We start from the raw sequence: 56,789 nt of genomic DNA, 5'->3' as shown, positions 1-56,789 counted from the left end.
GATCGATCTTGGTCCTCTCCTCGCTCGACGCCAATCCCATCGGCACGTCCGGCCATATCCGCACCGATGCCTTTGGCGCCCGGATATGGGAGGCAGGCGAGAAGCGCGACCGGCGCGCGGCACCGCGCCGCTTCTGTCTCGTCGAGCGCGACGGGCCGATCACTCTGGTCACGATCAACCGCCCCGACGCGATGAATGCGTTGACGCCATATGCGAACGAGGAGCTGGCCGAGGTTTTCGACGACTTCCAGGCTGATCCCGATCAGTGGGTGGCCATCCTGACGGGGGCCGGTGACAAGGCCTTTTCGTCGGGTAATGACCTCAAGTTCACCGCGCAGTCGATGGCTGCGGGGTTGCCGCTCGAGACACCGACCAAGGGATTTGCCGGCCTCACCGCGCGCTGGGACAACAACAAGCCCGTCATCGCCGCGGTAAATGGTATTGCCATGGGTGGCGGCTTCGAGATTGCATTGGCCTGCGACCTCATCATCGCGGCCGAAGGCGCCGTTTTCGCTCTTCCCGAGCCCAAGGTTGGCCTCGCCGCTCTTGCGGGGGGGCTCCACCGTCTGCCTCGGCAGATCGGCCTCAAGCAGGCCATGGGCATGATCCTCACCGCCCGCCGCGTATCGGCCGCTGAAGGTCTGTCGCTTGGCTTCGTCAATGAAGTGGTGCCGCAAGACGAACTGCTCGCAGCGGCGCGGCGTTGGGCCGATGACATCGCCGCGTGCAGCCCGATGTCGATCCGGGCTTCGAAGGAGGCCGTCATGAAAGGCTTGGACGAAAGCGACCTCGCGGCCGCCTATGGGAACCAGACGCGATATCCGGCGATCGGAGCGCTCTTCCGGTCGGACGATGTGCGCGAGGGGCCGCTCGCGTTCGCCCAGAAGCGGCCACCGGTCTGGAAGGGCCGATAGGTTTCTCGGGGTCTGCCGGGAAGGAGAGGGGGAATGGGTGTGGCGACAGCTTTTGATCTGACCGGGCGCGTGGCGCTCGTGACCGGCGCTTCGTCCGGACTTGGCGCGGGCTTTGCGCGCGTGCTCGCTGAGGCCGGCGCTAAGGTGGTCCTTGCGGCGCGGCGTGTCGACCGGCTCGAGGCAGAGGTCGATGCGATCAGGGGGCAGGGCGGCGAGGCGCTCGCCGTGGCCCTCGATGTCACGGACGAAGCCTCGACAATAGCGGCCTATGATGCAGCCGAGGCAGCTTTCGGAACTGTCGACACGATTGTCGCCAATGCGGGTATCGCGAGCGATAACGCGGCCCTGCACCTCACCGCCTCGCATGTCGACGATCTGCTCGCTGTCAACGTCCGGGGCGCCTTCCTGACCGCCACCGAAGGAGCGCGGCGGCTCGTGGCAGCGGGAAGCCGCGAGCGCGAGCATGGCCGAGTCGTCATCATCGGCTCCATTACGGCCGAGCGGGCGCTGCCCGCGGCGTCCGTTTACGGCGCGACCAAGGCCGCTGCGCGCCATATGGCCAAGGCATTTGCGCGCGAATGGGCGCGGCGCGGCATCAATGTGAATGTCATCCAGCCTGGCTATTTTGAGTCCGAGATGACGGCGGAGATGGTCGGAAGCGAAGCGGGGCAGGCATATATCGCTTCCTTTCCGCGCGCCCGCTTGCGCCCGGCGAGCGATCTCCACGCGCCGTTGCTGTTTCTCTGCTCGGACGCATCGCTCGGGATAACCGGTACGGTCATCACCGTCGATGATGGACAATCGCTATGAGACATCCTTGCGACTTGCCTCTCCCGCTTTGGCTCCGGAGGTCGTTAAGCATGCGGTCAGCGCAGGAACTGGCCGTCGTCGACCTTGAGGATCGTCCCGGTGACCGCTTCCGAGGCGGGCGACACCAAATAGAGCAAGCTTGAGTCAAGTTGCTCCGGCAAACCCAGCCGCTTGCGCGGAAAGGTGCCGATAAAGGCGTCGCCGGTCCGGGACCGCATCCCGTCCATCATCTCGGAATCGAACGAGCCCGGGGCAATGCAATTGACGTTGATATGAAAGCGCGCCCATTCGATCGCCAGGGCTTCGCTCATCCGCACGACCGCAGCCTTGCTCGTCGCGTAAAGGGCGGCGCCCTGCCTGGGCGCCACAAAGGCCGCTATCGAGGCTATATTGACGATCCGCCCATGTTGCCTGGCCTCGATGAGCCGCGTTGCAACCTCGCGCGCGAAGAGGAAGGGCGCACGCACGTTCACGTCGAGCACGCGATCGATGAGATCGAGCGGCATGCGCGTTGCGAGCTGCGCATCGGGAATGCCGGCGTTGTTGATGAGGATCCCGGTTGGTCCGAAAGCCGCCTGCGCCTTGTCGACCGCCTCGACGATTTGCCCCGGGTCAGCGACATCGGCTGCGACGGCGGTCGCTCTGCCGCCCGCCGTCTCTATCTCGGCGACCAGCGCTTCGAGGCGTTCGATACGTCGGCCGACGACCGTAACGGCGGCACCCGCCGCTGCGAGCGTTTTGGCAAAGCGGTAGCCGAGCCCCGACGAGGCCCCGGTGACGATAGCAGACTGGCCCGCGAGAAGCGAGGCATCCTTCGGAGCGGCGGTCATCGCGATGCGGCTCCGGCAGCCTTGTCCCTAGCCCAATATTCGTCGCGGATGAGGCGTTTGTAGAGCTTGCCGGTGTCGAGCCGGGGGAGCGCTTTCGAGAAGTCGATCTGACGAGGTGCCTTGACGTGACTGAGCTTCTCGCGCGCGAGCGCCATGAGTTCGGCCGCAAGCGCGTCACCGGCGTCGGACCAATGGACGGGCTGAACGACCGCGATCACGCGCTCGCCCATCTCTTCGTCCGGTCCGCCGATCACGGCGACGTCCGCGACCTTTGGATGTGTCACCAGCAGATTCTCGATCTCCTGCGGATAGATGTTCACCCCACCCGAGATGATCATGAAGCTCTTGCGGTCGGTGAGATAGAGATAGCCTTCCTCGTCGACCCAGCCGATGTCGCCGAGCGTCGTCCATCCCTCCGCATGCCGCGACTCGTCGGTCTTGGCCGCGTCGTTGTGATACTCGAACCGCGGCCCGCCGCTGAAATAGATCGTGCCTTCCTGCCGAGGCGGAAGCTCCCGCCCTTCTTCGTCGCAAATGTGGAGCTTCGTCGTCAGGGGCCTGCCGACCGAGCCCTTGTGAGCGAGCCACTCCTGAGGCCCGATGAAGGTCCCGCCATTGCCTTCGGATCCACTGTAATATTCATGAATGATCGGACCGAACCAGTCCATCATCGCTTCCTTGACCGGGACCGGGCAGGGGGCGGCGGCGTGGACCACGGTGCTCAGCGACGAGACGTCATGGGCGGCGCGCTCGCCCTCCGGCATCTTGAGCATGCGGATGAAATGGGTCGGCACGAATTGCGCAATCGTCACCTTGTATCGCGCGATGGCGGCGAGCGCCGTCTCGGGTGCAAAGCGCTCCATGAGAACGACGGTGGCGCCAAGGCGCATCATCGCCATCGTCCAGCGGAGCGGTGCCGCATGATAAATGGGTGCAGGGCAGAGATAGATGCTGTCCGCCGACGCGCCGTAGAGTTGCGTCGCCACCATGACGACCGAGTCCGGCTTGTCGATGGCCTCGCCGCAGATCGGGCTCGGCTTGATGCCTTTCGGCCGTCCCGTCGTGCCCGACGAATAGAGCATGTCATAGCCCGCCTGTTCGTCGGCGACCGGGACTGGGGGCATTGCACTGCGCTCGGACTCGAAATCGAGATAGCCTGCGATCCGGCCGCCTGTTGCGAACAGGTCGATATCGAGGTCGCGTCGCGCGATTTCCGCCGCGACCTCGCCTTGCGCGGCCGAAATGATGAAGATCCGGGCGCCGCTGTCGCGCAATATATATTCGACTTCGTCAGCCTGGAGCTTGTTGGAGATGGTGACGAAGTAGAGGCCTGCACGCTGGGCAGCCCAGGCGATCTCGTAAAAAGCGGGCGAATTGGGAAGGCACATCGCGATCGTCGAGCCGGGAGCCAGTCCGAGGGCCCTAAATAGCTGCGCGCCCTGGTTCGAGCGGCGGTCGAGATCGGAATAGCGCAGCGCCTCGCCCGTTTCGGCCATGATCAGGGCGGGCTTGTGGGGCGTCGAGCGGGCATGGATCGAGGGATGCATAGTGTCCGTCCTCTCAGGGGATCATCACGGCCTTCACGCACCGTCCGGCGTGCTGGTCGGCAATGGCTTCGTTGATCTGCGATAGCGGATATCTGCGAACGAGACGGTCGAAAGGCAGCTCTCCCGCCTTGTAGAGCTCGATCATGCGGGGGATGAACATATCGGGTAGGCTATCGCCTTCGATGATGCCCATCACGATATGACCCGCACCGACCAGTTGGTTGATCGAAAGACCCAGCCGATCGTCGGCGGGGCTTGCGATTCCGACAAGTCCGAAGGTCGCGCGCGGCGCCAATGCAGTCATCGCGGATTCGATGACCTCTCGCCGGCCTGTCGTGTCGAAAGCATAATCGACCCCGACCGGGACGATTTCGCGGATTGCCGTCGCAAAGTCGGCGGAGGCCGGATCGATGACGTGCGTCGCACCAAGTTCGAGCGCCAGGGCCCGGCGTTCCTCCCGCGGCTCGACAACGAGGATGGTGGCACATTCCTGGACCTTGGCGCCGAGGACCGCACTCAGCCCCACCGCGCCGGCGCCGATCACAAGAAGCGACGAGCCTTTGGGGCAGGCGAGCGAGTTCATCACCGCGCCCACGCCCGTCTGGACACCGCAACCCAGCGGGCCAAGCAACTCGATCGGCAGCGCTGGGTCGACGCGGACGGTGTTGCGTTCATTGGCAAGTGCATAGGATGCGAATGACGACTGGCCGAAGAAGTTCGCACTTGCGGGTTCTTCGCCGACACAGAGCGTCCGGCTTCCGTCCACTCGGCAGCCGCCATAGTTCATTTGTGCGAAGCGAACACAATAGGCCGGCCGGCCCTCATCGCACCGGGGGCATTCGCCGCAGCTGTTGAAGGTCAGTACGACATGATCGCCAGGGCGCACCTTCGACACCCCCTCGCCGACGCGCTCGACGATACCCGACCCTTCATGGCCAAGCACCGCCGGCGCCTTCATGATCTGGAGACTTCCGCCAAAGGCAAGGTCGGTATGGCAGAGGCCGACGCCCGCTATGCGGACCAATATCTCGCCCGGCCGCGGATCTTCGAGCATGATATCCTCGATATCCCACCGGCCTCCCGGGGTGCGGGCTACCGCGGCGACTGCTTGCTTGGCCATGCTCCATCTCCCACGCGCCGTCGCCGTTCGTCCATTGTCGAAAGGGGCGGCGGCGATCATTGTTCGCGTGGAATTATCAATTGGCAAAAAAATAATCAATCAACTAATGAAATTCTCTGATGCTCGTGATGGGGCGCTGACGCGAAGAGTGTGAGGGAGACTGACGGTGGCCGGGGACGCGTTTCGTGAGGATATTTTCAAGAACAGGACATTGTTCGTCGCCGGAGGGTCAGGCGGCATCAATCTCGCGATTGCTGGGCGATTCGCCGAACTCGGGGCGAACATAAGCCTCATAAGCCGCGATGCCGAGCGGGTGAGTGCAGCCGCCAGGAGCATTTCCGGGTGGTGCGCGGGCAATGGGGCTCGCCGCCGATGTTCGCGATTTCGAGGCGGTGGACGCAGCCTTCGCTGCGACGGTCGAACGGTTCGGGGAGATCGACTTCGTCGTTTCCGGTGCCGCTGGAAATTTTCTGGCACCGGTGATTGGCATGTCCGCAAACGCGTTCAAGACGGTCATAGACATCGACCTTCTGGGCACTTTCAACGTGATGCGCGCCGCGTTCGACCATTTGCGCAAACCTGGCGCGTCGCTCATCGCGATTACGGCGGGGCAAGCCGTTCGTCCGACGATGTTCCAGGCGCATGCCGGCGCGGCAAAGGCAGGGATCAACAATCTGACCCAGACGCTCGCGATGGAGTGGGGGCCAGCCAGCGTTCGCGTAAACGCCATCGCTCCGGGGCCAATCGGCGATACCGAAGGCATGCGCAGGCTGACCCCATCGGAGGCTGCGACCGCGGCGTTGAAGAAACGGATTCCGCTGCGCGACTATGGCGTCAAGCGCGACATCGCCGATCTCGCGGTATTTCTTTGCACCCCCAATGCAAAATATATCACCGGAGCAATTCTCGATTGTGACGGAGGTTCTGTGCTCGGCGACGCGTCGGCAGACGCCCTCACTGTCCCGCCGCGATAGGCAAGGACCGGTCAGCCTTCGAGGAGGTTGTCCTGTAGCCGGCCAAGATCGCTATCCGAGAGGCCGAGGACGTCCTTCGCGAAGCTGGATATCGAGCCATGCCGCCACTCCAGTTCGCGAAAGGCAGCCTCGATATAGCTGCGATCGGCGCGCATAAGGATTTCGAGCGCATCGGGCGCCAGGCGTTCCATCCACTTTCCTTGCATGCCCGCCGCCGCCGCACTCGCGGTCAGGCGTTTCCAGTCGAGCAGTTCGGCCGTCTTGCAATAGTCCGCGATGATATATTCCCGGCGAATTCCGATGAGATCGAGCAATAGTGCGATGGCGATGCCGGTGCGGTCCTTCCCGGCCGAGCAGTGGATGAGCACCGGCAGGCTGCCTGCGGCGATATGGCGATACAGGCTGGCGAGATGCGTCGCGTGCCTGTCGGCCAGGCTTCGGTAGAAATGCCGCACTGCTTCGGCATAATCATCGGGCTTGAGGTCGCGCGCAAACAACCGCTGATCGCCTGAAAGATCGATATCGCCCTCGTCCCAGACCAAGGTAGTGCGCTTTTCCGCAAAAGCCGGAACGGTCGGATGGAGCGCGCGCTCGCTGGCCAGGCGCAGGTCTGCGATCGTGGAAATCGCGTCGAGCGATTCGTTGCGGATATCGTCGCTCGTCAACTCGTCCAGCCGGGCGGACCGCCATATCAGCCGTCGCTTCAAAACCCTGCCATCGCGGGCCGGATAGCCGCCGACCTCCCGAAAGTTCTGGCCGCCGGCAAGTGCGACCAGCCGGTCCTCTTCGATCACGACAGTCTCGGTCATATGATATCCCACAAAAAGGTGCGCCCGTGCGCCGCGTTTATCAACCAGTCTCGGGTTTCCAATATGTGACGCCATTCCCTTCGACTTTGGCGTCATCGCCCGGTGCCCGGGCTCCATCCCCGCTCATGCCAGACCGGAAGAACCCGCCCCAGCCTTATTATGTGATTGATTAATTGATTGTGCAACCCGGTCGGGGGATGCTAGCTCACCGGATCAGCAATGGAAAAGGTCCGCGGATGACAGGCAAGCCGCTTCGCGTTCAGGTCGAAAGCGCCGAAGACGTAGCCGTCGTGCGCTTCGCCAATCCGCCGCACGGCACCATCTCGAACGGCGGTGCGGCGGACCTTGTCGCGGCGATCAGGCCCCTCCTCGCGGCGGCCGAAACACGAGCGATCATTCTCACAGGCGGTCAGGAAGGCATCTTCATCCGCCACGCCGACGTCGGGCAAATTGCAACTTCGCTTGAACGCGTAGGCATGGGAAGCGTCGATCCGCAAGCCTTTGCGACCAGCGCATTCGCCGAACTCGGCGCGATGCTCGACGCCGCCGAAAAGCCGGTGATCGCCGCGATTGACGGCCTGTGCATGGGCGGCGGCTTCGAAATTGCACTCGCCTGCACCATGCGGATCGCATCGCCCGCCGCCACCGCGATCGGCCTTCCCGAAATTCGCCTCGACATCTTCCCCGGCGGAGGGGGAACGCAGCGGCTGTCGCGACTGGTCGGACGCCATCGGGCCCGCCTGTTCATGCTCCGCGGCGACGTCATGACGGCCAGCCAGGCGCTGGCGGCCGGCCTTGTCGATGAAGTGGTCCCCTGTGCGCTCGATCGTGCCCTCGAATTGGCCGGCATGTTCGCCGGCCGTTCGACCGCCGCGGTGTCCGCGATCCTGCGCCTGACGGCCACTGACGAAGACCGGGAGAGGCTGGCCGCGGAAGCTTGCCGGTTTGGCGAGCTTGGCCTCACCGGCGAGGCGCTGCCGGAGGCGCTCTTCCAGTTCGCAGAAGGCGATGTCGGACTTGAAACGATGCGATGAAGGGGCTGTGCGCAGCGTCAGGCGTCAGGCGTCAGGCGTCAGGCGTCAGGGCTCCGGCGAAACTCTGACGACGAGCTTTCCGTCGTTGCCCCCTGTAAACAGCAGGTCGAGCGCGGCCACCGCCTCCTCGAGCCCGTCGACGACATGATCCATCCAGGCAAGCCGGCCCTCGGCAATCCACGACGAGAGGTCGGCGAATGCTCCAGGCGCCTGGCGAAGATAATCGATCACGATGAAGCCTCGAACGGTCAGGCGCTGCATGAGGATTCGCCCGAAGTCGCGCGGCCCCGGCATTGGCCCGTCCTCATTGTAGGCGGAGATCATTCCGCACAGCGCCATGCGGCCATCCTTGCGGAGACGCGAGAAAACGGCATCCATGATCGGACCGCCGACATTTTCGAAATTCATGTCGATACCTGTCGGGTACAGCCGGTCGAGCGCGACACCGACATCCTCGTTGCGATAGTCGATCGCCGAATCAAACCCCAGAGTCTCGGTAAGCCAGCCGCATTTTTCCGGGCCGCCGGCAATCCCGACCACTTGCGCGCCCTTGATGCGGCCGATTTGACCGACGATCGAGCCGACGGCACCCGCCGCCGCGGACACCGCCAGGACTTCGCCTTCCCGAGGCTTGCAGATGTCCAGCAGCCCGAAATAGGCCGTCAGTCCCGTCGCCCCGAGGACCGACAAATAGGCCGTCAGCGGAACTCCAGCCTGCGGCGCGATACGACGCGATCCGCGCTCATTCGCTATCGAGTAAAGCTCCCAACCGCCGGTCGATGGCAGGACGAGGTCCCCGACGCGAAAGCGGTCCGAGCGCGAAGCCTCGACGACCCCGATCGTGCCGCCGCGCATGACGTCGCCCACACCGACCGGAGGCAGATATTGGTCGCGATCGCTCATCCAGAGCCGGTTCGTCGGATCAAGCGAAAGATAGAGGGTGCGAACCAATATCTCTCCGTCCGCGAGCGGGCCTATGGGCGTTTCCCGCAGTTCCAGGTCCGCAGCGCCAGGCGCGCCTTGCGGACGGCGCTTCAATATCCATTGGCGGTTCTTCATATCCTATCTCCTTAAGCGCGGGACAGCGACCAGAGCCAATTCCCATCCGGGGCGCGCGGCGACCCTTTCACAAGAAAGTCTGACCATGATTGCCATCAAATTCTGCCTGCGGCGGTTGCCCGCTCTCACATTGTCCAAATTTCAGGACTATTGGCTCAATCAACATGCACCGCTTGTTCGCAGCGTTGCCGAGAGGCTTGGCATCCGCCGCTATGTCCAGTCGCACGCCCTTGACGACGACGGGCTTACCCGTGCTTTGGCTGGCCGCGGCTGCGAGCTTCCGCCCTACGACGGTATTGCCGAGCTTTGGTACGATAGCGCGGCTGCCGTGCGAGCGGCGGGTATGACCGAGGCAGGACGCGCCGCAGGCAGGCTGCTGCTCGCCGACGAGAAAAGGTTCATCGACCTTCCCAACTCGCCCATCTTCTGGGTTCAGGGGCACGACATCATCAGCAATGGATAGCGGCGGGCGAATGCGCCGCCCGCCGCTATTTGTCATCGGCTCCAATCCGTCAGCCAAAGCTTCGACGTCAAAGCCTTTCGATGATGATCGCCGGCGCCATGCCGCCGGCGGCGCACATGGTGACCAGGCCATAGCGGCCGCCCGAGCGTTCGAGTTCGTCGAGCGCGGTGCCGATCAGGATCGAGCCGGTCGCGCCGATCGGGTGACCGAGCGCCATCGAACCGCCGTTGATGTTGACCTTTTCACGATCCAGATCCAGGTCGCGGATGAACTTCTCGGCAACGACCGAGAAGGCCTCGTTGATTTCCCAGACGTCGATGTCGTCCTTGGTCAGCCCCGCCTTTTCGAGCACCTTCTTCGCCGCCGGGACCGGGGCGTTGAGCATCAGCGTCGGGTCGTCGCCGATATTGGCATAAGCGACGATGCGCGCGCGCGGGGTCAGGCCGTTCTTCTCGGCATAGGCTTGCGACGTGAGCAGGATCGCCGCGGCGCCGTCGACGACGCCCGACGAATTGCCCGCATGATGGAAATGCTGGATTTCGAGGTCGGGATAGCGGCGGTTGATCTGCTTGCGGAAGGTCACCCCGCCGCCAAGATCGAAATCGGCCAGGCCGCTGAAGCTGGGCTTCAGCGCGGCAAGCCCTTCGGCGGTCGTTTCGGGGCGCGGAAACTCCTCGCGGTCGAGCGCAACGCTGCTGTCTGGGTTAAGGACGGGGACGACCGACTTGCTGAAACGGCCTTCCTTGATCGCCTTGTCGGCGCGCTGCTGGCTGACGAGCGCGAGCGCATCGAGAGCCTCGCGGCTGATGCCGTCCATCGTCGCGATCGCGTCGCCGCAAATTCCCTGGTGCGATTGCGGGTGGAGCGTGTCGAGCGCTTCATGACCCGATCCCATCATCTGGGGGGCAAGGCCGGCGTTGGCCTGCTCAGCGGCGTGGCTGGCGGTAAAGCTCATCATTTCGGTGCCGCCGGCGATCACGCAATCTTCCATACCCGACATCACCGACGCCGCCGCGAAGTTCACCGAACTGATGCCGCCGCCGCAGAAGCGGTCGAGCGTCGTGCCGCTCGCCTTGATGTCATAGCCCGCCGAGAGCGCCGCCATGCGGCCGAGATCACCGCCCTGCTTGCCGACCTGGCTCGACGTCGACCAGACGATGTCGTCGACCGTTGATGTGTCGAGATTATTGCGGTCGCGGATCGCAGCGAGCACCGTCGCGGCAAGATGCTGCGGGTGAAGGTGCGAAAGCGCGCCCTTGCCGGGCTTGCCGATCCCGCGCGGGGTGCGGACGGCGTCGATGATATAGGCTTCAGTCATGAAAGCATGCCTGCAAGAGGTTGGTCCGATCCAGAATTAGTCGAGCGATTAATTTAATCCCTTGCTTCGATCAAGCGAATTGGTCGACGCGGCAGGAATGCTCGGGAGCCCGACCGGCGGCGAGCCCGCATGCAAAAAACGCTTGCCTCGTCGCATAATCAATTGAATGATTAAATAGAGCCAATTGTTTGCGGCCACCTGATGGGAGAAAATCCGGATGAGCTTTTTCGATAGCTTCACGATGACGATCGGAGGCAAGGCCGTCTCGTCGAGCGAGACGATCGATGTCATCAATCCGGCAACCGAGGAGATCGTTGCCAAAGCTCCCGACTGCTCGGAAAAGCAGTTGGATGACGCCGTGGCCGCCGCCCGCGCGGCCTTTCCCGGCTGGCGTGCTACACCGATCGAAGAGCGGCGGCGCGCGGTGGCCAGGATTGGCGAGGTTCTGACCGAGCACCAGGCCGACTTCGCCCGTCTGTTTACGCTTGAGCAGGGACGCCCGCTCGACGGCGCGGCGCAGGAGATCGCCTTCGCCGCCTATTGGGCCAATGAGGTATCGAAGCAGGACATTCCGGTTACCGTCACCGAGGATAGCGCTTCAAAACGGTCCGAAACGCGCCACGTCCCGCTCGGGGTGGTCGCGGGCATCGTACCCTGGAACTTCCCGGTCAATCTCGCCGTATGGAAGATCGCACCGGCGCTGCTTACCGGCAATACCCTGGTGCTCAAGCCTTCGCCCTTTACACCGCTCACGATGCTCAAGTTGGCCGAGCTTCTTCGCGAGCATCTTCCGCCAGGCGTGTTCAACGTGATCAGCGGCGGCGATCGCCTTGGCCCTTGGCTGACCGCGCATGAGGGCATCGACAAGATCAGTTTCACAGGCTCGACCGCGACTGGCAAGCGCGTCATGGAAACCGCGTCCAAAGGCCTCAAGCGGGTGACCCTTGAGCTCGGGGGCAATGATGCGGCAATTGTCATGCCCGATGTGGCGCTGGATGAGGTGGCCGACAAGCTCTTCTTCTCGGCCTTCGCGAACAGCGGCCAGATCTGCATCGCGACGAAGCGGATGTATGTGCACGAAGATGTGTATGACAAGGTGGCGGATGCACTTGTCGCGCGCGCGCGCGCCGCGAAGGTCGGCGACGGGCTCGACCAGGGAAGCAGTTTCGGACCGATCCAGAACCGCCCCCAGTTCGAACGTGTCAAGAATCTCATCGAGGACGCCAAGCAGCAGGGGCTGCGCTTCCTTGCCGGCGGCGACGTTCCCGAAGGAACTGGCTTCTTCGTTCCACTCGCGATCGTCGACAACCCACCCGAGGATAGCCGCGTGGTGCAGGAGGAGGCTTTTGGCCCGGTCCTCCCGCTGCTGAAGTTTCGCGACATCGACGAGGTGGTCGCTCGTGCCAACGCCTGCGAATATGGTCTCGGCGGCTCGATCTGGTCAGCCGACACGGAGGCCGCAGCGGACATCGCGTCGCGTCTCGAGACGGGAACCGTGTGGATCAACGACACGCTCTACATCATGCCCTGGACGCCCTTCGCGGGTCACAAGCAATCGGGGATCGGCGTCGAGAACGGCAAGGAGGGACTGCTCGAGTTCACGGTGCCCCAGACGATTACGATCGCCAAATAGGTCCAGCGGAGCTTGGCGTCGGTCTCGGCGCGAGGGGGCAGAATCGTGCGGCTGCGGCTGGAGGCGCCACGCCTGGGCCGCGGCGCCTTGCGTCCTTCCCGCGCAGCTCAACCGGGGCGGCGCGCCGTCAGTTCGCGCGCGGGTCGGCCGAGATTCCCCTGATAAGGTTGTTGCAGAGCTCCGATACGTAGCGGCGTTTGAGATCGTCGTTGATCTCCTCAAGGCCGAACACATGTCGCGCCTGGTGGCGTGAATGGAACAGCTGGTCGCAGGCCCCGACGATCATGAAATAGAAGACCAGAGGATCGACCTCGCGGAAGATGCCCTTGGCCCGGCCTTCTTCCAGAATCGCGCGCTGCGCCTTGGCGACCGGCAGGCTGATTTCCTCGGCGATCTGCTTGCCATAATCGCCCGACGGCTCGTTGGCCAGCTCGTGCATCAGCCGGTTGACATAGGGATATTGATAATAGGTGTTGACCATGCCGCTGATGTGGATGCGCAACTTGTCCTGCGGCGAAGTATCCATTTTCAGCAGCTGCTGCAGGTCCGCCATTCCCTGACCCAGCCGGCGGCGAAGCAGCGCCATCAGCATGCCCGCCTTGTTGCCGAAATAATATTTGACCAGCGCAGAATTGACCCCGCTCCGCGCAGCAATTTCGCTCAACGAAATATCGGTCGTACCCCGCTCGGCCATCAATTGTCCCGCCGCTTCCAGCAGTCGCTCGCGAGACTCCGCTGTCGACGAACCGCCTTCCGCCTCGATCTGCACCTTCATTCGTCACTCCCTGTGGTCGTCCCGGCACGACCATCCCCTGCAATCGGCCCGCCGCAGCTTGCGGCTAGCCGTTCGGATATGGCGTAAATTAATTGATTGAACAATATATTCCCACGCCCTGTGGCGGCGGCGCTGGTCCTATTTGCCAGCCGGTCCAGGCGATAACCTCCACAGCGTTCGCCAGATATAGATGGCCTGCGCGACGCTTGCCTGAAATTATCTATGCGATTAATTGATGGTCCATCGCGATTGAAAAAGTGAGGAGAGTGAGGCCATGGACCTGCAGTTCAGCCGCGCCGACAGGGCGTTCCAGGCCGAGGTTCGCCGCTTCTTCGAAACCGAGTTCCCGCCTTTTGTCCTGAACAAGGTTCGCACCGGTCAGTTTCTCCGCCGTCAGGATTATGAAGCCGCACAGCAGGCGCTCCAGGCCCGTGGCTGGTTGGCTGCCAGCTGGCCCCGCGAGTTCGGAGGCACGGGATGGACGCCGGTCGAACGCTATCTGTTCGAAGAGGAAATGGAGCTGGCGGGCGCGCCGAACCTGGTTCCGATGGGCCTCATCTATATCGGGCCGATCATCTGTGCGTTCGGCACGCCCGAACAACAGCAGCGCTGGCTGCCCGACATCCTCTCGTCGCGCTCCTTCTGGGCGCAAGGCTATTCGGAACCCGACGCGGGGTCCGACCTCGCCAGTCTCGCCTTTTCGGCGGTACGCGATGGCGACGATTATATTCTGAATGGCTCCAAGATATGGACAAGCGGCGCCCACATCGCGGACTGGATTTTCTGCCTCTGCCGGACCTCGCACGAAGAAAGAAAGCAGGACGGCATATCGCTCATCTGCGCCCCGATGAATTGCGAAGGCATCAGCGTGCGGCCGATCGTTTCGATCGATGGCGCGCATGAGCTGAACCAGGTCTTCTTTACCGACGTCCGTGTTCCCGCCGCAAACCGCATCGGGGAGGAGGGGCGCGCGTGGCATTATGCAAACGTCCTTCTCAAGAATGAGCGCCTCTCTTACGCGCATGTTGGCCGCAAGAAGCGCGACCTTGCGACCCTCCGCACGATGGTCGCGGGCGACCGCGCCTTCGCCCGGCGGCTTGCCGATGCAGAATTTACGGTGATGGTGCTCGAACAGCAGGTTCTGAAGGCGCTTGTGCATGGAAGCGATGCCGCCACCGTCGCAAGTCTGAAGATCGGTTGCACGCAGGCCGCGCAGTTGATCACCGAGCTGTATATCGACCGGGCAGGGGAGCATGCGGCGCCCTTTTTCGATCGCTCTCGTTCCGACTGGCATGAGGCGACGCCGCTCATTCCCGAGTTTGCCGCGGTCGCCACGGCTTCCTATTTCTTCGAGCGCGCGCAAACGATCTACGGGGGGACCACGGAAATTCAGAAGAATCTGGTCTGGCGCGCCATCGGCTCCGCTCGCTGAGCGTCGGTCGCGCTCCGTGCCGTCATGTTTCGGCGCATGTCACGCCGGGAGGCGGGACGGTTCAGCTTGATCGCGCATCATTAATTGGGTAATTAAAATGCTGTGGCTTACGGTAAGGCAGCGAGAATAGCATATGATGGGAATGGCGGACGGCAAGGCGATGCTTACGGGCTTGAAGGTCGTCGATCTCACGACCGTCGTCTTCGGACCCTATTGCACCCATATTCTCGCTGAGCTCGGCGCCGACGTCATCAAGGTCGAAGTGCCGGGAAGCGGGGACTCTTTTCGCTGGTCGGGCAAGGCGGCCGCGACCCACGGCATGGCGCCTGCTTTCATGGCAATCAACGGCAGCAAGCAATCGATCGCCCTCGATCTCAAGACCGCTGCCGACCTCGAGACGATGAAGAAGCTTCTGTCGGATGCGGATGTGTTCGTTCTCAATGTCAGGGGCAAAGCCGCCGAACGTCTCGGCTTGGACTATGAAGCGGTAAAGGCGATCAAGCCCGATATCATTTATGCGCATTGCGTCGGCTTCGGTCAGGATGGCCCCTATGCCGATCTACAGGCCTATGACGACGTCATCCAGGCAGCGTCGGGGACGGCAACGCTTCTCCCCCGCGTCGATGGCGATCCGCGCGCGCGCTATCTGCCCTCGCTGATCGCCGACAAGGTCGCCGGTCTTCATGGGGCGCACGCGGTGCTCGCCGCCATTATCCATCACATGCGGACTGGCGAGGGTCAGCTCGTTGAAATTCCGATGTTCGAGGTCTTCACCAATTTCATGCTGCTTGAGCATCTCGGCGGTCTGGCCTTCGACCCTCCCAATGCTCCGGTTGGCTATTTTCGCCAGATCGATCCCGATCGCCAGCCTTTCCCGACCTCCGACGGCTACGTGAGCATCGTCGCTTACACCGACGAAAGCTGGTCGCGGATATTCGAACTGCTTGGCAATCCGGGCTTCCTCGATCAGGACGCGTTCGCAACCCGCAAGGCGCGGGGGCGCAATCTCCCGCTCCTTTACCGCGAAATAGCAAGGTTGACGCCAGGCTTCACGACCGCCGACCTCGTTGCGCGCTGCCATGCCGCGCAAATCCCGGCTCAGCCTGTCCGTGACCTCGCCGACATCATGAATGATCCGCATCTTGCCGCCACCGGCTTCTTCGAAGCCTATGAGCATCCCACCGAAGGACGGTGCTTCCGGATGGGGCATCCTGTCCGCTTTGGCGTATCGCTGGGAGGAGCCGGCAAGGTCGCCCCGGCGATAGGCGAACAGAGCGAAGAAATCCGCCGATCCATCTCCGGATGACCGCTTTTGGTGCGGGCCTCGAATCCCGCATCCGAAGCCAGATTCCGCGCGATGACGGCATTGTGTGAAGCCACCGTCCGAAACAAGGGCGGGGCAAGGAGCAGGAGAGAAGATCATGCGCGCCAGACTGCGCCAAGAGGCTGACTGTATTGCGGTTTACGCCGTCACCTTCCTCGTTTGGGGCGCCATTTTGATGACGATCGCCGCCAAGCTCTGACCTTGCCGCGCAAGGCTCGCACTCCCGGCAAGATCGATGCGGCTTGATCGCGCCGCTGCGCCGGCCAAACCGGCACACCGCCGTGCGATTGGCTCATTGCCCCATGGAGAGTTTGAGCTGGGCTCCGGTAATGCTCGCCGCCTCGTCTGAAAGCAGAAAGGCGACGACGCGAGCGGCCGCCTGGGGCGAAATCCAGTCGCTCAGGTCAGCATCCGGCATGTCCGCGCGGTTCGCCGGCGTATCGATGATCGTCGGCAGCACTGCGTTCACCCGAATTCTCATGGGCCGAAGCTCCTCCGACAAGCTTGCCGTCAGCGCAGCGACTCCGGCTTTCGACGCAGTGTAGGGCGCCATTCCGACTTGCGGGTCTGTCGCAGCGGCGGCGCCGATATTCACGATTGAGCCGCCGTGCTCGAGGTGAGGGAGTATGGCATGTGAGGACGCCACTGCCGTTCGAAGATTCATGCGGTACATCCGGTCCCAGCTGTCGATCGATCCGTGTTCGAGCGTCTCCCAGACGAACCCTCCCGCGACATTGACCAGTCCCTTGATGCCTGACTTTTCCGCCGCGATCCGGGCATAGGCTTCCTTCACGACATCGCTGTCCGCGAGATCAATGCCGCTGGTGACAGACGCGGCGTCTTCGTGCGCACCCGACATATAATCGACGACCGCCACGTCATGACCGCGCGAAGCGAGTTCGGTGGTAATCGCCCGGCCCAGAATTCCCAAACCGCCCGCCACAATTATGCTCGACATTCATGCCTCCCGTTACCGACCCGCGACGACCAACAGGCCTCACGCGGATTCTCCAAAAATTGGGCGATCAGCCAAACGCCCGCCCGCGCTCGACGACGTCGAGACGTCTCGCCTCGACCTCTTCAGCGGTCACCTGCAGATTGGCCGCCCGCGAGCGCTCGCGTTCGAGGGCGAGCGCTTCCCCCAGCGCTAGCGCGTGGCCATCGTCGATCAAGCGCTTGTAGGACGCGATCATCGAAGGTGCAGCACTCGCAATGTCGCGAGCGATGGCCCGGGCCTTCGGCAGAAGTGCGTCGGGCGCGACGACATGGTTGACCAGCCCCCAGTCGAGCGCCTGTTCGGCGGTGACGAAATTTCCGGTGAGCGAAATCTCCTTGGCGCGCGAAAGACCAACGATGCGTGACAGCTTTTGCGACAGCCCCCAGCCGGGCATGATCCCCACACGGGCATGCGTATCGGCAAAGCGCGCGTTGGTCGACGCGATCAGGATATCGCACGCCAGCGCGAGCTCGAAGCCACCGGTGATCGCCACGCCGTTGATCGCGCCGATGACCGGTTGTGGACAGGAAGCGATCGCCGCCACCGGATCGTCATTCTCGGTCCGCGTCTTCGTTTCTCCCAAGCTGCCGATATCGGCGCCCAGCTCCTTGAGGTCGAGGCCCGCGGAAAAGGCGCGCGATCCCGCGCCGGTCAGGACGATGGCATGGACGGAGCGATCCAGGGCCAGTTCGGTCATCGCCAGGCAAAGCTCCGAACGTAACTTCGCTGACAGGGCATTCATTGCCTCGGGGCGATTCAGAATGACGGTCGCAAGCATGTCATCGCGTATGACTTCGATCAGCTCCATGAGATGTCCTAGGGCGACCGTGGCGCCCGGCCCGCAACTCGGCGGGCACGATATTCTTGGCGGGTGTCAGTTGCTCTCCTGTGGTCGAAATCGCGCAATGGATCATGATGAACCATGATGAGCCGCTCCTGATCTGCGCCACGAGAGGCGGAAAATGGCCGTTGGCATTTCCCTGCCATAACAAGCATCGAGACGCGATATTAATTAATCAAGTAATTCTATTACCTGCCCTCGTCGGGTGTGTCATTGTCATGACGGAGGACAGCCCATCATATTTCGTCCTGCGACGATCCACGTCAGCCGCGGTATGCGGCTGGCAGCCATTCTGCTCGAAACGACGGACATTCGATCCGCTTCTACCATCGGCTCGCGCCATGACGGCTGTGCCCCCGGGGTTTAGACCTGTCAGGCGTTAAAATCCTCGGAATGATGGGGCCTTGTTGCGCGCTGATCGCCCATCATGGGTGCTTCGCGCAAGGCGCCTCGGGCTTGGCGATCAGATCAATGTCGACCATGCATCTTGCTGTTCCTTGCGCACCATTGCTTCGGCACTCGCAGGTCGCACGGTTCGATATGGAGGGTGCTCGGCCTCGATCACTTCGATGATCGCCTCGATCATCTCGGCAGGATCATACTGATGGATGAGCTCGCGAACAGGCCAGTGCCCGACCACTCGCTCGCCCTGATCCCACCACTGATCCATGCTCTCCATGCCGGTGTCATTAAAACCCGTGCGGAAGGCTCCGGGGGTCACCGTCAGCACCTCGACACCATAGGGTTTCAGTTCCTCGTGCATCGCCGAACAGATGCCTTCGACAGCATGCTTTGATGCTGCGTAAGCGCCATCGAAGGGAACCTTGACCAGCCCGGCTACCGATGAGGTCCAGACGATCCGGCCGGCACCGCGCCTGACCATGGCGCGGGCAAAGCCTTGCGCGAGTTCGAGCGCGGCAAAGACATTGGTTTCGAATACGGAACGAAACACCGTCATCGGAATCTCGACCATTGGTCCCGATTCCATGATCCCGGCATTATTGAACAATATGTCGATCTCGATGCCGAGCGCTTTTGCGCGGTCTATCTCATTCAAGACGTCCAGCTTGATAACCTGCATGTCGGACTCTTCCGCCTAGGCAGCATTCCGCAATTCCCAGACCTGGGGCCATATTTGGCAGCCGGCAATTACCCGATGCCCGCGCTTTGCCAGGCCGAACGCGACGCCACGACCAAAGCCGGAAGCCGCACCGGTTATGAGGACCGTCTTGCTCATCTCGTATCTCCCATAGCGTCAATCTTAAGCGTCGATCTCGCCGTTGCGGATCGCGACCCTGATCGCTTGCGCGGTCGTCAAAACGCCCAGGCGCTTGCGGATGCGCCGTAGATGATTTTCGACTGTGCGCTCGGACAGGCCGAGGGTCACGGCGATGTCGGCCTGCGGCCGCCCGGCGGCAGTCCAGGCCAGAACTTCCCGCTCGCGATCGGACAGCTTGCTTACGCTATCGATCGGCGCTTCGAAAACCCTTCGCGCGGCGAGAAATGCCGCCTCCGCAATCAGCCCAAGTGCCAATCGCGCCTGCGGTGATGCGTCGATCCGCTCTCCGCCCAAACTCATTGCGCCCTCAAGTCCTAGCGGGCCGAATATGGGAATCTGGAGGCCATGAGTCCCCTGCCCAAGCGGCACGCGCACAACCCTGTAAAGGTCGCCGTCCTTTCCAACCGTCTTGGTCCAGAAGAAGGGTTCACGCGCCTCAAGAATGTGGCGCGTCACCGGACAGCGGCGGATATAGGTCGCAGCATCGACGCTTTCGCCGTCACCGAACCAGTCGCCCTCAACCCAGTAAATGCTCTGCAGCACCTCATCATGCGCGGCAGATGCCGAGAATAGCACAAACCGGTCGTAGCCTAGGGGGCCGGCAAAGGCGCGGACCCCATTTTCGATTGCGGCAAGTTCGTCGGCCACCTCGATCGCAAGGACGCTCCGAAATGCCGCATCGGCGGTGACCGCGCTCATCGACCGGCCCTATGCATCAACCCACGTCGGCCTCGGCGAGCAATGCTTCGGCGGCCAGCTTGCCGAGCGCATTGCTCGCCAGCGGGCTGTCTCCCGTCAGCAGCTTGCGGTCCCGGTGCACGGCGCCCGAAATACCCTCGTTGATGATCTCGAAACCGAGGGCCTTCAGCTTCTCGCCGAACTTCCAAGTGAGATGACCCGGCATATAGCCGATGTCCGGCGTCGTCGCATCGAGCGCATCGGGGAAGGCACAGATTTTGTAGCCGCGGTAGATGTCGCTGTTCCCGACCGCGAGAAAAGCGGCGGGTCCATGACAGAGCGAAATCAGGAAGCGGTCATTGGCGGCCGCCCATTCCAACGCAGCCTTGACATCTTCGCTCTCGGGCAAGCCGATCAGCGCGCCATGGCCACCGGGAATGAAGATCGCGGCATAGTCTTCGAGCCCGCCGGCAACAACGTCGGCCAAGGTGAGCGGGCTTTTGAACTGAGGGTGATATTTGTCGAAGAAGTCCTTCACCTCGTCATCTTGCGACGGCATCGCCCAGAATTCGAACTTGACCGGGTTGCCCGAGACGGTTGCCACATCGAATGCAAACCCCGCATTGTCGAGATGATACATCGGCAAAAGCGTCTCGACGGGATGATTGCCGGTCGAGAAGAAGGTACCATTGTCGGTGAGAAGATAGCGTTCGTCGGCACCGATCATCAGAATCTTTTTGCTGCCTTGGTAGGGCGCGGCATAGTCCGCACCGCTGAGGTCGGACTTCGGCGAGGTGAACTGGCCGAGCGAATAGGGTGAGGGAAAGAATGCGTCCTTCTCGGCGGGGTCGGATTGCGGTTTCTTGTCGTTTGTTTGAGTGTCAGCCATGAGGTGCTCCTGTGTATGAATTTGTTTCAGCCTAATCCTCCCAGCGGGTGAAACAATGAGGGTTTTCCCTCAACGGTCACGAGGCGCCAGCACCGCGTGCGTTGCGATGCCGAGCCCGCGGTGTGCCGGTACCTACCAGCTTTCGCGAACCCCTTTTGCACGGGTAATCGGTGAACATATTGATCTTTATCTTCAGGCAGCCGCTGAGGTTTTGCCTCGTCGAAGTCCCGGCTATTCATTCACGATGAAGGAGTGTTTGGCAGAATGTTCTCTCGCTGCCTGGGAGTAAGCACCCCGCTTGAAAATGAAGCGTCCATGCTGCGGCGATCTGGCTTAGATCGAGTGGAGGATGGGTGGTGGGGCGTGCGCGTGCCGCGAGCCGCGATCGAACGGATTGCCGAGGCCGGTGGCTTAATCGGCCTCACCGAGGACCGCCAGGTGGGCGCCGGTCACGTGGTCCGCGTGGAATATTGCCTATTGTGAATGAATTCCGATCTGGAGCCAGTTCGCATTGCGGAATCGCGTGATTGACGCATGATGGCGGCAGCGCCGATGATGTATCGGCGCGTGACCGGGTTTCGCTACGCATGTCCAGGCCCAAGCTAAAGGTAGCGATACGCTCACCGACGAGTGTTTCCTTTTCCCGGTCGCTCTTTTGCGAAAACTTCTTCATGCGATTATTATTGGATAATAAAATGGATGGCGTCTTGGCCAGAGCATAACTTCCTCAATGCGACTCATTCCGGTCGCTAATTGGGAAGGAAGACGTGATGAATAAGCAGCATAGCAGCGAGCTGATCGATCTCGGCGCGATCAGTGTCGAAACCCGGGGCATCGAACCCCTCGGCCCCGTCGATGAGGACCAGGGCGAACACTATCTGTTCGCCGGCGGCATCACCGTCGACGATTGACAGCGCTGGCGTGCCGCCACCGTGCGGCACGCCATTCGCAGCGGCTTGCCTGAAACCTTCATGACACCCTTGCTGCGCCCCGGCCTGCACTATCGGTGCGTGAACGAAAGCTTCGTCTTCTTCGACCTTCTTGAAAACCGTTATTTTCTGCTCGCCGGCAGCTCAGCGGAGGCCTTCCAACGCTTTCTCAACGGGACTTCCACGCAGGCCGACCATGACGAACTGCAAAGCTGCGGTCTCACCGGCGAGACCGGGAAGGGGAGAGTGCCGCGCGCGGTTTCCATAGCCAGTCCGTCTCGCAGCCTTGTGGATGCTCCGCTTCGTCGTTCTGACATTCTTTCCGCCGTAGCGAGCGTGGCCGCGCAGCGGCGCGCGCAGCGCGACCTGCGCCGCCGCCCGATCGCCCAAATCCTCGGTGAATTCTCCGGCGCGCATGACTCCATACCGGCAGCGACCGGGGAGGCGTGCGAAGCAATCGCAGCGGCCTTCCACCGCGCGAGGCGCTATGTGTCGATCGCCGACCAATGCCTTCCCCGCGGCATCGCGATGAAGCGCATGATGGCCCGGCAAAAGCAGGGCGTCTCGCTTGTCTTCGGCGTCACCATGCCTTTCGCCGCGCACTGCTGGGTGCAGGCCGGCGACCTCGTTCTGACCGATCCGCTCGATGTCGTGCTCCATTATGAACCGATCTTCGCTGTCTGATGGTAGGCGGCTATCATATCGACCTGGGTCCGAACTCGGCTAGCCTCTCGCTGCATGGCGTCCCGCCGGATATCCTTCTGCCCGGCGCCGCGATCTGGTCAGGGGAGCCGCTAATCCGCGTCGGGCCGCGGACCATCATCATCGGCCGGCTTTTCCGTCGCGGCACACCGAGCACTTCGGTCCTCACAATAGGACAGGCGGAAGCGGACCGTCTAATGGACGATCGGGGGCGCGGGCTGCTCGGCGGATATTGGGGTGGCTATGTGGTCGTGCATGTGGGGCCGGATGATGCGGTGCGTATATTTCGCGACCCTTCCGGGCTGCTTCCCTGCTATTTCCGCATTGGAGCGGAAGGGGTCGCTCTCGGCGGTACGATCTTGAACCTCGCCGCGCCCGGCCCCGATGCCGTCGACTTTCCGGAGCTTGCCTGCATCCTTGCGGGCGGAGATTTGCGCGGACGGAAGACATGTCTTGCCGGCGTCGAAGAGTTGATCGCGGGCGAGTGCCTCGTCTTCGATCGGGGGCGGGCTACGACGGAGCCCTGGTGGTCACCCTGGGATCATGTAGGGGGTAGTGGCATAGGCTCGGAAGACGCTGTTGTTTCTCTCGTCACCTAAGTCGGGGAATATGACCGGAGCGGAGATCGTGATTGATGGCGGCCTACTCGCATAGAATGGTCGGCACCCGCAGCGCTGTGGCTGGACTTTGGAATGTCTGCTCTCTTTGTTGAGCAGCCCAAAAGCTGCCTGTGTGTAACCGGCCATCTGTGTTTTCAGCCGGGAGCGGATTCCCGGAGGATGAGGCTCACCGGCAGCGTCGACGAATAGGTGCCTTCCCCTTCCAGCCGTCGAAACAGATGATCGACGATCGTCGCCGCGATACCGGGGACATCTTGCCGAATGGTGGTTAGCGCCGGATGGGATTGCGAGGCGAGATCGCTGTCGTCGAAACCCACGACGGAGATGTCGTCAGGGCAGCGCATGCCTGCACTCTCAAGCGCGCGGATCGCGGACAGCGCGATGCCGTCAGAGGCCGCAAAGATGCCGTCGAATTCCACCGCCCGCGCGAGAAGATCGCGCACCGCGTCATGGGCCGAGGGTCCCGTAAAATGCGCGGGCAGGACGAAGCTCTCGTCGACCGACAGGCCATGATCGCCGATCGCCTGCCGGTAACCGTCCAGCCGGAGGTCGATCTGCGGCAGTTCGGCGGGACCGAGGAACAGGATGCGCCTGCGGCCGGATCGGAGCAAATGGTCCGTGGCAAGCCGGCCGCCCTCGAAATTGTCGGAGCCGACGGAGCAATAGATTTGATCTGGCAGTTCTGAACCGAAGACGACCAGCGGGCGGTAGTCGCGGGCCGCAAGGTTAAGGGCCTGATGCTGGTCGCTCTGCCCGACGATGATGAAGCCGTCGGCGCGCTGCGACTGAACGAGGCGCCCTAGCCAATGCGCGTCGGGCGAGGGCTCGCGCACGAGCAGGATGTCGTAGCGCCGCTGCGAAATCTCGTCGGCGAGATGTCCGAACAGGCGCAGGAAGAAGGGGTCTGAAATCAGCTGCTCGCGCTCGTGGCCAAGCGGGACCGCGACGGCGATCGTCTGCGTCTGGCTCTGGCGCAGGTTCCGCGCGGCGCGGTTCACGACATAGCCATGCTCTCTCGCCAGCGCCTGGATCGTAGTTCGCGTCGCCTCGGGAATGGTGGGATGATCGGCAAGCGCCCGCGACACGGTCGACGAGGATACCCCCGCGATCCGCGCAATGTCCGTCATCTTGACTGCCCGGCCCGACTTTGGGCGCACCTTTTCCAGTTCCATTCCACTCGCCCGTCTGCGTTACGCCATCGATTGCACCGCCGATCAGGCCTGCGCAAGGTCCGGCGTCAAATTCGGTGCCGTGTTGTGATCGGCGTTGCGCGCCACAAGGCTTTCGACGACCGCCGCATGATGCGACCGATCGATCCTGTATCGCCGAAGAAAGGGGATGGCCGCGAGCACGACCAGCGCGCCGCCGAGGCCCCATAGGAGACCCACCGACGTGGCGATATCCGGCGGGACGATCCCGCTCGCTTTCGCCGGCGCCACGAACCCGATGAGTTGGAGACCGAGTCCGGAAAGGAAGGCACCGAGACCGGTGGCAGCCTTGGCTCCGACCATCAGCGCCGCGGCATAGAGGGCCTCGCGGCGCACGCCGAAGAGGTGATCATGCTCATCGACCGCGTCGGCGATCATCGAGTAGAAGCAGACGAAGCAGAGCGCGCCGCAGCCGCCGAAGAGCAAGCCGCTGATCGCGACGAGAACGACCGCGATCATCGACCCCGCGGGAATGACGCCGGTGACGGCGAGCAGGGTGATGACGATCTGGTAGACGCCGAGCAGCGTGATCGCGCCGACGACGCCGTCGCGCTTTTCGATGCGCCGCAGCAAGAGGCCTGCGGCGAGGGTTCCGAGCAGCATGCCGAGCGGCAGAACGAGCAGCGGCAGCTGCATATAGGCGGTCGGCAGCTCCCAGAAATAGCGGTACGCGTGAAGGTTGAGCGCCGTCGTCGCGCCCTGGCCGACCAGCACCAGCACCGCGCCGCCGAACATCGGCACGAAGGACGGATTGCGAAACATCTGTGCCATGTCCGACAGGAAGCCGGTGCCCGTCGCCTCGCCGGGCGGCATCGGCAGCCTGCGCACGGTCTTGAAGATCCCCCCCACGCAGACCGACCCGAACCCGCCGATCAGGCAGGCGGTCATGAGCCCGAGCCACTGGTAGGGTGGCCGGGTCTGGAGCGCGCCGTCTTCGGCGAACAGGAAGCCGAAGGCGGGGAGAAGCGCGGCCGCGGTGCCCAGCACGATGAACAGGGCCCGGTAGGTGCTGATAATCGAGCGCTCGCCATAATCGTCGCTGAGTTCGGCGGTCAGCGCCGAATGAGGGAGCGCGAAAACCGACAGGCCGACACGCAGGACGATGTGGAGCGCCAGCACATAAGCGAAGAGGGCGCCGCCGGCGAGATTGGCGGGGAGCGTGAACAGCAGCGCCGAGGCGATCATCATGGGCGGAAGCGCGATCGTCATGAAGGGGAGGCGGCGGCCCCAGCGCGACCGCCAATTGTCCGAGAGCCGCCCGATGAACGGATCGAGCAACCCGTCGACGCCAAGCGAGATCAGGAAAATGCTGCCGGCGGCAACCCCCGACATCCCGCATACGGCGGTGAGATAGAAGAGGAGGAAGGTGTTGACGATCGCCTGGACGATGGCGTCGACGGCTTGACCGCTCCCGTAATAAAGCTTCGTCGAAGTGCCGACTTTGGCGCCTTTCGGAAGGTCGGTCGGTCCTGTCATGCGTGCTCTCCACCTACATTCGTTGCCGCCGGGTAACAGAGAGTTGACAACTGCGCAATCGATTGCGTAAACCGCACGCAATCGATTGCGTATTCCATCGCGGATTCGCAGCTTATGGGGAGAGGACCTATGACACGCCGCCTGACCGCCGCCGCCTTTACCGGCATTGCACATATCGCATTGATCACTCCGGTGATGGCGCAAGATGCAGCTTCCACGACGGAAAGCAGTGACAGCGACATCGTCGTGACGGCGTCGCGCCAGGGCTCGCAGTCGCTGATCGACACGCCGCTCGCGATCCAGGCCTTCAGCGGCGAGCAGCTCGAAGAGCGCGGAATCCGCGAGACGACCGATCTTGTGAACTCGATCCCGGGTGCTTCGCCGGGCGAACAGGTCGGCTCGGTGATCAAGACCTTCTCGCTGCGCGGCGTGGGAGCCGCGGGCGGCATCGGCGACTCGCCGATCGGCTACTATATCGACGACGTTCCCTTCGCGATTCCCAATTCGCCGATCGCGCCGCCGCTCCGCTTCATCGATATCGACCGCATCGAGGTCCTGCGCGGGCCGCAGGGTACGCTCTATGGGCAGGGTTCGGCAGGGGGCACGATCATCTACCATACGCGCGAGCCCGATCTCGACAATTTCGAGATGCGCGGCGAGGCGACGATCGCGAAGATGGATGATGCGAGCGCGCTGAACTACGGGGTGTCGGCAGCGATCTCGGTGCCGCTGATCAAGGATCGGCTCGCGATCCGCATCAGCGGCGGCTATGACAAGCGTGCCGGCTATGTCGATATCTTCAGCGAGACGCCGGCGACCGGTGGGCCGTCGTTCAAGAATGCCAACGACGTCACCAACCGCGACGTGCGGGCGGTCCTGCTCTGGCAGCCGACCGACGCGCTGCGCATCCGGGCGCAGGCCGCGCACTGGGAACCGCGCCAGAATTATACGCAGAGCATCAACCAGCTTGAGCCTGCCCAGCAGTGGTTCAGCGGAACCACGCGCGGATATGAGAACGGGAATTTCGATCTCTACAGCGTGTCGGTCGAATATGACGCCGGCGCCGCGATCCTCAGCAGTTCGACCAGCTATCTCGATGCCGAATATGGCTATCTGACCGGACAGACCTTCGGACCGCTCGGCACCGGCGCGCTCTTCAACGGTTATGATGCGCGCAGCTTCGCGCAGGAAATCCAGCTTCGCTCGAACGGCGATGGTCCGTTCCACTGGCTGGTCGGCGGTTTCTACCAGAATGCTAAGGCGCTCTTCAGCTTCGATGCCAACTTGACCGCGCTCACCATCAGTGGGTTCAACGATACGCGGACCCGCAACTATTCCGCTTTCGGCGAAATCAGCTACGATCTGTTCGGCGGCAAGCTCGTGCCGCTGGTCGGCATCCGCTATTACAAGGACAATCGACGCTTCGATGCGGACTCGATCCTGACCGGAACGGGCTCGGGGCAAACCAAACCCGACAAGGTGACGTGGCGCGCGAACCTTTCCTGGTTCCCGACCGACGATCTGACCGCCTTCGTGACGGTCAGCACGGGATTCCGGAGCGGCATTACCCAGACGCCGTTCCAGGCCTCGCTGGTCGAGGCATCGGGGATCCCGTCGTCGATTGCGCTCAATCCCGATACGCTCACCAACTATGAGGCGGGCATCAAGGCGAAGCTTGCCGACGGACGCGTCCAGCTCGGGCTCAACGTCTACCGCATCGATTTCAAGGATCTGCAATTCGGTCTCACGCCGTTCGGCGTTTCCGCGTTCGCGAACGTCGGCAAAGCCCGCACGACGGGGGTCGATCTCGAAGCGCGGTGGCGCACCCCGATCGATGGCCTCAATCTCGGCGCGGTCGCCAACTGGAACGACAGCGAATTCCGCGACATCTATCCCGCCGTCACCGCCTCGCTTCCCAACGTCGCCAATGGCGAGCGCCTCTCGAGCACAGCGAAGTATAATTATCGTCTCGATGCCGATTTCGAGCGGCCGCTCGGCAGCGGCGACCTGCGCTTCTTCCTCAACGGTGCGGCCAGCCGCACCAGCAGCCGGGTCATGTACGACGGCTATGTCGTCCGGCCCTACTCGCTCTACAATGCCAGTGCGGGAATCCGCACGGACCGCTGGGAGCTTTCGATCTTCGGCGAGAATCTCGCCGACGAACGCGGTCCGTCTTTCGTTCGCAACAGTCTGCTGCTCGCCGGACCTTATCCGCGCACCATCGGCCTGCGCTTGCGCACCACCATCGATTGATCAGGAGGGGCGAGCGCAGCGGCGCTCGCCCCCTCATTTGATTCCGATGTTCGACGGCGCGTCCGTCCGGTTTTCGAATATTTGAGAGTGAAATTATCATGATGGTTCCGGCTCGCTGGACGGGTGATCATATCGAGGCGATCGACGCAGCGCCCGTTCTGCGGGCGCCGCTGCTCAGCGAGGAAGATTTCGCACCGATCGCTCCCGATCTCGGCGTCTGGGACGCCTGGCCTGTGCAGGACGAGGCCGGAAAGCCGATCATCCTGGCCGGTGGCAGGCAGCTGTGGATGGCACTCGGCGCGCCGCGCTTCGCCGACCCGGACGAGCGCCACGGGCATGCACGCATCCACCTGCTGCTGCACAGCGCGGAAGGATGGCGGCACCTCGGGCCGGCCATGCCAGACGGCTTTTCACCCGGTAGCCGCGAATGGTCGGGGTCGGCCGTCGCTTCCGCGGACCTTGCGACCGTCGCCCTATATTTTACCGCTACCGGGCGTCGCGGCGAGCAGATTTTGACCTTCGAGCAGCGTTTATTTTCAGCGTTGGCGACGCTCGACCTGTCGGGCGAGGCACCCAGGCTTGGCGATTGGCGCGAGCTGGAAGAAATCGTCCCGATCGACCTCGAGCATTATATGTCCACCTGCGGCGGCCCGAGCGAGGTCGGGAAGATCAAGGCGTTCCGCGATCCGGCCTTTCTCCGTGATCCGGCGGGAGGCGATGATTATCTGCTGTTCGCGGGATCGCAGGCGCGCTCGCGGTCCGAATATAACGGCGTCATCGGAATTGTTCGCCGACAATGCGGCGAGCAGGGCTGGACCCTCCTTCCGCCGATCGTCAGCGCAGACACGCTCAACAACGAACTCGAGCGACCGCACATCATTTTCCACGCCGGCCTTTATTATCTCTTCTGGTCGACGCAGCGTCATGTTTTTGCGCCGTCGGGGCCTGCCGGCCCGACCGGGCTCTACGCAATGGTATCCCCCGCGCTCTTCGAGGGCTGGCGCCCGGTCAATGGTAGCGGGCTGGTGTTCGCCAATCCCGAAGCCGCGCCGGCGCAGGCCTATAGCTGGTTCGTACTGCCCGACTTGTCCGTCACGAGCTTTGTCGATGACTGGAGCGGCGGCGATGACCGGAACTTCGGCGGCGCGTTTGCGCCGTTCGTTCATCTGTGGCTGGCAGGCGACAAGGCAGGGATCGCGCGATAGCTATGGTCCCTATGAAGACAATCGCCGGCATCGAACTGGGGGGGACGAAAGCGCTGGCTGTCCTTGCCCGCGGGAGCGAGATTCTGGCGAGCGCGCGATTTGCGACGACGACGCCAAATGAAACGCTCGGCGCCCTCGTCGATACGCTCGAAGGGTGGAAGCGGCGCGAAGGATTTGCCGCGCTCGGAATAGCTTCTTTCGGTCCGCTGCGGCTTGATCCGGGTGCAACGGATTTTGGCACAATGCTCGCCACGCCCAAGGCAGGCTGGAGCGGAGCCGATATCGCGGGTGCGCTGGGCGCGGTCGCGGATTGCCCGTGGCGTATCGATACCGACGTCAATGCCGCGGCCCTTGCCGAATGGCGCTGGGGCGCTGGACAGGGCCTCGACAGCCTCTGCTATCTGACGCTCGGCACCGGCGTCGGCGGGGGCTTGCTGCTCGGAGGGCGCCCCGTGCACGGGGCGCTCCATCCCGAGATCGGGCATCTCCGATTGCGGCGCGCAAACGGCGACGAGTTTTCGGGTAGCTGCCCGTTTCATGGCGACTGCATCGAGGGCCTGTTGTCGGGTCCTGCGCTGCAGGCGCGGTTCGGCAGGGCGGGCGAGGAAATACGGGCAGATGATCCGCGCTGGTCGTTTGTCGCGCACGACCTGGCCCAGCTGATCGGTGCTCTTCTGCTGGTAACGAGCCCGCAGAAAATCCTGATAGGCGGCGGGATCGGCATGGGCCGCTCCTTTCTGCTCGAACGCGCCTGGCAGCATGTCGTCGCGGACCTGGCTGGCTATCTTCCCTTCGTCCCGGGCGACGCGGCCGAAGATCTGGTCACGCTTCCGGCGCTCGGAGACCGGGCCGGGCCGCTTGGCGCCGTCGCGCTCGGCGAAGCCGTGTTGATCGATGCCCGAACCAAGGAGGGAAAATTTTGACCAACCGTTCCCAAATTCAGGGCACCGTCGATCCGCAATTCGCGGCGTGCCGCGACGCATTCGAAGCGAACTTCCAGGAGGGCGGCGAACGCGGGGCCGCCTGCGCCATCTATCGTGACGGCCAGCCGGTGCTCGATCTCTGGGGCGGCTCGGCAGATGCCAGCGATCAAACCCCCTGGTATCGCAATACCGCCGTCCCCGTTTTCTCGGTCACCAAGGGAATATCGGCACTGTGCGTCCTGTCGCAGGTCTCGAACGGCAGGATCGATCTCGATCTGCCGCTCGCGCACTACTGGCCCGAGTTCGCGGCGCACGGCAAGGGCGATATCAGTGTCCGCAAGGCGCTCGCACATCAGGCTGGCGTTCCCCTGATAAGCGGACCGATCACGATCGCAGGCCTGGCCGATACAGCCGCGATGGCAGCAAGGCTTGCGGCGGAAGCTCCGCTGTTCGAGCCGGGCACGGCACACGCCTATCATGCGATCACCGTGGGCTGGATCACGTCGGAACTGATGCGGCGGGTGACCGGCCAGACCATCGGAGAATGGTTCCGCGCCAATCTTGCTGGGCCGTTGGAACTCAACATACAGATTGGCCGCAGCGGCGACGCGCAGTCGCCCATTGCCGCCGTCGAGGTTCCGGCCGAATATGACACGCCCGAACTTGACCCGTCATCGATCGCAGCGCGCGCGATATCGCTGAATGGCCTTTTCCCCGCGCGGATGAGCGGTCTCGCCGACGCCATGAACGATCCCGCCGTGCAGCGCGTCGAACTGGCGGGCGCAAATGGTGTCGCCGACGCGCGCTCGCTCGCGCGGCTCTATTCGAAGGCGATCGGTAGCGTCGGCCAGGCTCCGCTTGTTTCGGAGGATTGCCTTCGCGACGCCTGTCGTACCGTGTCTTCGGGAACGCCTTTCGGTCAGGACTTCGCCGGTCCGACCTGGGGCGCGGGCCTCATGCTGCCATGGGCGATCCAGCCGATGCTCGGCGAGGGATCGTTCGGCCATGACGGGGCGGGGGGCTCGCTCGCCTTTGCCCACCCATCCTCGGGTGTCAGCTTTGCCTATGTCCGCAACCGCACCGGCCAACCCGGCGTCAGGGACCCACAAGTGTACCGCGTCGTCGATGCGCTGGCGCGCATCCTCGGCCTTTCCATTCCAACTTATTGACGGAGTTTATCGTGGCGCTCGACCCAGTATTGCAGCAACTTGTCGACCAACTGCCTTCCGTGCCGCCGGGGCCCGTCGACTATCCGACGCTTCGGGCGCAGGCTGCCGCGATGATCCCGATGATCGTTGGGCCGGGCGGCCGCATAGACGTTGCTTCGATCGAAGACCGGCAGATCGAAACGCGCGACGCCAAGGTCCCACTCCGGATTTACCGTCCATCGACCGAGCCGACGGGGACGCTGCACTATATTCACGGCGGCGGCTGGGCCATCGGCGACCTCGACACCGTCGATCATACCATCCGCCGGCTATGCCGGGATCTCTCGATGGTGGTGGTGGCCAGCAGCTATCGTCTCGCCCCCGAGCATCCCTTCCCGGCGGGATTTGACGACAGCCTCGCGGCCGCGCGCTGGATTGCCGCCAATCGGTCGTCCCTCGGCGGTGATAGTCTGCCAGCGATCATCGGCGGCGATAGCGCCGGCGGCAATCTAGCGGCCGCAATCTGCATCGCTATGCGCGACGAGCCCCAAGAGGGACGGCCCTTTGATGCACAGCTCCTGCTCTACCCGGCCGTCGACCTCGACGCCGGCGAGAATGACTATCCGTCCCGCGTTCGCGACGCTGATCCGACGCTCCGCCGCGCGAGTCTGACGGTGTGTGTCGCCGATTATGCGCAGGGCGCCGACACCGCCGATCCGCGCCTGTCGCCTCTCAAGGCAGACGATCTCTCGCGCTTGCCGCGTGCGTTGACGGTCGTCCTATCGGTCGATCCGCTGCGCGACGAGGCCGTTGCCTACGCCGGACGCCTGCGAGATGCGGGGGTTCGCTCCGAACTCCTGGAGTTCGATCATCTGACGCATGGTTTCGTGCATTTTGCCGGGATCATACCGGCTGCCGCCGAGGCGACCGATGAGGTCGTCGCGCGGCTGCAAGCTTTGCTGGCGAATGGGTAGACTGCGGCTGGCCGCGATCAGGTTGAGGACATGCTAGATGACAATCCCGGGTTTGATGCAGAACCTGCCGCTCAACATTTCGCAGATATTGCGCTTTGCAGCGACAGCGCACGGCGATCGCGAGATCGTATCGAAGGACTGCGACGGCAAGCTCTTTCGTTACGATTATGCGGGTGCGCTCTCGCGAGCGGCGGCGGGGGCCGAGTGGCTCATGAGCCTCGGGCTCGAACCGGGGGACCGGATCAGCTCGCTCGCTTGGAATACGCACCGGCATTTCGAACTGTTTTTTGCTGCGCCCGGGAAGGGGCTTGTTCTCCACACCGCCAATCCGAGGCTCCCGGACGAACATATCGCATTTACGATCAACCATGCCGAAAGCCGGGTGCTTCTCTATGACGCCAATCTGCACGAGATCGTCGAGCGGCTGAAACCCGCGCTCCATACGATCGAGCATTTCGTGATGCTGACCGGGGATGACTATGATCGGCGCATCGCTGAATTTTCCGGGACAACCCTTTGGCCCGACCTCGAGGAGAACAGCGGGGCCTTTCTCTGCTACACATCGGGCACCACCGGCGATCCGAAGGGGGTGCTCTACTCGCACCGCTCGGTGGTGCTGCACGCGCTTGTCGCCGGCCTGTCGGGCGCGCTCGGTTTCTCTGCCTTCGACGTGATCTTGCCGTGCCAGTCGCTCTATCACGCGACGGCCTGGGGCCTCCCATTCGCGGGAGCGATTAACGGAGCGAAGTTCGTATTTCCGTGCGACAAATTCGACGGAGCGAGCCTGCAAGAGCTGATCAAGTCCGAGGGCGTCACCTTCTCGGGCGGCGTGCCGACAATCTGGACCATGTATCTCGATCACCTCGCCCGCACGGGCGAGGACACGGGGACGCTCGAGCGTGTCGTGATTGGCGGGTCGGCCGTGCCGCGCGCGATGGCGGAGACGTTCGAGACCCAATATGGCGTCAAGGTTCGCCAGATCTGGGGCATGACCGAGATGTCGCCGCTCGGCGTGCTCGCAACACCGACGCCCAAGGTTGCAGCACTAGGCCATGATGAAATGAACGACATCATCTGGACGCGGCAAGGCCGGCTCCAGTTTGGCGTCGAACTCAAGATTGTCGACGATGATGGTCAGGACCTGTCGCACGATGGTGTCCAGGCAGGCAGCGTCCTCGTTCGTGGACCTTGGGTGCTGGAACGATATTACCGGCAAGCGGTCAGCGCGCTCGACGCCGACGGATGGTTCGATACCGGCGACATCGCCACTGTAGATGCGAATGGTTTTATGCGCATCACCGACCGGAAGAAGGACGTCATCAAATCGGGCGGCGAATGGATCAGTTCGATCGACATCGAAAATGTCGCCGTCGCTTGCCCGGGCGTCAAAATCGCGGCCGTTATTGGCGTATTTCATCCCAAGTGGGAGGAACGGCCGCTCCTCGTCATCGAACCTATGCCGGAAGCCTCGTTGACCGAAGCGGATGTCCGGGCATGGCTTGAGCCCCGGCTCGTCAAATGGTGGCTTCCCGACCAGATCATTTTCGCTGACGTGCCGCTCACGGCGACTGGAAAGATCGACAAGAAGGCGCTCCGCACTTTCTACAAAGGCCGGCTGACGGCGTAATGTCCACTAACTTGCCGTCGTTCCCAAAAGCTGCCCGCCCCAGATCGGCCAGTTTTGCCGAAAATCCGACCCCTGCTTGAGTTTTGATTCCGACCACATTTGATAGTTGAGCCCGACATATGAGGGGCGCACACTAGCGTCGGCAAGCGACGCTAGGGACCGCGCTGATGCGCGCGCGCGTGCACACTTGGCTCGCTGTCCTCGCGCGGCGGCTTCGGCACCGCGCGCTTGTTCGCTGTACTGCCGCAGCGGGCTCTGGTTTACCCAGCCACTCAAGCGCACCGATCTTGGGAGCCTCGCACACTTTCGGTTCCAGGTGCTATGACAATTGGTGCGCCTGCGTTCCTTCGGGTGTCACGCCGCGACCGATTTCACCGCGTCCACTTCGACGCAGAAAAGGGCCCGGGCCTTTCCGGCGGCCTTGGCACGGTACAGGGCGCTATCGGCGCATGTGAGGAGACGCTCCAGCTCCAAGCCCATCCTTGGCGCCGTCGCAATTCCCACGCTGACCGAGATGGTCAGGAGCTTATCCCCGATAGCGTAAGGCTTGCTAATTTCGCGTATGATTCGACGTGCGATGAATTCGGCTTCGGTGTCCTGCAGTACGTCCGCTTGCAGCACGACAAACTCGTCACCGCCGAGCCGCGCGACCACATCATCGCTGCGGACTATTGCCTTGAGCCGTCGAGCCACTTCTTTCAGCACTGCATCACCAGCTGGGTGGCCGTGGCGATCATTAATCGCCTTGAACCCGTCGAGGTCGAGAAAATGCACGGCAATCTGGCTGTCGGCGTCTTTTGCTGCGACCATGCGCGCCTGAAAAAACTCGCGGAGCGATAGACGGTTCGCAAGGTCGGTGAGAGCGTCGGTCTTAGCGAGCAGCGCCAAATCGTGCCGCGCTATGTGATGCTCAACCGCGGTTCGGTAGAGATGCGCGACGGTCTGAAGGCTGAGTCCGGTGATCATCGCGACGATGAAGGCTTCGATCAGAAAAAATTCGGCGTGCACGGGACCGGGGTGCGGCGTGAAGGCGTGCAAGGCCAGCGCGGTAACCGTGGGCAGGGTCGCTAGCAACAGGCTTATGACGCAGATTTTCGGCCTTATCGCGATTCGCGACACGATGCCGGCGCCGAAGCCAAATACGAGGCTAACGGTGAGAAGATGCAGGATTGGCTCGTGAATGAAGATCACGGCGACGTTGAGGGCGGCGATCAGCGTCGCAAGGGCATAGTTGCCAATCGCATAGCGAAGTTCCCAACGCTTCAACCCTTCGAAGTCCAAACCCGGAGAGGCTCGCCGATAGGCGATCAGTATCCAGAGACGTAGGAACGTCACCAAAGCGCCAGCACTGCGAGGAGGAGGAGAAAAGGGCTATCGAGTTCGCGGCTCACCATCAGACATATGCCGACAAATGCCACGCCAAATCCGAAGATCGGCAGCGCCATACCGAAGAGCATATCGATGAATTCCCGATAGACGAGGAGCGGAAGCGCGGCAGGGTCCGGGAAGCCCGCAAATCGGGCCTTGTGCATGGTTGACGCTAGGGAATCCGATCGTCTCATGCGGGAACTATGACCAAAGTCCGTTAATATCTCGTGTGGACTGCCATAACGCTGCCAGCCGCGCACTTTGAAGGAGATCACAACCTTGCCTCGTTGATCGACCATTCTCTTGAAGGCTGCAGAAGCAAGATAGCATTGGCGGGTAGATGTCTCTCGACGGAATTTGATGGGAATGAAACCGAGCCAACGGAGGAACGGCCGTTGCTGCCGTTCAATCGCCCTGAAGCAGACTGGCGGGCACCGCCAGTTTTGCCAAAATCGGACCCTAATCGGACATCCTAATTCGGTCGGTTCTGATCAACAAATACCGCCGCTGTAGGCGCCTGTTTAAACTTTTATGGCGTCGAACTCTCCCGATGCTTGCGGAGCCCGTGGCTGGCGCTTTCGCAATTACCTCATGTTCGTGCACCAGCCACTGTCCGCCTAGGTCAAGACGGTCAAAATTTGTTCCCCGCACTTGGCTTGATTTCAAGGGTGACTCCTTCCTGGATCACGACGATAACGTCTTTTGTTGCGCCGACCTCGACGATAGGGCCTGCCTGGCGAGCGAGATCTAGATAGAAATCCGTGAGCTTGTCGGACGATTTCGAAAGACCGCCGGCAATTCCGGCCTTGACGGCACCGCCGGCATCGAGCGTCCGCACTGAGCCGAGCGCCGAAGTCGAGACGTCCCCGATCGTATTCTCGACCGTCTGGCTGATACCGCTGATGGTCCCGGCGATGAAGGCGCGAGCGAGGCTCGCCCCGGCGCGCGTCACGACCTTGCCTGACAGCCCTTTCTTGCCGTCGGTATCGACGAAGAAGCCCTTTATTGGCTGGTCGACGACCGAATGTTCGTCGAAATCGACGCAGGAGAGCGAGACAAGTTGGACCTCGACGCGCTCCTTCGCGAGGCTGCCCGTCGCGTTGCCGATGACGAAGCAGCCGGCGAGATTGGCTTTCACATCATTCGGTAAGACCGCTGGTGCCTGCACGCGAGCGATTAACGGCTCGGGGTTCGAGGTCGCATCACGGCTTGCGAGCGCGTCGATCCCGGTTAGAAGCCGCGCTTTCATGAAACCAGGCGGCAAATAGATCGTCCTGGTCTTTTTTTTGGCGCCAGCCGGCTCGGCTTTACCGTCGATACTTGCTGCGGTCGGCGCCATCGCTGCCGCGCCGATCGCGCCGACCGTCTTCTCGATCGGAGGCGCAGACGGAGCGGGCGGGATAGTTGGCGGCGTCGGCGGCGGCGGGATCTCGCCATTCGCCCCTCCCGCGTCGCCGGGCGGCGGTGGATAATCGGGAATGGCTCCAGGCAGGGCAGGGGGAAGCCCAAGGTCGCCGTCGGGTAGCGCTGCGGCGCCACTGCCGGGCACGATTTTGCCTTCCTCGATCGCGGTGACGCGGTCGCCGAGCAAGGTCTGGCCGTCGAGGATCTTCTGGAGATCGCCGCGAAGCTTGGTTTCGAGGCTGTCGCCACGAAGGCCGGCACCCATGTCGAGCTTGGTCGCAGGCGGGGTCTCGACAGGCCCATCATTGCCGTCGGTGCTGGCGGTATAGAGACCTGTCCCAAGCATCGCGACGATGCCTGCGACGCCGAGCTGTCTAGCACGAAGCTTTTGCTTCGAACTTAGCATCGCCCAGCGATCCTTCAGCGCGAGCAGTGCGGGGCCGCGGCTGATCTTCCGGCTCTCTGGTGGCATCTGCTTGCCGACATCTCCGAGGTCAAGTGCCTCCTGTACGGGCGTATCGGTCATTCCTCGTCTCCGCGGCGGATTACGATCAGCCGCACACTTTCGCCGGGCTTCACCGCGAGCCTGTCGAGCGTGACCGCGAAGATGTCACTGCCGAGCGCGCGATCGAGAAACTGCCTCTCCTCGACAACCGCCTCGCTGTCGCTGCTGAGCTGATATTCCGAGACGGAGAGGCCAGCGCCTTCGACCGCGAGCCGCCGCCGCTCGATCAATTTGACCGCCGGCAAGGCGGTCACGGTGATCACGCCGGCCCGCGGCGCTACGTCCATGAAGGTCGCTGGCACGCGGCCTTGCAACACGGCGAGGGTGATCGAGATCGCTCGCTCTTCTTCGACAAGCGGGCCCAGCAGCTTCTCGTTTTCAGCAGCGCGCTGAGTGCGTCCGCGCGCCAGCGTCACCGTCTGCGCCGGAATGTCGGCGGGTTCGGCATAGAGCGGATAGATGGCGCCGTTGCAGCTAATGAAGAATTCCGACGGTATAGTCACATAGCTGCGCGTTACGATCCCCATGTCCTCGACTTCCTTGACGAGGAACTTGATCCAGGCGTCGGAGCCCGCGCGTTCGACAGCGATGGCCTTTTCGGCTGAGAATTTCACATCCTCGATCTCCCCACCCATGCAGACGACATGATTGACATCGCGGTTCGAGAGCCGGATCATGCTGGTCTGCTCGGGCAGAGCGGTAACCGATTGTGCTGCGAGCGTGACAGGCAGCACTAGAGCGGCAACCGCGAACGTCGTGGCGCGCGTCCTAGCGAGGCTGGGCATCGAAATTCTCCTCGGTGAGCGCAACGAGCCAGAAGCGGCCATTCTCAACCGCGTAGCGGATGCGCAGATTGCCGCGGAACTTGCGGATGACGCCGCCGATGACCCGGACCTTCTCGACCGGCAGGAGAATATCGTGGTCGGTCCATTGCACCGGTTGGTCGGGGCGAATGTAGGTCGCGATTGACAGCGTCGGATTGTTCGCAAGCTCGCCCAATATACCGGTCAGGCTGTCGCGCATGCTGTTGTACGCTGACGGGTGGACAATCGAGAGCAATTCCTGAAATTGCCGGTCCGCCGAATAGGCGGAGTAGGTGCCGGCGAGAGCGACGATGTTGCGCGCGATTGTTCGCAGATAGGTCGCCGATGGCTTCGAACCGGTGACATAAAGGTCCCCCCCCGATCCGAACGGCACGACAATTGTTCGCTCTTTCTGGTCGGAGCTGTAGATTATAGCCCCGAGCACGGCGGTGATGCCGAACAGGCCGACGATCGCGAACTTGAGCAGCCGGTTCTCTTCGAACAGGTTCGACGAGCCTTGGAGGTAGCGATGGATGCCAAAGCTCGCGGGCTTGCCGACAAGCGGATCGACCGGCTGGCGGCTTGATTTTCCAATGCGGCTAAACATGATCGCCCTCACTCGAAGAAGCGGATCTGGGTCGGACCCGGATAATGACGGAAGCGCAGCATTCCCCAGCGCCAAGCGAGATGCGCGAGGAAACCGCGCGGCTGCGCACGCTTCCACGGCAGGAAAAGGAGAAGGGCCGCGATGAACGCCCAGCCGACCAGCCCGCCGACGATGACGGCGACGAAGATGGTCGTGACCACCAGCACAAACTCGTCCGACCCGAACCACAGGATCTGGACCGGCTTGTGCAGATATTGGGGTACTCGGGCTATCCGATCACCTTGCTCGCCTGCAAGATATTGCCGCACGTCATGGCGAGACCGGGCGAGCTGCGGCTTGCGCGCTGGGCCGAGTTCGATTTCGAGAAGGCCGTCTGGACGGTCCCCCCGGAGCGCATGAAGATGCGGCGGCCCCATTATGTCCCGTTGTCGCGGCAGGTGATCGCCCTGTTGGAAGAGCTTCGGCCTTATGTTGGCGGCGAGGATTATGTCTTTCCCGCGTTCCACACGTGGAAGCGACCGCTCAGCGAGAATACGATGAACGCGGCTTATCGCCGCATGGGCTATGGGCCGCGGGATTTGACGTCCCACGGATTTCGCGCGACCGCCTCATCGCTTCTCAACCAGTGCGGCAAGTGGAACCCCGATGCGATCGAACGGTCGCTCGCGCACGCCGACAACAATCAGATCCGCCGCATCTATAACCGGACGCCCTATTGGGATGAGCGGGTACGGATGCACCAGTGGTGGAGCGACTATCTGGATGCGCTGCGCAGCGATGACGAAGCTGCGATCTCTGACTTGCTGGAGGACTGACCGTGGTAGGGAAAGACGAGATGATGGAGACATCGTCTGAAGCGCAGAGCCGCGTGCTGTCCGAGGCTGTGGCGCGCGTTGCTGCGCTCTGGAGCATCGGTGACGATATGCTTGGAGAGATACTCGGCATCGCGGGCAATCGCGCAGCGGATCTGCGTAACGGGACATTCCGACTTGCTCGACCGGACCCGGCCTTCCGGGCCGGTCAATATCTCGTGCGGCTGTTTCAGGAACTGGCTGTGCTGATTGGCGATGACCGGTCCGTCATGGCCTGGCTTCAAACCGAGAATATGGATCTGGGTGGACGGCCGATCGATCTTGTCCGGACAGAAGGCGGTTCGCGCGAGCTCCTCTCCTATGTGGAGACGAGGAGGCATCGCCCTGATTCAGGTGGCGCCAAATGACCGCATACAAAGCGGCTCCCGGAAAAACTCATCCGGCCTAAGTCATTGAATTATGGGGTCGATGGTGCCGCTTACAGGACTCGAACCTGTGACCCCATCATTACGAATGATGTGCTCTACCAACTGAGCTAAAGCGGCAACGAGGGGCGCCTCTACCAGCGTGTCGGCGTGAAGACAAGCGTCGTAGCGCAGTTTCCCGGCGACGAGCGCTAGAGGGTGTTTGGGGCCCGCAATCGGCGGTGATCGGGAGAGCGATCCAGCCGTTTGCCATTTGAAAGGAAGCTTCTGCCATCGGGCGCCGCCCTACACCCAATGCAGGAGTTTATTGAAAGTGCCCACCATTTTGGCGGAACGCCCGCTGCTCGCACCCATAACCGAGAGCGCGGACCTCGCTGGCCATCCGAAAAAGAAGCGCGGCCCGAAACCGAAATTGATTGTCGAATTTCCCGAAGCGTCTGGAGAAGAATGGGTCGATCCAACCTCCTTTCCCGAAGCGCTTGCGTTGCACATGCGCCGGCACGGCGACAGCTGCAATCATCTCCACCGTGCCATCATCGGACCGGGCGACAAGACCGATCGCAAGACGATCCAGACGTGGGCGACCGGCGTAAAGGCGCCGGGCACGATCGAAAGCCTCTCGGTCCTGAGCAGAATCGAGCGCCGCTATCGCCTGCCCGAAGGCTATTTTCAGGCAAAACTCGATCGGACCGGGCGTGCCACCGCGCGGCCCGCCATCGCGGCGCTTACGGCTTCCGAGAGGCGGAAACTCGCCTGGCACCTTCCGGGCGATTTCTCGAAACGGCCCAAACGCGAGCGCGAGGAAATACTGGCGTGGGTGCGTTCGGTCATCATCGAGGGCGCGACAGAGTATCGCCGCTTTCAGCGAGAAGCGACGCAGCAGCGCTTCTCCCTCCGATTCTCGAACACGGCATCGGTCGATGCCGGTGCGACCGACGGGAGCATGGCTGGCTGCCGCGATGCGCCCTCCCAACTGCAGACTGAAGTCCATAGTCTTATCGCATTCAAAACCTCGACCCTCGCGCCGTCAGGCCTGCTTCGCCAAGGCATGTGGGGCGAGGAAACGGCGTCGCAGAAATTGGAACATCTCGGACTTATGTTCGGTGCTCTATGCTCGCCGCCGGATGGTGATGTTCGCGGATTTGGCGTTCCCGCCGATCGACTGTGTCTCGCGATGCTGCTCTTCCCGTCGGTCTGGGACTGGTATCTCCATTGGCGCGAGGAGCGCCGCGGCTTCTATACGAGCTGGGAGGTCAATATGCTCGACTTCGCGCTCTCGCTTGCGCGCGAAAAGACGGGTTGGATGCGGCAGCACCCAGACCTTGCGGACGCCCTGCAACCGGTCGATGAGCTGATTTCCGCAGGTGAGGTCGACGAAGCTTGTAGGGATTGGGATGCTGTCTGCGACCGCTTCATCATCTACGCCCTGAACCGGAAGAAGGATGTTCAGCGCGTCGCGAAGGTCCATCGTGATCCGTTCGAACCGATATTGCCCATCCTCGAAGCCGAGAGCCCGGTCGGCGAATATCGCAAGATCACCGAGGAAATGCTGGCGCGGATGCCGAGCGCGCGGCGTCATCCGAAGGCTGCGGCGGAAGCGGTCCGCGCCTTTCTGATGCTGCGCTTTGGCTTGCATCTTGGTCTTCGGCAGAAGAATCTCCGACAGCTTCGATTCTGTGTTCGAGGCGGGCGGCACAGCAGCGAGAAGCAACTCGAGAACCTGAGATGCGGGGAGCTTCGATGGAATGATCTATCGGGCGGCTGGGAGGTCTTCATTCCCGCCGTTGCGTTCAAAAATGCGTCGTCGTCCTTTTTCGGCCGGAAGCCTTATCGGTTGCTTCTGCCCGATCTCGGGCGGCTCTACGAGTTCATCGATCTGTATCTCCGGCGCGACCGGCAGATCCTGCTCGGCGGTGCCGAGGATCCAAAGACCTTCTTTGTGAAATCGGCCAAGCTGACGACGAAGGATGCCGCATATAGTCAGGTCGGATTCTATGATGCCTGGCGGCTGGCGATCCAGCGCTATGGCATCTTTAATCCCTATACCGGCCAAGGGGCCATCAAAGGCCTGCTCCCGCACGGTCCGCATAATGTGCGCGATGTTTTGGCAACGCACGTTCTCAAGAAGACCGGCTCATACGAGCAGGCGGGCTATGCCATCCAGGATAGCCCGGAAATCGTCGCGAAACATTATGGCCGGTTCTTCCCGCACGACAAATCGGCATTGGCGGCAGTCGTACTCAACGAAGCTTGGGAGAGCTGAGCCGTCGGTAGATGGAGCGCGGCCTCAATTGAGCGCGCACTGGCGGCGGCAGGCTGCCGCCAGAGGTCGCGCGTTTGCACGGTGGGCCGCGCGGCGCTCTTGGCTCGCTGGTCTTGACGGGGCGGCCGCGAAGCACATTTGCGCACGCACACCGCCCCGCCTGCGGCTTCGCCAAGGGCGCGTCTGTTATCCGATATGGACGCCGCGCTGACCGCACGGCGGTGTAGTCGTTGGGCCGGCCACGGACAGCGTGTCGTTCGGCGCGCGGCTATGGGCCCGCTCGGCCGGTGCGCAAGCCGCCGCTGCGCGTCGGCTCCTTCACTTCGTTTCGGCCCTGCGGGTGCGCGCCGTCCTATGGCGCGGTCCCGTCGCCTTTTCTCGCCGCCCGCCCCGCCGTCCGGGGCCGGGTGTGGTTAAGAGAAGGAAGAACGTCATGAAGCTCGATTTTATCGATATCGGCAATTTGTCCATCGCCGCGGCCAATATGCGCGGGAAGGGGAAAGACCCCGATGTCGCCGACCTTATGCCGAGCATCCGTGCGCGCGGGGTGCTGGTTCCGCTGCTCGTTCGGCCCAATTGTTCGGAAGGCCATTACGAGATTGTCGCGGGGCGTCGGCGTTTTACCGCCGTCGGCGCCGTCGCGCGTGAGGGCGGGGCGGTGTGGCCCATTCCTTGCGCCATTCTCGACGAGGGCGACGATGCCGATGCGCTCGAAGCGTCGATGCTCGAAAATCTCGCGCGGGTGCAGCCCGACGAGGTCAGCCAGTGGGAAGCGTTCGTCGCGCTGGTCAAGGCAGGGCGTTCGGTCGAGGAGGTTGCGGACAGCTTCGGGTTCGAGCCGCGTACGGTGAAGCGCATCCTCGCGCTCGGCAATCTGCTTCCCCGCATCCGCACCCTCTATCGCGGCGGGGAAATCGATGCGGGCGCCGTTCGGCATCTGACCCTCGCATCGAAGAGCCAGCAGAAGGCATGGGTGGCGCTGTTCGACGACGAAGGCGCGTACTGCCCGACCGGCCACCAGCTAAAGGCATGGCTGTTCGGCGGCACGGCCATTGCGGTGAAGCACGCGCTGTTTGATGTCGCGGAAACCAAGGCGGCTATCGTTGCGGACCTGTTCGGCGAAGACAGCTTCTTCGCCGACAGCGATGCTTTCTGGTCGGCGCAGTTGGAAGCCATCGAGGCGCGCAAGGCCGACTATCTCGAAGCCGGATGGTCCGATGTCGTTATCATGGAGCGCGGCGACTGGTTCCGGTCATGGGATTATGCCCATGCGGGCAAGCGCAAGGGTGGCCGTATCTATATCGAGGTTCGCGAGAGCGGCGAAATCACCTTCCACGAAGGGTTCGTCACGACGAAGGAAGCGAAGCGGCTTTCAGGCGGCGGCGGGGATGACGAGGGCGAGGCGCTTGTCGCGAAGCCCACTCGTCCCGAAGTGTCGGGTCCGCTCAATGCCTATATCGACCTCCATCGCCATGCAGCGGTGCGCGCCGATCTGGCAAGCCATGGCGGCGTCGCGCTGCGGGCGATGCTCGCGCATGTCATCGCGGGCGCCGACCTCTGGCGCGTCGATGTCGAGAGCCAGCGCGCGCCGAAGGAAGATATTGCCGAGAGCGTCGAGACGTCAAGCGCGACGAGCTCAAACCTCCCGCAGGTCTCGACATGGACGCCGATATGCCATCACGCTGGCGCTGGTCGGTCCGCAAAGATTTTGCGACTGAAGCCTATTCCGGTCTCGCGTGATCCGGCGAACACTCTTTGAATGGAAATCGATCGCTTACGGCGATGACAAGGAGACGCAAATCCCCGTGTGGGCGGCGGATCGTCTCGCTGCCGTAGCGCGTAAGTCTCCGCTGGGTGGCGAAAACGGTGGGCGGATTCTCACTCACGGCCGGAACGCACTTGGCGCCAAGCAAATGGTCGGAATCGTTGTTGCAGACAACTGCACCTTGGAAATACTTCCGAAGATCGATGTTCCTGCAGTTGGCGATGAGCAGGCGGAGCAAGGGCTGATCCGAAAGAAGCTCATTCATTTGCTCGCTGTCGCCATGGATCTTGATATCGACGGTGGCTCTGTCACCGAGCTTGGCTGGCAAAAAGACAATCTTCTCGAAATTCTGATCCGGCTCTTCAGTCTCAAGCTAATCGACGCGCTGCGTCAGGGTATGCCGCGCCGGTATGTGGAGCGCGAGGAAGACCTCGCCACGCTTCGCGGACGGCTCGATATGACCCGTCAGTTTTCCAGGCTCGCAGCCAATCCCGCTCGGCTCGCGTGCCGCTTCGACGAGCTTTCCCCCGATATCGCGATCAACCAGATCATGCGGGCAGCAATCGATCGCCTGCGCCGGATATCGCAAAGCCCGGACAATCAGAGACGATTGGCCGAACTTGCCTTCAGTTATGCCGACATCACACCCATGTCTCCGCAGGCACTGCGCTGGGACGAGGTGCAGCTCGACCGTACTAATGCCCGCTGGAAGGATTTGCTGGCTCTCGCGCGGCTTCTTCTTGGCGAGCGATTTCAGACAACATCGGTGGGCGAGCAGGCTGGCTTCTCCCTACTGTTCGAGATGAATACTCTCTTCGAGGAGTATGTTGGCCGGATGCTACGCCGGGCGCTTTCGGGTTCCGGGTTGACCGTGCATCTTCAAGGCGGACGCCTCTTTTGTCTTGAAGAGGCCCGCGATGGCCGTCGCACCTTCCAGACAAAGCCCGATATCTTGGTCCGGCGGGGTAACGAGGTCGTTCAGATCATCGACACGAAATGGAAACGCATCGCGGCGCGTATCGACGATCCCAAACAGGGCGTATCTCAGTCGGATGTCTATCAGATGATGGCCTATGGGCAGCTCTATGAATGCGGCCTGCTGACGTTGCTCTACCCGCATCATGCGGCGCTTCGAAGCGCCCCGGGAGTGCTTGGCCGCTACCGGGTGGGCACAACCGTTCAGCGGCTTCACATGGCGAGTGTGGATATCGCCGATCACCGGCGCGTGATCGAACAGTTGCGGGCGCTGTCATCCTTCCCATTGTGATCACTGCCATAGGCTAGGTAGCCCGCGAGCTCGGTATCGCTGACATCGCCCAAGGCGGCGAGCGTGTCGGCGATCGGTGCTCGCGCTTCGTCGATTCCGAGGGCATTGTCAGAAAAGATACCAGATGGACACCATACGGGCTTTGAAAGAAAAGCATTGTATGGGACGACTACGGAATGTATAAGATTAAGTGAGATGCTGTGTTGTTGATTGGTAATCTTATCACTTCATCTCTCAATCTGGTATGTCATCATTGGGGCCACCCTGTATTTTCATGATAGTTTGATTTTTCTTATCAAAATCATAGGAGTATTCTTAGTTTCCTCTTCTGGTGCCATTTTCCCTTCCCGACATCCGGAAACCATCGCCACGGCTAAATGCCGTTGTTGCCGCCTGATCCTTGGCCGCAACGCATCCGGACTGGGCGCGTCAATCGGCCGAGATTTTCGATGTCCTGCAGTCCCGATAGGCTCACGCGCCGTGCGCGGCGCCGCGTCCCATTTGCGCGATCGTGCGAACATATAGAAGTTCGAACAGCAGCTCGACGAGCGTCTGCGTGACGATGATGGCGGGCAACACCGGCATGGCACCGGGCACGGCCAACGCCAACGGCAACACGACGAGCGAATTGCGCGTGCCGGCGCTGAACGCGACCGCGCGGCCGCCGGGCGCATCGAGCCGTGCGGCGCGGGCGACGAGCCATCCCGCGACGGGAGCGATCACCGCGAAGGCGATATAGAGCGGCAAGACGCTGAGTGCCGCCGGGATCGCGGCGCCAAGCTGCGGCAGGACCGCGGCGATGACGATCAAGAGCACGAGCGCGGTCGCCGGGACGGGGAGCAGGCCGATCGCGGCGGCCGCACGCGCGCCCGCGCGGCTGCGCGCCGCCCAGAGCTGGCACAGGATCGCCAGCGCGAGCGGCAGGGCGATGAGCCAGAGGAACGCGTGGATGAACGGGCCGGCGTGGACGAGGCCGGCAGCGGCCTCGCCGAGAAACGCGGCAAGGTAGAGCGGCAGCAAGAGCATCTGCGCCATGAGCAGCGCCGGGGTGGAGGCAAGCAGCAGCCGGGCATCGGCGCGGCCGAGATGCGCGAAGGTCACGACATAGTCGATGCACGGACAAAGCAGCACGATCAGCACCCCGAGCCGGATGAGCGGATCGTCGGGCGCGAACTGGATCAGCGCGGCCACCAGCAGCGGCACGACAAGGAAGTTGACCGACAGCAGCGCGGCGAGGAACCGGAGATCGCGCAGCGCCTGACCCAGCGCCGCCAGCGGCACCTGGAGAAAGGTCACGAACAGCATGAAGGCGAGCGCGGGGTTGATCGCCGGTTCGAGCGCTTCGGCACCGGGGAGTAACGCGCCCGCGAGCGCGCCAAGCAGTACGGCGCCGAAGTAGATCGCGACCTGCCGCGTTTCCAAAAGGTCGCGCAGTTCGCCCGGCGTCACCGCCGGCGCCCCGCTTTGCCGATCATCATTTCACTGGCCATAGTGGAGGCTGCATCGCTGCGAAGCTGTCCAGCTGCAAGCCGGAATAAGGCATCAGCGTCTTTGCCATAAAGTTGCGACAAGTTGGTGTTGCTCTCGCCCGCGCTGTACGACGGGGCGGCAGCGCGCAACACTGAATGATCGGCTGGTTTATATATGCTGCGCTCGTTCCGCGTCTTTCTCTGGGTACTGATCTTCGCCGCAACCGCGCTTGCGCCGGCTTCGGCGCAAGTGATGCGCTCGGAAAATATCGAGGTATCGCTCGTCCCGATGCACCAATGGGCGGCCCCCGGTTCGACCGCGATCGTTGCGGTGCGCCAGGACATCAAACCCGGCTGGCACACCTATTGGCGTAATCCCGGCGATTCGGGCGGCGCAACCGAGCTGACATGGTCGCTGCCGCCGGGGGTTTCGGCGGGCCCGATCCTGTGGCCGCTGCCCGAACGCCAGCCGGTCAAGGGCCTGATGAACTACGGCTATTCGCGCCAGGTCTATCTCCCCGTACCGATAGAAATACCCGCGTCGGCCAAGGCGGGATCGACCCTGCCGCTCAGCGTCACGGTGCTCTCGATGGTCTGCAGCGACGAGATGTGCGTTCCTGATGAACGCGTGGTGAAACTCGAACTCGCCATCCGCGAAGCCGTGCCGCCGCTGACGGCCGGGGAGGGCGCCGCGATCGAACGCATCGTCGATAGCGCGCCGCGTGCCGCCGACATCGATGCCCGCCTTGTCCGCGACGGTGCGGATCTCGTGCTGACCGTTCGCGGTGCCGAGCTGAAGCCGAGCGCTGCCGGCGGAGCTTATTTCTTCCCCTTTGACGGCGGTGTGGTCGAACACCCCGCGGCACAGCACGCCAAATGGAAGGGCGACGAACTAAGCCTGCGGATGAAAGCCGGGGGGGCGATTGTTGCTGCCGGCCTCACCAAACCCGTCAAGGGCGTCCTGTCGACGCCCGGCGGGGCATGGGAAATCACCGCCGATCCGTCGGCCGCCCTTGCAGCGCCGACGGGCGATACGACTATCCTTGTCTTCGCTCAGGCGGCGCTGTTCGCGCTCGTCGGCGGCCTGATCCTGAACCTGATGCCGTGCGTGTTCCCGATCCTGGCGATGAAGGCCGCGTCGCTGGCCGCCTCGGCGCACGCCCCGCGCGAGGCACGGCGCGACGGTATCGCCTTTCTTTGCGGCGTCCTTGCGACCTTTGTCGTTCTGGCCGCCGCCTTGCTCGCTTTTCGCGCCGCGGGCGAGGCGGCGGGCTGGGGTTTTCATCTGCAAAATCCCGCGGTCACCGCCGCGCTCGCGCTCCTCATGCTCGCCGTCGGGCTCAATCTTTCGGGGGTTTTCGAGGTCGCCTTGCCCGCAAGCGGGGCGGGCAGCCGGTTGACGCGGCTTCCGGGCTGGTCGGGGGCCTTCTTTACCGGCGTGCTCGCGGTGGTCGTCGCCGCGCCCTGTACCGCGCCGTTCATGGCCTTCGCGCTCGGCGCCGCGCTGTTGATGCCCGCGCCGATGGCGCTGGCGATCTTTGCCATGCTGGGCCTGGGGCTCGCGCTGCCCTATCTGGTCATCAGCCTCTCGCCCGCCTTGCTGCGCCGGTTTCCGAAGCCGGGGCCGTGGATGGCGCGGCTGAAATCGATCCTCGCCTTTCCGATGTACGGCGCCGCGCTCTGGCTCGTCTGGGTGTTCGCGCGCCAGACGGGCAGCGAGGCGCTGGCGCTCATTCTCGCGGCCGGCCTGCTGCTGGCGTTGGGTCTGACGCTGTGGGGCTGGCGCCAGATCGCGAAAATGTCGGGGCGCCGTGCGCTCGGCTCGACGATCGGGGCCGCGCTGTCGCTGCTCGCCGGTCTCGGCGTCGCGGCGTCGGCGACGCTACTCGCCCCCGATGCCGGACCAGAGGCAGGTTCCGAAGAAACCGCGGACACGCCGTGGACCGCCGATGCCGTTGCCGCCGCGCAGGCGCAGGGCAAGGTTGTATTCGTGAACTTCACCGCCGACTGGTGCGTCACCTGCAAGGTGAACGAGCGCGCCGCGCTGGCGAGTGCGGGGACGCGCGCGCTGCTCGCCGAAACGGGCACGCTCTATATGGTCGCCGACTGGACGCGGCGCGACGACCGGATCGCGCGGGAGTTGGAGCGCTTCGGCCGCTCCGGCGTTCCGCTCTATCTTATCTATGCACCCGGCAAGGAGGCGCCCGAGATTTTGCCCCAGCTGTTGACGCCGGGGATCGTCGCCGACGCGTTGAAGCGCGCGGCGGCGGGGCGCGAAGCATCATAACCGAGAGGAGATTAGCCGTGAGATATTCAGTATTTTCCTTCGCCGCCGCATCGGTCCTGCTGCTCGCCGGATGCGGCCAGCAGGCCGAGCAGAAGGCCGATCAGCCCGCCGGCAAGGAGGCGGCGGCGAACGCCGGGGGCCAGGTGGCACCAGCCTTCCAGCTCGCGAGCGCCGACGGAAAGCAGGTCTCACTGGCCGATTTCCGCGGCAAGACCGTCGTGCTCGAATGGACGAACGAAGGCTGCCCCTACGTCAAAAAACACTATAGCGGCGCGATGCAGAAGCTACAGAAGGAGGCTGTCGCCGACGGCGTCGTGTGGTTGACGATCGTCTCTTCGGCGCCCGGCGAGCAAGGCTATGTCGAGGGTGAGAGCGCGAAAAACTGGGGTCAGCGATTCAATGCGGGCTTTACCCATCTGCTGCTCGATCCGACCGGCGCGACCGGCCGGGCCTATGGCGCGAAGACCACGCCCGATATGCGCGTGATCGATGGCGAGGGGCGCATCATCTATGCCGGCGGCATCGACGACAAGCCGACGAACAAGGTCGAGGACCTCGCCGGCGCCAGGAATTTCGTGCGCGCCGCGCTCGACGACCATGCCGCGGGGCGTCCGGTCACCACTGCCTTTGCCCAACCTTATGGCTGTGCGATCAAATATGCCGATGAGGCGGCTTCGACGAAGACCTGATCGCTGGGCTCCGTTGCCGTCCGTTCCGCCGCGGTCTCTACGGATCGCGGCGGGGCGGGGGCGTCCCTGCGGCGAAAATTCCCCAAGTCATTCGGGGCTGAGCAGGCGCGCTCGAATAAATGTTATCCGAACTTGCGTTGAATATTAGTGGATTAGAATACGATGAAGATTCGGTTTTGGCGCGTAATCTATTCGTGATATTTGGGCGTTGCTGTTTCTGGTCACCTTTTGGGGAAGGGGATTGTGATGCTTGGCCCATTCAAAGCCGCGGCGATAGTGGGGATCGGGATTTCGCTGACGAGCTTTGCGCCGCCGCCGGCCTTTTCGGCGGCCGCGCTCGAAGCGCTGGATCCGAGCCGTCTTGCGACCCTGTTTTGCGGCGCCAGGCGTGCGGGTTCGTCCTTGGCGCAGAATCTCCTTGTCGCGGCGGCGTTCGCGGCGCCGGCGAGCGAGGGCAGGCCGATACCGCTCTTTCCGGACCTCACGACCTCGCCGTTTCCGGTCTCGACGAACAAGGATCAGGCCCGGCGCTATTTCAGCCAGGGGCTGCTCCTGACCTATGGCTTCAATCATGCGGGCGCGGTGCGCTCGTTTCGCGCGGCGCAGCGGCTCGACCGCGATTGCGCGATGTGTTGGTGGGGTGAAGCCGTCGCGCTCGGCCCCAACATCAATGCGCCGATGGACGAGCGCGATCGCGGTGCCGCGCTGGACGCTATGGACCGGGCGATGGCGCTTCGCAGCACCGCCACGCCGATGGAGCGGGCGCTGATCGAAGCCGTCGCGAAGCGCTATTCGCGCGATCCGGGAAGCGACCGCGCCGCGCTCGATGCCGGCTATGCCGATGCGATGCTTGACGTCGCGCGCCGGTTTCCGGGCGACGACGATGTGGCGGTGCTCACGGCCGAGGCGGTGATGAATACGAGCCCGTGGAACTATTGGGAGGCCGACAAGAAGACATCGGTCGGCCGGAGCGGCGAGGCCGTGCGGCTTGTCGAGACGGTGCTGAAGCGCAATCCCGGCCATGTCCAGGCGAACCATCTCTATATCCATCTCGTGGAAGCGAGCGACCCGCAGCGCGCCGAGGCGGCGGCCGACCGGCTGGCGAACCCGTCGGCGCCGAGCGCGGCGCATCTCGTCCACATGCCGGGGCATATCTATCAGCTGCGCGGTCGCCACGCCGATTCGATCCGCGTCAACATCGCCGCCGCGCGCGCCGACGAGGAATATATCCGCAGCGCCGGCGACAACGGGCTCGTGCGCTACGGCTATTATCCGCACAATATCCACTTCATCGTGACGTCGGCGCAAATGGCGGGTGACATGCCTACCGCTATTCGCGAGGCGCGGCGGCTGCGGACCGTCCTCGACCCCAAGACGTCAGCGCAGATCGCGTGGATCCAGTCGATCGACGCGGCGCCCTATTTTGCGATGGCGCAATTTGCCGATCCAAAAGCCATATTGGCGATGCCGGCGCCCGATCCGAGCCTCGCCTATCCGACGGCGATGCGGCATTTCGCCCGCAGTATCGCCTATGCCGGGCTTCGCGACCGCAAGGCCTTCGACCGCGAACTGGCCGCGATGACCCGGATACGGACGTCGGATGCCATGAAGTCGATGATCGACCAAGGCGTGCCGGCGGGGGATCTGGTCGAGCTCGCCGAGCTGGTGGCGCGCGGCCGGTTCGCAAGCAGGCTAGGCCGCACTGACGAGGCAATCGGCTTCTATCGCCAGGCGATCGCGATCGAGGCCCGCATTCCCTATCAGGAGCCAGCCTATTGGTATTATCCGGTGAAGCAGTCGCTCGGCGCGGCGCTGTTCCGCGCGCGGCGTTATGGCGAAGCGAGCGACGCCTTTCGCGCCGCGCTGGCGCAGACGCCGAACAACGGTTGGGCGCTGTACGGGCTTGGCCGCAGCGAGGCGGCGCAGGGGAAAAGGCTGGAGGCCGCGGCTGCCGACAAAGCCTTGTCGAACGCGTGGATCGGCGACAAGGCCTGGCTCCGGATGGATCGGCTATAATCGCCGTTCGCCTTCGACGCCGGCAAAGCGGGGGCGGTCCGCCGCCTAATCCTGGCCCAGCGGCAGCTCGGTCGTCGCCTTGATTTCGGACAGCGCCACCGTCGAATTGATTTCCTGTATCCCCGGCAATTTGCTCAGCTGGTCGAAGAAGAAGCGTTCATAGGCGTCGATGTCCTTCGCGACGATCCGCAGCATGAAATCGGTCGTGCCCATCAGCACATAGGCGTCGAGCACCTCGGGAAATCCCTGTATCGCGGCGCTGAATTCGTCGAGGTTGGCGCGGCCATGGGCGTTGAGCTTGACCTGCGCGAACACATGCGCGTTGAGCCCGACCTTGCGCCGGTCGATGATCGCGACGCGCTTCCTGATGAAGCCCTCGCGCTCGAGCCGGTCGATGCGGCGCCAGCACGGCGAGACCGACAGTCCGACGCGCTCGGCGATCTCGGCCGTCGTTTGATTCGCGTCGCGCTGCAATTCGCGGAGAATCTTTATCTCGAATGGATCAAGATCGGTCATTTCATCCCCATATGGCAATTCTTCGGATCATAACATGCAAAAATCGGCATAGGCAGCCGATAATCGATCAAGAATGCCCAAGGCGGAAATGCGACAAGGCACGCTCAATCAAAGGAGTATGTTTCATGGTCGTCCGTCTTGCCCGTCTGGCCCCGCCGCTCGAATGCGTGCGGCTCTATGATCTCGAAGCGGGGCTCGACGGATTTATTGCGATTCACTCGACCGCATTAGGGCCGGGGGCGGGCGGCTGCCGCCTGTGGTCCTACCCCGACATGAAGCAGGCGCTGGGCGATGCCGTGCGGCTTGCCGAAGGCATGAGCTATAAGAATGCCTTGGCTGGGCTGCCGCTCGGCGGCGCGAAGGCGGTGCTGCGGCGTCCCGAAGGCGAATTTGATCGCGTGGCGCTGTTCCGCGCGTTCGGCCGCGCGGTCGAAAATCTGGGCGGGATGTATGTGACCGCCGAGGATGTCGGCACGTCGGTCGAGGACATGCAGGAGGTCGCCTCGGTCTCGCGCCATGTCGCCGGACTGCCCGCGGTGGCGGGACGCGCGGGCGGCGATCCGTCGCCGTGGACCGCCAGGGGCGTCTTCGAATCGATGCAGGTCGCGGCCGAATTCGCACTGGGGCGCGATCTGGCGGGGCTGACCGTGGCGGTGCAGGGCACCGGCAATGTCGGCGCCGACCTGTGTCGCCGCCTCGCCGACGCCGGTGCGCGGTTGGTGATCGCCGACGTCAATCCGGCGCGCCGCGATCGGCTGAAGGCGGTGCACGGTGCCGAGGTCGTCGACGTGTCCGAGATCGCGTCGGTCGAGGCCGACATCTTTGCGCCCTGCGCGCTCGGCGGCGCGCTCGACCGCGAGACGGTCGCCCGGCTGAAGGCGAGGCTCGTCTGCGGCGCCGCGAACAACCAGCTTGCGACCCCCGACGTCGCCGCGCTGCTGCTCGAACGCGGCATCGCCTATGCGCCCGACTATGTCGTCAACGCCGGCGGGATCATCAACGTGTCGGCCGAATATCTGGGCGAAGACGCGGATGATGTGAAGCTTCGCGTCGCCGAAATCGCGCCGCGCGTCGGCGCGCTGCTCGAACGCGCGGCACGCGAAGGGCGATCGCCCGCGCTCGTCGCCGACGAGATGGCCGAAGAGGTGATCGCGGGCGCGCAGCGCGAGGCGGCCTGATGCACCGCTTCCGGGTAGACGCGATCCTCGATCCGCAATCGCTGCCGCGCGTCGCCAATTATTTCGCGCAGCGGTCAATCGTGCCGAGCGCGATGGCGATGCAGGTCCTGCCGACGCATATGCGGATCGAAGTGACGGTCGCGGGGCTTCCGCCCGGGCAGGCGGCGATCATCGCGGCGAAGCTGGGCGAAGTCGTCGCGGTCACGGGGTCGGAACTGGAAGAGCTTGTCGCCGAGCTGGCCTGACGAGCCAATGGCGGCCCGTAGCGAACGGAGCCAAGCTCAGCTACGGGCCGCAACAGTATCTCTACTGCTTTGGTAGAGTGACATCGGGGCGATGACTTGGCTAGACAGGGTGCGTTCGAAACAGCGCAGCAACCACTCGATTCATCGCCCGAAATGTCACCGCAGCAAAAGACCAGAACCGGACTCATCATCCGCCACGTCCCGCACGAAGGGATCGCCGGATATCGCGAACCGATCGAGGCCGCGGGATATGTGCTGGCGCGTATCGACGTCTCCGATACGAATTTCGGCACCGTCGACCTGGGCGAGCCCGACCTGCTCATCATGATGGGCGGTCCGATGGGGGTTTATGAGCAGGACGCGCATCCGTGGATCGCCTGCCAGCTCCGCCGGCTTGCGCGCCGGCTCGACGCGGGGCGGCCGACGCTCGGCGTGTGCTTCGGGGCGCAGATGATCGCCGCGGCGATGGGCGCGCGTGTCTATCCGGGGCCGGCGAAGGAGGTCGGGTTTCACCCGCTGAGCTTCGTCGACACGGCCTCGCCGCCGCGCCACCTTGCCGGCGTGCCCGTGCTCCATTGGCACGGCGACACCTTCGACCTTCCCGATGACGTCGAATTGCTGGCATCGACGCCCGCTTACCCGCACCAGGCATTCCGCCGCGGCAGCAATATATTGGCGCTGCAGTTTCACGGCGAAATGGGGCTCGATCCGCGGTTCGACGAATGGCTGCGCCAATGGCCCGAGGCGTTGGGCGAAACCGGTGGAAGCGTGAACGGAATGCGAGACCTTCACCGGCAGCATGGCCCGTCCGCCGTGGCGGCAGGCCGCGCTATGATCACCGAATGGCTCGCCGGCCTGTCGGCCTGAACGACCCTTCCGCCTTCAAGATTTTCTTTCGCCATCGCGAGGCCACGGCGGCTTGCCTCGCCCGCGGACGCGTGCGAGGGGCACCGGCGAGCAGTCGGAGACGAAGACGATGCAGTTCGACGTGGTGATAGTGGGCGCGGGTCATGGCGGAGCGCAGGTGGCGATCATGCTGCGCACGCAGAAATTTGCAGGGACCATCGCGATCATCGGCGAAGAGCCCGAACTTCCCTACGAACGCCCGCCGCTGTCGAAAGAATATTTCGCGGGCGAGAAGGAATTCGAACGCATCCAGCTGCGCCCCGCCAAATATTGGGACGAGCGCGAAGTCACGATGCTGCTCGGCAAGCGCGTCGCGCGCGTCGATCCGGCCGCGCACACCGTCACCACCGATGGCGGCGAGACGATCGGTTATGGCAAGCTTGTCTGGGCGACTGGTGGATCCCCGCGTATGCTCCCGATCCCCGGCGGCGACTTGCCCGGCGTGCAAGGCGTTCGTACGCGCGCCGATGCCGACGCGATGAAGGCGGCGTCGGAAACCGCGGGCCAGATCGTCGTGATCGGCGGCGGCTATATCGGGCTCGAAGCCGCGGCGGTGCTGAGCAAGGCGGGCAAGAAGGTCGTGCTCCTCGAAGCGCTCGACCGCGTGCTCGCGCGCGTCGCGGGCGCGGACCTGTCGCGCTTCTACGAAAAGGAGCACCGCGACCATGGCGTCGACCTCAGGCTCGGCGTGTGCGTCGATGCGATCGAGGGTGAGACGAAGGTCACCGGCGTCCGCCTCGCCGACGGTGAGGTGATCCCCGCCGATCTCGTCATCGTCGGTATCGGTATCGTGCCCGCGGTCGAGCCGCTGATCGCCGCGGGGGCCGACTGCGCCAACGGCGTGCGCGTCGACCGCCTCTGCAAGACGAGCCTGCCCGATGTCTATGCAATCGGCGACTGCGCATCGCATGTGAACGACTTCGCCGAGGGCGCTGAAATCCGGCTGGAATCGGTGCAGAATGCCAATGACCAGGCGAATGTCGTCGCAAAGGGTATCGTCGGCGACGAAGCACCCTATCATGCGATCCCCTGGTTCTGGTCGAACCAGTACGACCTCAAGCTCCAGACTGCGGGCCTCTCGACCGGCCATGACCAGGCGGTGCTGCGCGGCGATCCCGCCACGCGCAGCTTTTCGGTCGTGTACCTCAAGGCGGGCAAGGTGATCGCGATCGATTGCGTCAATGCGACCAAGGACTATGTCCAGGGCCGCATGATCGTCACCGCGGGGCTGGTGGCGACGGCCGGGCAGCTCGCCGACACCGAAACCCCGCTGAAAGCGCTGCTCCCCGCCTGACCGCCTACCAGCGGATCGTCACCCCGACCGTGCCGCCATAGCGCCGGCCGCGCGGCCCGTCGGCGTCGAAGGCATAATCGCCCTTCACATGCACCGCGACGCTTGTCCCGAGGCGTGCGATCAGCCCGGCGCCGACCTCGGCCTCGGTGCGGCCGAGGTCGGTGCGGATCGGATCGGTGCCGAAGCGCGTCGACTGGTCGCCCGAAAAGCCGTGCCACAGGCTGGCGTGGAGATAGGGCTGGAAGCTGCCATATTCGCCCTGGAGGCGCAGCCCGGCGCGCCCGGTAAGCACGTCGCCCGTGGCGAAATCGATCGTCGAGAAGGCGTCGGCGCGGTCGTCGAGCTTGACCTGCTGCCACAAGAGCTGCGCCTGCGGTTCGAGCGTCCACTTGCCCGAGAGCGCGATCGGATATCCGGCCTCGAGCGATGCGGTCCAGCCGGTGCCGTCGATGTCGATCGCCATGCCCGAACTGGCGGCGGCGGTGCCGTCGAACCAGCTGTGCATCGCGACCAGGTCGACGTACCAGCCGCTTGTCCCGACCAAAGTCGCATAACCGGCAAGGCTCGTCGCCTTGACGTCGATCTGGCCGACGGTCAGGTCGTTCCAGCCGAGCGCGCCGCCGCGGACGGTGCCGTCGGTCGACGATCGCCCGACAAAGGCGCCAAGGCGGATGTTCGTCCCGCCATCCTCGCCCCAGCCGGCAAAATCCTGCCCGATCTGGAAACCCGAGAGGTCGCCGTCGAGCGAGGGCGCGACGTCGCCGTCCCATTTGATGTCGCTATTCTCGGCAAAGACGCGGCCCCATGTCGCGGGCAGCATCCCGCCGCCGCGCAGCAGCGCCTGCTCGCCGCGGCGCTCGTGGAAGGTGCCGAGCGTCGCCGACGCCAGATGATGCGCGACGGGCACCGCCGCGACAAAGGCCGCGACCTCGGGGCGGAAGAGCGGAACGACTTCGCCGGCCTCGGCGACCACCGGAGTCGCGTCGGGCGTCGGCGGTTCGGCGGCCGGGTCGGGGGTCGGCGGGGGCAGCGGCGCGGGTTCGGCCGGCGGTTCGGGCGGCGGCGGCGGCGCTGCGGGTTCGGGCGCCGGCGGCGGCTCGGGCGTCGGTGCCGGTGGCGGATCGGTAATCGTCACCGGCGGCGCGGGGTCGACCGGATCGGGATCGACCGGCGTCGGCT

At 63.4% G+C, this 56,789-nt stretch carries 52 protein-coding genes, 1 tRNA gene and 1 pseudogene (1 of these 54 running past the window's edge); 29 read left to right on the top strand and 25 right to left on the bottom strand.

Translation table 11 applies throughout. From position 1 onward, the window contains the following. Both ATE70_RS06145 and ATE70_RS06140 read left to right on the top strand, forming a co-directional pair. Positions 1-914, top strand: the 3' portion of a protein-coding gene (locus ATE70_RS06145; RefSeq protein ID WP_058537082.1) for an enoyl-CoA hydratase-related protein. The gene continues 1,414 nt to the left of window position 1, outside the view; 914 of the gene's 2,328 nt are visible here — the last part of the coding sequence; the start codon falls outside the window, past its left edge; the stop codon is at positions 912-914. 33 nt (positions 915-947) lie between these two features. Further along, positions 948-1,724, top strand: a complete 777-nt coding sequence (locus ATE70_RS06140; RefSeq protein ID WP_054586691.1) for an SDR family NAD(P)-dependent oxidoreductase — start codon at positions 948-950, stop codon at positions 1,722-1,724. A 56-nt stretch (positions 1,725-1,780) separates the two neighbouring features. On the opposite strand, the gene ATE70_RS06135 is transcribed toward ATE70_RS06140, so the two are convergent. From ATE70_RS06135 to ATE70_RS06125, 3 genes are read right to left on the bottom strand one after another with little or no spacing between them, the layout of a single operon-like run. Next, entirely contained in the window at positions 1,781-2,554 is a 774-nt protein-coding gene (locus ATE70_RS06135; protein ID WP_058537081.1) for an SDR family NAD(P)-dependent oxidoreductase, read from the bottom strand. Beyond that, positions 2,551-4,101: an acyl-CoA synthetase gene (locus ATE70_RS06130; protein WP_058537080.1), complete on the bottom strand. Its 1,551-nt coding sequence runs from the start codon at positions 4,099-4,101 to the stop codon at positions 2,551-2,553. Before ATE70_RS06130 ends, ATE70_RS06135 begins: the two co-directional genes overlap by 4 nt. A gap of 13 nt (positions 4,102-4,114) precedes the next feature. Further along, positions 4,115-5,221 carry an NAD(P)-dependent alcohol dehydrogenase gene (locus ATE70_RS06125; RefSeq protein ID WP_058537079.1) on the bottom strand — a complete coding sequence of 369 codons (1,107 nt, stop codon included), beginning with the start codon at positions 5,219-5,221 and terminating at the stop codon, positions 4,115-4,117. A gap of 356 nt (positions 5,222-5,577) precedes the next feature. Here ATE70_RS06125 and ATE70_RS06120 point away from each other — a divergent pair, with 356 nt between their 5' ends. Next, complete coding sequence (locus tag ATE70_RS06120; RefSeq protein WP_443028788.1) at positions 5,578-6,195, top strand: SDR family oxidoreductase; 618 nt, start codon at positions 5,578-5,580, stop codon at positions 6,193-6,195. An 11-nt stretch (positions 6,196-6,206) separates the two neighbouring features. Here the strand turns inward: ATE70_RS06120 and ATE70_RS06115 are convergent, their stop codons facing one another. Then, complete coding sequence (locus tag ATE70_RS06115) at positions 6,207-7,004, bottom strand: tyrosine-protein phosphatase (protein ID WP_054586696.1); 798 nt, start codon at positions 7,002-7,004, stop codon at positions 6,207-6,209. 236 nt (positions 7,005-7,240) lie between these two features. Between ATE70_RS06115 and ATE70_RS06110 the strand changes: the two genes are divergently transcribed. Further along, positions 7,241-8,038: an enoyl-CoA hydratase/isomerase family protein gene (locus tag ATE70_RS06110; RefSeq protein WP_058537078.1), complete on the top strand. Its 798-nt coding sequence runs from the start codon at positions 7,241-7,243 to the stop codon at positions 8,036-8,038. 45 nt (positions 8,039-8,083) lie between these two features. Here ATE70_RS06110 and ATE70_RS06105 read toward each other — a convergent pair whose 3' ends face one another. Next, positions 8,084-9,097 carry an NADP-dependent oxidoreductase gene (locus ATE70_RS06105; protein ID WP_058537077.1) on the bottom strand — a complete coding sequence of 338 codons (1,014 nt, stop codon included), beginning with the start codon at positions 9,095-9,097 and terminating at the stop codon, positions 8,084-8,086. 85 nt (positions 9,098-9,182) lie between these two features. Here ATE70_RS06105 and ATE70_RS06100 point away from each other — a divergent pair, with 85 nt between their 5' ends. Beyond that, entirely contained in the window at positions 9,183-9,560 is a 378-nt protein-coding gene (locus tag ATE70_RS06100; RefSeq protein WP_058537076.1) for an EthD domain-containing protein, read from the top strand. A 67-nt stretch (positions 9,561-9,627) separates the two neighbouring features. Here the strand turns inward: ATE70_RS06100 and ATE70_RS06095 are convergent, their stop codons facing one another. Beyond that, complete coding sequence (locus ATE70_RS06095) at positions 9,628-10,878, bottom strand: acetyl-CoA C-acetyltransferase (protein WP_058537075.1); 1,251 nt, start codon at positions 10,876-10,878, stop codon at positions 9,628-9,630. 217 nt (positions 10,879-11,095) lie between these two features. Between ATE70_RS06095 and ATE70_RS06090 the strand changes: the two genes are divergently transcribed. Then, complete coding sequence (locus tag ATE70_RS06090) at positions 11,096-12,511, top strand: aldehyde dehydrogenase family protein (protein WP_058537074.1); 1,416 nt, start codon at positions 11,096-11,098, stop codon at positions 12,509-12,511. A 127-nt stretch (positions 12,512-12,638) separates the two neighbouring features. On the opposite strand, the gene ATE70_RS06085 is transcribed toward ATE70_RS06090, so the two are convergent. Next, a complete protein-coding gene (locus tag ATE70_RS06085; RefSeq protein WP_058537073.1) occupies positions 12,639-13,286 on the bottom strand; it encodes a TetR family transcriptional regulator in 648 nt (215 codons plus the stop codon). A 274-nt stretch (positions 13,287-13,560) separates the two neighbouring features. Between ATE70_RS06085 and ATE70_RS06080 the strand changes: the two genes are divergently transcribed. Together ATE70_RS06080 and ATE70_RS06075 are read left to right on the top strand one after the other, a co-directional pair. After that, on the top strand, positions 13,561-14,718 hold the full coding sequence (locus ATE70_RS06080; protein ID WP_058537072.1) for an acyl-CoA dehydrogenase family protein: 1,158 nt from the start codon (positions 13,561-13,563) through the stop codon (positions 14,716-14,718). 133 nt (positions 14,719-14,851) lie between these two features. Beyond that, positions 14,852-16,024 (top strand): CaiB/BaiF CoA transferase family protein, encoded by a 1,173-nt coding sequence (locus ATE70_RS06075; RefSeq protein WP_231732804.1) that lies wholly within the window; start codon positions 14,852-14,854, stop codon positions 16,022-16,024. Between the two features lie 310 nt (positions 16,025-16,334). Here ATE70_RS06075 and ATE70_RS06070 read toward each other — a convergent pair whose 3' ends face one another. The 5 genes and pseudogenes from ATE70_RS06070 to hchA form a co-directional block, all read right to left on the bottom strand. Next, positions 16,335-17,000: an SDR family NAD(P)-dependent oxidoreductase gene (locus tag ATE70_RS06070; protein WP_058537071.1), complete on the bottom strand. Its 666-nt coding sequence runs from the start codon at positions 16,998-17,000 to the stop codon at positions 16,335-16,337. 67 nt (positions 17,001-17,067) lie between these two features. Next, positions 17,068-17,847, bottom strand: a complete 780-nt coding sequence (locus ATE70_RS06065; protein WP_156419803.1) for an enoyl-CoA hydratase — start codon at positions 17,845-17,847, stop codon at positions 17,068-17,070. 496 nt (positions 17,848-18,343) lie between these two features. Next, positions 18,344-19,117, bottom strand: a pseudogene (locus ATE70_RS06060) (SDR family oxidoreductase). 24 nt (positions 19,118-19,141) lie between these two features. Further along, on the bottom strand, positions 19,142-19,858 hold the full coding sequence (locus ATE70_RS06055) for a PA1136 family autoinducer-binding transcriptional regulator (RefSeq protein WP_058537070.1): 717 nt from the start codon (positions 19,856-19,858) through the stop codon (positions 19,142-19,144). Between the two features lie 16 nt (positions 19,859-19,874). Then, positions 19,875-20,726 carry a glyoxalase III HchA gene (gene hchA, locus ATE70_RS06050; RefSeq protein WP_058537069.1) on the bottom strand — a complete coding sequence of 284 codons (852 nt, stop codon included), beginning with the start codon at positions 20,724-20,726 and terminating at the stop codon, positions 19,875-19,877. A 770-nt stretch (positions 20,727-21,496) separates the two neighbouring features. Here hchA and ATE70_RS24700 point away from each other — a divergent pair. The 3 genes from ATE70_RS24700 to ATE70_RS06040 are packed head-to-tail and all read left to right on the top strand — an operon-like array spanning position 21,497 to position 22,956. Beyond that, the gene (locus ATE70_RS24700) at positions 21,497-21,637 is read left to right on the top strand and encodes a benenodin family lasso peptide (protein WP_156419802.1); all 141 of its coding nucleotides are present in this window, start codon (positions 21,497-21,499) and stop codon (positions 21,635-21,637) included. Positions 21,638-21,658: 21 nt separating this feature from the next. Continuing rightward, a complete protein-coding gene (locus ATE70_RS06045) occupies positions 21,659-22,339 on the top strand; it encodes a lasso peptide biosynthesis B2 protein (protein ID WP_156419801.1) in 681 nt (226 codons plus the stop codon). After that, positions 22,339-22,956: a hypothetical protein gene (locus ATE70_RS06040; RefSeq protein WP_058537067.1), complete on the top strand. Its 618-nt coding sequence runs from the start codon at positions 22,339-22,341 to the stop codon at positions 22,954-22,956. Before ATE70_RS06045 ends, ATE70_RS06040 begins: the two co-directional genes overlap by 1 nt. A 155-nt stretch (positions 22,957-23,111) precedes the next feature. On the opposite strand, the gene ATE70_RS06035 is transcribed toward ATE70_RS06040, so the two are convergent. Beyond that, a complete protein-coding gene (locus ATE70_RS06035; RefSeq protein ID WP_156419800.1) occupies positions 23,112-24,104 on the bottom strand; it encodes a LacI family DNA-binding transcriptional regulator in 993 nt (330 codons plus the stop codon). 87 nt (positions 24,105-24,191) lie between these two features. Continuing rightward, positions 24,192-25,661 (bottom strand): MFS transporter, encoded by a 1,470-nt coding sequence (locus tag ATE70_RS06030; protein WP_058537065.1) that lies wholly within the window; start codon positions 25,659-25,661, stop codon positions 24,192-24,194. Between the two features lie 129 nt (positions 25,662-25,790). On the opposite strand from ATE70_RS06030, the gene ATE70_RS06025 reads away from it, so the two are divergent. The 6 genes from ATE70_RS06025 (at position 25,791) to ATE70_RS06000 (ending at position 33,791) form a co-directional block, all read left to right on the top strand. Further along, entirely contained in the window at positions 25,791-27,914 is a 2,124-nt protein-coding gene (locus ATE70_RS06025) for a TonB-dependent receptor (protein WP_058537064.1), read from the top strand. 98 nt (positions 27,915-28,012) lie between these two features. Beyond that, entirely contained in the window at positions 28,013-29,119 is a 1,107-nt protein-coding gene (locus tag ATE70_RS06020) for a glycoside hydrolase family 68 protein (protein ID WP_231732802.1), read from the top strand. 11 nt (positions 29,120-29,130) lie between these two features. Continuing rightward, entirely contained in the window at positions 29,131-30,042 is a 912-nt protein-coding gene (locus ATE70_RS06015; protein WP_231732801.1) for an ROK family protein, read from the top strand. Beyond that, positions 30,039-31,211, top strand: coding sequence for a serine hydrolase domain-containing protein (locus tag ATE70_RS06010; RefSeq protein WP_058537063.1), 1,173 nt, complete (start codon positions 30,039-30,041; stop codon positions 31,209-31,211). Before ATE70_RS06015 ends, ATE70_RS06010 begins: the two co-directional genes overlap by 4 nt. 11 nt (positions 31,212-31,222) lie before the next feature. Continuing rightward, positions 31,223-32,164: an alpha/beta hydrolase gene (locus tag ATE70_RS06005; RefSeq protein ID WP_058814412.1), complete on the top strand. Its 942-nt coding sequence runs from the start codon at positions 31,223-31,225 to the stop codon at positions 32,162-32,164. A gap of 37 nt (positions 32,165-32,201) precedes the next feature. Further along, positions 32,202-33,791 carry a long-chain fatty acid--CoA ligase gene (locus ATE70_RS06000; RefSeq protein ID WP_197411399.1) on the top strand — a complete coding sequence of 530 codons (1,590 nt, stop codon included), beginning with the start codon at positions 32,202-32,204 and terminating at the stop codon, positions 33,789-33,791. Between the two features lie 354 nt (positions 33,792-34,145). Here the strand turns inward: ATE70_RS06000 and ATE70_RS05995 are convergent, their stop codons facing one another. From ATE70_RS05995 to ATE70_RS24130, 6 genes are all read right to left on the bottom strand, one after another. Next, positions 34,146-35,072, bottom strand: a complete 927-nt coding sequence (locus ATE70_RS05995; RefSeq protein WP_231740056.1) for a GGDEF domain-containing protein — start codon at positions 35,070-35,072, stop codon at positions 34,146-34,148. A 50-nt stretch (positions 35,073-35,122) separates the two neighbouring features. Beyond that, positions 35,123-35,458 (bottom strand): hypothetical protein, encoded by a 336-nt coding sequence (locus ATE70_RS24695; protein ID WP_156419799.1) that lies wholly within the window; start codon positions 35,456-35,458, stop codon positions 35,123-35,125. A 332-nt stretch (positions 35,459-35,790) separates the two neighbouring features. After that, positions 35,791-37,089 (bottom strand): TraB/VirB10 family protein, encoded by a 1,299-nt coding sequence (locus ATE70_RS05985; protein WP_058537061.1) that lies wholly within the window; start codon positions 37,087-37,089, stop codon positions 35,791-35,793. Then, a complete protein-coding gene (locus tag ATE70_RS05980; protein WP_058537060.1) occupies positions 37,086-37,853 on the bottom strand; it encodes a type-F conjugative transfer system secretin TraK in 768 nt (255 codons plus the stop codon). Before ATE70_RS05980 ends, ATE70_RS05985 begins: the two co-directional genes overlap by 4 nt. After that, a complete protein-coding gene (locus ATE70_RS05975) occupies positions 37,837-38,478 on the bottom strand; it encodes a TraE/TraK family type IV conjugative transfer system protein (protein WP_058537059.1) in 642 nt (213 codons plus the stop codon). Before ATE70_RS05975 ends, ATE70_RS05980 begins: the two co-directional genes overlap by 17 nt. Before the next feature lie 8 nt (positions 38,479-38,486). Continuing rightward, positions 38,487-38,786: a type IV conjugative transfer system protein TraL gene (locus ATE70_RS24130; RefSeq protein ID WP_231732915.1), complete on the bottom strand. Its 300-nt coding sequence runs from the start codon at positions 38,784-38,786 to the stop codon at positions 38,487-38,489. On the opposite strand from ATE70_RS24130, the gene ATE70_RS05965 reads away from it, so the two are divergent. Together ATE70_RS05965 and ATE70_RS05960 are read left to right on the top strand one after the other, a co-directional pair. Beyond that, positions 38,724-39,293, top strand: coding sequence for a tyrosine-type recombinase/integrase (locus ATE70_RS05965; RefSeq protein ID WP_231732799.1), 570 nt, complete (start codon positions 38,724-38,726; stop codon positions 39,291-39,293). The two genes, ATE70_RS24130 and ATE70_RS05965, sit on opposite strands and share 63 nt — an antisense overlap. A gap of 20 nt (positions 39,294-39,313) precedes the next feature. Beyond that, the gene (locus ATE70_RS05960) at positions 39,314-39,697 is read left to right on the top strand and encodes an MbcA/ParS/Xre antitoxin family protein (RefSeq protein ID WP_058537057.1); all 384 of its coding nucleotides are present in this window, start codon (positions 39,314-39,316) and stop codon (positions 39,695-39,697) included. A gap of 62 nt (positions 39,698-39,759) precedes the next feature. Here the strand turns inward: ATE70_RS05960 and ATE70_RS05955 are convergent. Then, positions 39,760-39,835 (bottom strand) — tRNA-Thr (locus ATE70_RS05955). Positions 39,836-40,019: 184 nt separating this feature from the next. Then, positions 40,020-40,706: a hypothetical protein gene (locus ATE70_RS25370; protein ID WP_231732914.1), complete on the bottom strand. Its 687-nt coding sequence runs from the start codon at positions 40,704-40,706 to the stop codon at positions 40,020-40,022. Here ATE70_RS25370 and ATE70_RS05950 point away from each other — a divergent pair. The 3 genes from ATE70_RS05950 (at position 40,659) to ATE70_RS05940 (ending at position 45,010) form a co-directional block, all read left to right on the top strand. Then, positions 40,659-41,978, top strand: a complete 1,320-nt coding sequence (locus tag ATE70_RS05950) for a hypothetical protein (RefSeq protein ID WP_231732913.1) — start codon at positions 40,659-40,661, stop codon at positions 41,976-41,978. The two genes, ATE70_RS25370 and ATE70_RS05950, sit on opposite strands and share 48 nt — an antisense overlap. Before the next feature lie 433 nt (positions 41,979-42,411). Continuing rightward, the gene (locus ATE70_RS05945; protein ID WP_058537055.1) at positions 42,412-43,737 is read left to right on the top strand and encodes a ParB/RepB/Spo0J family partition protein; all 1,326 of its coding nucleotides are present in this window, start codon (positions 42,412-42,414) and stop codon (positions 43,735-43,737) included. Continuing rightward, positions 43,715-45,010, top strand: a complete 1,296-nt coding sequence (locus ATE70_RS05940; RefSeq protein WP_058537054.1) for an McrC family protein — start codon at positions 43,715-43,717, stop codon at positions 45,008-45,010. The genes ATE70_RS05945 and ATE70_RS05940 overlap by 23 nt, the downstream gene beginning before the upstream one ends. Before the next feature lie 471 nt (positions 45,011-45,481). On the opposite strand, the gene ATE70_RS05935 is transcribed toward ATE70_RS05940, so the two are convergent. Continuing rightward, positions 45,482-46,459 carry an arsenic resistance protein gene (locus tag ATE70_RS05935; protein WP_058537053.1) on the bottom strand — a complete coding sequence of 326 codons (978 nt, stop codon included), beginning with the start codon at positions 46,457-46,459 and terminating at the stop codon, positions 45,482-45,484. Positions 46,460-46,654: 195 nt separating this feature from the next. On the opposite strand from ATE70_RS05935, the gene ATE70_RS05930 reads away from it, so the two are divergent. The 3 genes from ATE70_RS05930 (at position 46,655) to ATE70_RS05920 (ending at position 51,471) form a co-directional block, all read left to right on the top strand. Next, positions 46,655-48,766, top strand: coding sequence for a protein-disulfide reductase DsbD family protein (locus tag ATE70_RS05930; RefSeq protein WP_058537052.1), 2,112 nt, complete (start codon positions 46,655-46,657; stop codon positions 48,764-48,766). Between the two features lie 17 nt (positions 48,767-48,783). Next, positions 48,784-49,455, top strand: coding sequence for a thioredoxin family protein (locus ATE70_RS05925; RefSeq protein WP_058537051.1), 672 nt, complete (start codon positions 48,784-48,786; stop codon positions 49,453-49,455). A 246-nt stretch (positions 49,456-49,701) separates the two neighbouring features. Then, entirely contained in the window at positions 49,702-51,471 is a 1,770-nt protein-coding gene (locus ATE70_RS05920; RefSeq protein WP_082639768.1) for a tetratricopeptide repeat protein, read from the top strand. Between the two features lie 45 nt (positions 51,472-51,516). On the opposite strand, the gene ATE70_RS05915 is transcribed toward ATE70_RS05920, so the two are convergent. After that, positions 51,517-51,987, bottom strand: a complete 471-nt coding sequence (locus ATE70_RS05915; protein ID WP_058537049.1) for an Lrp/AsnC family transcriptional regulator — start codon at positions 51,985-51,987, stop codon at positions 51,517-51,519. 125 nt (positions 51,988-52,112) lie between these two features. Between ATE70_RS05915 and ATE70_RS05910 the strand changes: the two genes are divergently transcribed. The 4 genes from ATE70_RS05910 (at position 52,113) to ATE70_RS05895 (ending at position 55,610) form a co-directional block, all read left to right on the top strand. Next, entirely contained in the window at positions 52,113-53,165 is a 1,053-nt protein-coding gene (locus tag ATE70_RS05910; RefSeq protein WP_058537048.1) for a Leu/Phe/Val dehydrogenase, read from the top strand. Then, positions 53,165-53,410, top strand: coding sequence for a hypothetical protein (locus ATE70_RS05905; RefSeq protein ID WP_058537047.1), 246 nt, complete (start codon positions 53,165-53,167; stop codon positions 53,408-53,410). The genes ATE70_RS05910 and ATE70_RS05905 overlap by 1 nt, the downstream gene beginning before the upstream one ends. Before the next feature lie 153 nt (positions 53,411-53,563). Continuing rightward, the gene (locus ATE70_RS05900; protein ID WP_058537046.1) at positions 53,564-54,277 is read left to right on the top strand and encodes a glutamine amidotransferase; all 714 of its coding nucleotides are present in this window, start codon (positions 53,564-53,566) and stop codon (positions 54,275-54,277) included. A gap of 109 nt (positions 54,278-54,386) precedes the next feature. Beyond that, on the top strand, positions 54,387-55,610 hold the full coding sequence (locus ATE70_RS05895; RefSeq protein ID WP_058537045.1) for an NAD(P)/FAD-dependent oxidoreductase: 1,224 nt from the start codon (positions 54,387-54,389) through the stop codon (positions 55,608-55,610). A gap of 4 nt (positions 55,611-55,614) precedes the next feature. Here ATE70_RS05895 and ATE70_RS05890 read toward each other — a convergent pair. Next, positions 55,615-56,789: autotransporter family protein (locus ATE70_RS05890; protein WP_156419798.1), on the bottom strand; the 1,175-nt coding region annotated here is incomplete at its 5' end.

Origin of the sequence: Sphingopyxis sp. H053, from assembly GCF_001468225.1 — a bacterium.
Taxonomy (GTDB): domain Bacteria; phylum Pseudomonadota; class Alphaproteobacteria; order Sphingomonadales; family Sphingomonadaceae; genus Sphingopyxis.
The sequence above is the reverse complement of the archived record's forward strand: the minus strand, read 5'-3'. Positions and strand labels throughout refer to the sequence as shown.

Coding starts and splice junctions, on each gene's coding strand:
- ATE70_RS06140 (WP_054586691.1), top strand. CDS start 948: ATGGGTGTGGCGACAGCTTTTGATCTGACCGGGCGCGTGGCGCTCGTG.
- ATE70_RS06135 (WP_058537081.1), bottom strand. CDS start 2,554: ATGACCGCCGCTCCGAAGGATGCCTCGCTTCTCGCGGGCCAGTCTGCT.
- ATE70_RS06130 (WP_058537080.1), bottom strand. CDS start 4,101: ATGCATCCCTCGATCCATGCCCGCTCGACGCCCCACAAGCCCGCCCTG.
- ATE70_RS06125 (WP_058537079.1), bottom strand. CDS start 5,221: ATGGCCAAGCAAGCAGTCGCCGCGGTAGCCCGCACCCCGGGAGGCCGG.
- ATE70_RS06120 (WP_443028788.1), top strand. CDS start 5,578: ATGGGGCTCGCCGCCGATGTTCGCGATTTCGAGGCGGTGGACGCAGCC.
- ATE70_RS06115 (WP_054586696.1), bottom strand. CDS start 7,004: ATGACCGAGACTGTCGTGATCGAAGAGGACCGGCTGGTCGCACTTGCC.
- ATE70_RS06110 (WP_058537078.1), top strand. CDS start 7,241: ATGACAGGCAAGCCGCTTCGCGTTCAGGTCGAAAGCGCCGAAGACGTA.
- ATE70_RS06105 (WP_058537077.1), bottom strand. CDS start 9,097: ATGAAGAACCGCCAATGGATATTGAAGCGCCGTCCGCAAGGCGCGCCT.
- ATE70_RS06100 (WP_058537076.1), top strand. CDS start 9,183: ATGATTGCCATCAAATTCTGCCTGCGGCGGTTGCCCGCTCTCACATTG.
- ATE70_RS06095 (WP_058537075.1), bottom strand. CDS start 10,878: ATGACTGAAGCCTATATCATCGACGCCGTCCGCACCCCGCGCGGGATC.
- ATE70_RS06090 (WP_058537074.1), top strand. CDS start 11,096: ATGAGCTTTTTCGATAGCTTCACGATGACGATCGGAGGCAAGGCCGTC.
- ATE70_RS06085 (WP_058537073.1), bottom strand. CDS start 13,286: ATGAAGGTGCAGATCGAGGCGGAAGGCGGTTCGTCGACAGCGGAGTCT.
- ATE70_RS06080 (WP_058537072.1), top strand. CDS start 13,561: ATGGACCTGCAGTTCAGCCGCGCCGACAGGGCGTTCCAGGCCGAGGTT.
- ATE70_RS06075 (WP_231732804.1), top strand. CDS start 14,852: ATGATGGGAATGGCGGACGGCAAGGCGATGCTTACGGGCTTGAAGGTC.
- ATE70_RS06070 (WP_058537071.1), bottom strand. CDS start 17,000: ATGTCGAGCATAATTGTGGCGGGCGGTTTGGGAATTCTGGGCCGGGCG.
- ATE70_RS06065 (WP_156419803.1), bottom strand. CDS start 17,847: ATGGAGCTGATCGAAGTCATACGCGATGACATGCTTGCGACCGTCATT.
- ATE70_RS06055 (WP_058537070.1), bottom strand. CDS start 19,858: ATGAGCGCGGTCACCGCCGATGCGGCATTTCGGAGCGTCCTTGCGATC.
- hchA (WP_058537069.1), bottom strand. CDS start 20,726: ATGGCTGACACTCAAACAAACGACAAGAAACCGCAATCCGACCCCGCC.
- ATE70_RS24700 (WP_156419802.1), top strand. CDS start 21,497: ATGAATAAGCAGCATAGCAGCGAGCTGATCGATCTCGGCGCGATCAGT.
- ATE70_RS06040 (WP_058537067.1), top strand. CDS start 22,339: ATGGTAGGCGGCTATCATATCGACCTGGGTCCGAACTCGGCTAGCCTC.
- ATE70_RS06035 (WP_156419800.1), bottom strand. CDS start 24,104: ATGACGGACATTGCGCGGATCGCGGGGGTATCCTCGTCGACCGTGTCG.
- ATE70_RS06030 (WP_058537065.1), bottom strand. CDS start 25,661: ATGACAGGACCGACCGACCTTCCGAAAGGCGCCAAAGTCGGCACTTCG.
- ATE70_RS06025 (WP_058537064.1), top strand. CDS start 25,791: ATGACACGCCGCCTGACCGCCGCCGCCTTTACCGGCATTGCACATATC.
- ATE70_RS06020 (WP_231732802.1), top strand. CDS start 28,013: ATGATGGTTCCGGCTCGCTGGACGGGTGATCATATCGAGGCGATCGAC.
- ATE70_RS06015 (WP_231732801.1), top strand. CDS start 29,131: ATGAAGACAATCGCCGGCATCGAACTGGGGGGGACGAAAGCGCTGGCT.
- ATE70_RS06000 (WP_197411399.1), top strand. CDS start 32,202: ATGACAATCCCGGGTTTGATGCAGAACCTGCCGCTCAACATTTCGCAG.
- ATE70_RS24695 (WP_156419799.1), bottom strand. CDS start 35,458: ATGGTCGATCAACGAGGCAAGGTTGTGATCTCCTTCAAAGTGCGCGGC.
- ATE70_RS05985 (WP_058537061.1), bottom strand. CDS start 37,089: ATGACCGATACGCCCGTACAGGAGGCACTTGACCTCGGAGATGTCGGC.
- ATE70_RS05980 (WP_058537060.1), bottom strand. CDS start 37,853: ATGCCCAGCCTCGCTAGGACGCGCGCCACGACGTTCGCGGTTGCCGCT.
- ATE70_RS05975 (WP_058537059.1), bottom strand. CDS start 38,478: ATGTTTAGCCGCATTGGAAAATCAAGCCGCCAGCCGGTCGATCCGCTT.
- ATE70_RS05960 (WP_058537057.1), top strand. CDS start 39,314: ATGATGGAGACATCGTCTGAAGCGCAGAGCCGCGTGCTGTCCGAGGCT.
- ATE70_RS05950 (WP_231732913.1), top strand. CDS start 40,659: ATGGCTGGCTGCCGCGATGCGCCCTCCCAACTGCAGACTGAAGTCCAT.
- ATE70_RS25370 (WP_231732914.1), bottom strand. CDS start 40,706: ATGGACTTCAGTCTGCAGTTGGGAGGGCGCATCGCGGCAGCCAGCCAT.
- ATE70_RS05945 (WP_058537055.1), top strand. CDS start 42,412: ATGAAGCTCGATTTTATCGATATCGGCAATTTGTCCATCGCCGCGGCC.
- ATE70_RS05930 (WP_058537052.1), top strand. CDS start 46,655: ATGCTGCGCTCGTTCCGCGTCTTTCTCTGGGTACTGATCTTCGCCGCA.
- ATE70_RS05920 (WP_082639768.1), top strand. CDS start 49,702: ATGCTTGGCCCATTCAAAGCCGCGGCGATAGTGGGGATCGGGATTTCG.
- ATE70_RS05915 (WP_058537049.1), bottom strand. CDS start 51,987: ATGACCGATCTTGATCCATTCGAGATAAAGATTCTCCGCGAATTGCAG.
- ATE70_RS05910 (WP_058537048.1), top strand. CDS start 52,113: ATGGTCGTCCGTCTTGCCCGTCTGGCCCCGCCGCTCGAATGCGTGCGG.
- ATE70_RS05905 (WP_058537047.1), top strand. CDS start 53,165: ATGCACCGCTTCCGGGTAGACGCGATCCTCGATCCGCAATCGCTGCCG.
- ATE70_RS05900 (WP_058537046.1), top strand. CDS start 53,564: ATGTCACCGCAGCAAAAGACCAGAACCGGACTCATCATCCGCCACGTC.
- ATE70_RS05895 (WP_058537045.1), top strand. CDS start 54,387: ATGCAGTTCGACGTGGTGATAGTGGGCGCGGGTCATGGCGGAGCGCAG.